The following is a 57,165-nucleotide window of genomic DNA, read 5'->3' as shown; positions in this document are numbered from 1 at the left end:
TGTTCGTAGGTCCAGCCACCATCACCCACCGGGCCAACATAGACAAATCCCACTTTGGTCTTGTCGTCTGCGGCCACGGCGCCGGTTGCCAGGCCAAGCGCCACTGCGGCGCTGGTCAGCAGTTTATTCAGTTTCATCTTTACGGACTCCCCGTTTTGGTTGTTGTGCCCAGGAGAGGACCCTGGACAGAGGTTCCGCCACCCGCCAGATCAGCGGGAGGCGTGGAAATTGCGGCCAAGGGCGGCAGGTGCGCTGCTCTTGTCCGCGGAAAGAATAACAAGCACGATAATGGTGATCACGTAGGGCGACATTGCCAGATACTCGACCGGGATGGCAACGCCTGCGGCCTGCAGATTGAGCTGCACCACTGTGACCCCGCCGAAAAGATAGGCACCCAGCAGCGCGCGCCAGGGTTTCCAGCTGGCAAAGACCACCAGCGCAAGTGCAATCCAGCCGACACCGGCGGTCATGCCTTCGGTCCATTGCGGCACCCGGATGAGGCTGATGTAGGCGCCGCCAACACCGGCACAGGCCCCACCAAACAGGATCGCCATCAGGCGAATGCGGATCACCTTGTACCCCAGCGCATGGGCGGCGTCGTGGTTTTCACCCACCGCCCGCAGGATCAGCCCGGCGCGGGAAAACTTCAGCAGCGCCCAGACAGCGGCGGTGAGCGCGATGCCGAAATAGAGAATGATATCGTGGCCAAAGAGGATTGGCCCCACCACCGGCAGATCGCTCAAGACGGGGATATGGATATCGCCCATTTGCGGCGGTTTCACCCCGACATAGGATTGTCCCATCAACGCTGACAGCCCCAGACCAAACAGCGTTAGCGCCAGACCAGAGGCGACCTGATTGGCCTTGGCAAACTGGGTCAGGAAACCGAACAGCACCGACAGCGCCGCCCCGGCAAAGGCGGCAGCAAAGAAGCCCAGCAGGGGGGAGCCGGTCTCCACTGCGGTGGCGAAACCGGCGATGGCGCCGGTGATCATCATGCCTTCGACGCCAAGGTTCAGAACGCCGGATTTCTCCACCACCAATTCGCCAATAGCAGCGATCAGGATCGGTGTGGCCGCCACCATCAGTGAGGCGATGAGCAGGACCGGGTTAATTGCAGAAAGATCCATATCAGGCGTTCCTCGTTTCACGCAGGGCAAAATAGAGCGGCAAGGCAAGGGAGAGGCCAACCGTGAAGGCCGCAGGCAGGGTCAGCCACCACAGGTCAACTCCTTCGCGTTTGGCGTCAAAGAAAGACCAGATCCAGAACATTGGGATCGACAGCAGGATATCCGTCGAAAACCCCGCAGCAGCCCCATTCTCAAACAGTGCCATTATGAACAACACAGGCGACAGGCCGTGCTGGGCAATGAATGACGCAAAGAACAGCCAGGGTAGAACGGTGCCCAATACCGCGAGGGTCCACCAGAATGCAGGCCTTGGCATCACGCCACCTCCCGCATGCGCAGGGTGATGCGGAAATTAGTCAGGAGGTCAAAGGCCAGCAGGAAGAACAGCAGCATCCCCTGAAACACCTGGATCGCGGCGGAGGGCAGGCCCATGTTGGACTGCGCGATATCGCCGCCAATATAGGTCAGCGCCATCAACCCGCCGGCCAACAGAATACCCACCGGATGCAACCGGCCAAGGAAGGCGACAATAATGGCGGTAAACCCGTAGCCGACATTGAAATCAATGGAGATCTGACCGGAGGGGCCGGAAACTTCAAACAGGCCCGCAAGACCTGCCAGAGCGCCGGAGGTGCCAAGGCAGAACAGCACCAGCCGGGTGGGGTTCACACCTGCAAAACGCGCCGCACGGGGGGCCTCGCCGCTCAGGCGGATGTGATAGCCCAGCATATGGCGATTGAGCAGCACATAGGCAAAGATCACGGCAATCAGCGCCGCCACAACACCCCAGTGCATGCCAGTGCCCGCGATCAGCTCGGCATTATGGGCGCTGTCCCAGGACTGCAGGTTGCGCGAGCCGGGAAAGCCGAAGCCCTCGGGGTTTTTCAACAGGCCAAGCGAGACCGAGGCGAGGAACTGCTCGGCCACATAGACCAGCATCAGCGAGACCAGGATCTCATTGGTGCCAAAGCGGGTCTTGAGCACGGCCGGGATCATCGCCCAGGCCCAGCCGCCAAGCGCGCCAGCCACCACCATCAGCGGAAAGATCAGGACCGAATCCGACGGGTAGAAGGCAAGGCCGGCCCCGGCGCCACAGATGGCGCCCATGATGTATTGACCCTCGGCGCCGATGTTCCAGATCCCCGCACGAAAGCCCAAGGACAGGCCGATGGCGATCAACACAAGGGGCGCACCCTTCACCAGCAGTTGCGGGCGGTAGTAGAAGGCAAATTCGCCAAACAACGGGTCCCAAAAGATGGTGCGGATCGCCGCCACCGGATCTTTGCCGAGGGCGGCAAACAGCAGCCCGCCCGCAATCATCGTCGCCAGCACCGCCACCAGCGGCGTTGCCATCGACCAGACGCGCGATGGCTGTGGTCTCTTTTCTAGCCGGATCATTCCTATCGTTCCCCCCGGTCGCAGATCTGTGCCTGCGTGCCTGTCATCTTTCCAAAAATACTCACACTCCGAACCCGGCAGCCTGCGCTGCGGTTGGACTGCGTGCGCCCGGCCGCGAGGCTAGACATGCGCAACCTCCATGCCGTGGGCGCCGCCCATCATCAGGCCGATTTCATCGACACTGAGACCCGCAGTGGGGCGCGGTGCGCTCAATCGGCCCTCGTTCAGGGCGGCAAAACTGTCGGCGATCTCCATCAGTTCATCCAGATCCTGACTGATACAGATCACGGCGGTGCCCCCGGCGGCCAGATCCAGCAGCGACTGGCGGATCGCGGCGGCGGCGGCGGCATCCACACCCCAGGTCGGCTGATTCACCACCAGAACCTCCGGGCGTTGCAGGACCTCGCGGCCAATGACAAATTTCTGCAGGTTGCCCCCGGACAGAGAGCGCGCGGCATTCTCTGGGCCAGGTGTGCGGACGTCGAAGTCCTTGATGACCTTCTCGGCGAACTCCTGCGCCAGCCCCCATTTGAGGAAACCCCGGCTCGCCAGCCCCTCGCGGGTGGCGGCGGTCAGCATGGCATTTTCCGTCAGGCTCATATCCGGCGCAGCGGCATGACCCAGACGCTCTTCCGGGGCGGCCAGAATACCCAACCGGCGGCGCGCCACGGGGCCGAGGTTGCCAATCGGGGCGCCACCCAGCGTGACCGCATCGGCGGCGGTTGTGGTCTCGCCCGACAGCACGCCCAGTAGTTCGTCCTGACCGTTGCCCGCAACCCCGCCCACGCCGAGGATCTCTCCCTTGCGCACGGTCATATGCACGTTCTTCAGTGCGGTACCAAAGGCAGAGGGCGCAGGCACCGACAGCCCGCTGATATCCAGCGCCACATCGCCAAGCGCGCGGCCAGAGCGTTCCGGCGTTTGCAGCGCTGTGCCCACCATCATCTCCGCCATATCGCGGGCGGAGGTCTCAGCCGGTACACATTCCCCCACATTCTTGCCCAGCCGTAGAATGGTGGCGTGATCACACAGCGTGCGGATCTCTTCCAGCTTGTGGGAGATATAGAGGATCGACGTGCCCTCGGACCGCAGCTTCTGCAGAGTCTGAAACAGGATCTCCACCTCCTGCGGGGTGAGCACGGATGTGGGTTCATCCATGATCAACAGCTTTGGGTCCTGCAGCAGGCAGCGGATGATCTCCACCCGCTGACGTTCGCCTGCAGAGAGGTCGCCCACCGTGCGGTAGGGATCCAGCGGCAGGCCGTAGGTTTCCGAGACCCGGCGGATCTGGCTGGCCAGATCGCGCATCGCAGGCGGGTTTTCCATGCCAAGGGCGATATTTTCCGCCACATTCAGCGCATCGAACAACGAAAAATGCTGAAACACCATGGCAATGCCATCGGCGCGGGCCTGACGCGGTTCGCCGGGGGTATAGGGTTCCCCGCGCAGCAGCATGGTGCCGCTGTCGGGCTTCACCAGCCCATAGATCATCTTGACCAGCGTCGATTTCCCGGCGCCGTTTTCGCCGAGCAGGGCGTGAACCTCTCCCGCGCCGATATCAAAGGAGACCGTATCGTTGGCAACAACACCGGGATAGGCCTTTGTCAAACCTTGCAGGCTCAGGAGAGGTTGGGTCACGCGCGTCTGTCCTTCTTCAACTCGTCTGTGGCGCCCAGGCGCAAAAGCTCTGCCGCAACCCCCACCGCAATCATTTGCGGATGCTTGCCAAGGGCGGGATCGCCAATGGGGCAGGTCAGCCGGGCGATCTGATCCGGCCTGTGGCCCAGTTCCCTGAGCCGCGAGCGGAACCGCGCCCATTTGGTGGCAGATCCGATCACCCCGGCAAAGGCAAAGCCGCGCAGCAACAGGGCGTGGCATAGCGTCAGATCCAGCGCATGGGAATAGGTAAGCACCAAATGCCGTGCATTTTCAGGGGCATGGGGCACCAATGCCGCAGGCTCCGCTGCGGGCACGGTGGTGACAGCCGCAGGACTGTCAGAGGGGAAGCGCTCAGGCCCGGTATCGACCCAGGTGATATCCAGATCCGGCATCGGCGCCAGCACATCGACGAGGGCGCGGCCCACATGGCCCGCCCCCCAGATCCACAGCGGGGTTTCAGGGCGGTGCACAGGTTCCAGCAGCCAGCCATCGCTCAGCTGCGGATCGGGGCGTTGCCCCTGACTGCGGGCCAGCGCCAGTTTGCGCCGCAGGGCAAGCGGCGGTTCGCCCGTATCCGTCTGCAGCGCCCGCAGGATCACCTCGTCGTCCAACTGCTTCAGATCCTCAGCGCGGTACAACTCGCTCCACAGTGTCACCGACCCGCCGCAGCATTGCCCCAGGTCGGGACCAAGTGCGCGGGTGGTCTGCTGCCGCATCCGACCCGTCGCCAGCTGGGCACGAGCCGCCTCAGCCGCCTCATGCTCCAACGCGCCACCGCCGATGGTGCCGGACTGGCCGTCTTTCCAGACCAGCATCGCCGCGCCTACCTCACGCGGGGAGGAGCCGCGGATGGCGGCAATCACCACCCGCACCACCGGTCCATGCGCCGCAATCTGGCGGCTCAGATCCTGCAGATCAAACCCCATCGCTCAGGCCTCCGGCGCGATGCGGCGCACTGCCCGCCAGAGTTCTTCCGCCGTTGCGGGCGCATTCAGCGCCGGATAGCCGCCACCGTAGGCGTCCACCGCATGGCTGAGCGCGAGCCAGGCCGAGATCCCCAGCATGAAGGGCGGCTCCCCCACCGCTTTGGAGCGATAGATGCTGTCCTCGCGGTTCTCGCCATTCCAAAGCGCGACATTGAACACATCCGGGCGGTCGGAACAGGCGGGGATCTTGTAGGTGGAGGGCGCATGGGTGCGCAGATTGCCGGTCTGATCCCAGACCAGCTCCTCTGTCGTGAGCCAGCCTGCCCCCTGCACATAAGCGCCTTCCACCTGCCCGATATCCAATGCGGGGTTCAGCGAGGCGCCCGCATCATGCAGCACATCGGCCCGCAGGATACGGTTTTCGCCAGTGAGCCGATCGACCACAACCTCGGTGATCGCCGCGCCATACGCAAAGTAGAAGAACGGGCGCCCCTTGCCCTGAATGCGGTCCCATTCCAGTTTCGGGGTCTTGTAATACCCGGTAGACGACAGGCTGATGCGGCCTGTGTAGCATTCCATCGCCGCCGCCTCGAAGCTCAGCTCTTCGCTGCCGATGATGACCCGATCGTCCTCAAACCGCACGGCTGCGACTGGCTGCTGATAGCGCTCCGCGAGATAGGCCGCCATGCGGTCGCGGATGGTGTCACAGGCGGCCTTCACCGCCATGCCATTGAGGTCGGTGCCGGAGGAGGCTGCCGTGGCCGAGGTATTTGGCACCTTGGCGGTGTCGGTGGCAGTGATCTTTACCTTGTCCAGCGAGATGCCAAAGCGGCTGGCCGCGACCTGAGCCACCTTCTGAAACAGGCCCTGGCCCATTTCGGTGCCGCCGTGGTTTAGGTGGACTGAGCCGTCCTGATAGACATGCACCAGCGCACCCGCCTGATTGAGATGGGTCAGCGTGAAAGAGATGCCGAATTTCACCGGCGAAAACGCAATCCCGCGCTTGAGGCGGTCATTATCGGCGTTCCACTTCGCGATCTCCGCCTTGCGGGTTGCGTAGTCTGATGTGTCCAGCAGCTCTGCGGTCAGCTCGTGCAGAACGAAGTCCTCTACCGGCATATGGTAGGGGGTGGTCTGCACATCTGCGGCGGGTGTGGTGACATTGGTTGAGTCTGCTGGGGCACCGCGGGTGGCAAGATCGCTTGCTGCATCCGGCGCGGGGACAGAGCTGTCGTGGGGCGCGCCCGCTGGCGCGGTGGCGGATTGCATCGGCGCATAATAGTTGCGCTGGCGCAGCGCGACCGGATCCAGACCCAGGGCATGGGCCGCGTGATCCATCAGCCGTTCGATGCCGACCATGCCCTGTGGACCGCCAAAGCCGCGATAGGCGGTGGCGCTTTGACGGTTGGTTTTCAGCCGGTGGCTTTCGATGCGGATCGCGGGGATCAGATAGGCGTTGTCGCTGTGCAGCATGGCGCGGTCTGCGACCGGCAGCGACAGATCCTGTGCCCAGCCGCAATCAACCAGATGGGTGAATTCAACCCCCAGAATGCGCCCCTCTGCGTCAAAGCCCGCGCGATAGGAAATGCGGAAGGCGTGACGCTTGCCGGTGATGGTCATGTCATCATCGCGGTCATAGCGCATCTTGCAGGTGCGCCCGGTCGCGCGCGCAGCGATGGCGCAGGCCACGGCCAGCGCGTTGCCCTGGCTTTCCTTGCCGCCAAAGCCACCGCCCATGCGGCGGGTCTCAACCCGGACGGCGTGCATCGGCAGGCCGATGGCCTCGGCCACCTTGTGCTGGATTTCGGTGGGGTGCTGGGTTGAGGAGTTGACCAGCATGCCGCCGTCTTCCTGCGGCTGGGCCATGGCGGCCTGACCTTCAAGGTAGAAATGCTCCTGCCCGCCGATGTCAAACGTGTCCTCAACCACATGCGCGGCGGTCTGGATGGCGCTGTCGGCGTCGCCTTTGGTGTAGATGCGGGGGCCGTCCTCAAACCGGCTGTCTGCGGCCAGCGCGTCCTCCAGCGTCAGGAGAGCCGGGCGTTCGGCGTAGCTGATCTGACCCCTGCGCGCCGCAACCCGTGCCGCACGATGTGAGGTGGCGATCACCAGAAACACCGGCTGACCGATATGGTGAACAGCCCCCTTGGCCAAGAGCGGCTCGTCATGGGCCGAGGGCGACACGTCGTTGTCAAAGGGCAGATCGTCAGCGGTGAGCACGGCCACCACGCCATCGCTTTGGCGCACGGCCTCCAGATCCAGTGCGGTGATGTCTGCGTGGGCCACTGTCGACAGGCCAAAGGCCAGATGCAACGTGTCACGCGGCGCCGGAATATCATCCACATAGCGCGCCTGACCGGTCACATGCAGCCGTGCCGCATCATGGGGAAGGGGTTTTGCAACAGCCATCACTTCACCTCCAGCACATGGGTGGGGGTGGTCGGCTGGCCCAGATCGTCAAAATAGCGAGCGAGCATATTTGCCGCCGCCTCCAGCCGATAGTCGGCAGAGGCGCGCATATCGCTCATCGGGGTGAAGTCGCGGGCAAATTCGCCCCGCGCGGTGGCGAGCGTGGCAGCTGACAGGGGCTGGCCAATCAGCGCGGCCTCCACATGGCTGGCGCGCTTGGGCACGCCTGCCATGCCGCCAAAGGCGATGCGGGCCGCGGTGATCTGGCCGTCCTCAACGGTCAGGTTGAAGGCGCCCAGAACGGCAGAGATATCCTGATCGAACCGTTTGGAGAGCTTATAGACACGCAGGGCATCAGTTTGACCCTCCGGGAGTGCAGGCAGGGTGATCGCCTCAACAAATTCGCCGGGCTGGCGGTCCTGCTTGCCGTAGTCGATGAAGAATTCTTCAAGCGGCAGGCTGCGGCGGGTATCCCCACAGCGCAGGTGCAGTGTCGCGCCAAGGGCGATCAGCGCAGGCGGATTGTCCCCGATGGGGGAGCCATTGGCGATATTGCCGCCAATGGTGGCGGCGGCGCGCACCTGCTGGCTGGCAAAGCGGCGCAGCATTTCGCCAAAAGACGGATGGCGCGCGGCAAGCGCGCTGCGCAGGCGGTTCATGTCGACCATCGCACCAATGCGCAGGCTGCCGTCGGGCTGCTTGGTGATCTGCTTCAGATCCTCGCAACCATCAAGGAAGATCACATCCGGCAGATCGCGCAGCTGTTTGGTCACCCAGAGCCCAACATCCGTGGCGCCCGCAATCAGCGTCGCCTCGGGCCGCGCGGCATAGGCGGCGGCCAGCGCGTCGGCGGAGGTGGGGCGCAAGGACGTGACATCACCGCCTGTTTCGGAGAGGTTGATCGCGTCTTCGCTGTGGATCCAGTCGGGGATCGGCGCCTCAGCGGCGGCCTCAGCGGCGCGGATGATCGGGGCATAGCCGGTGCAGCGGCAGAGATTGCCTGCCAGTTGGTCATCGTGATCCTGCGCGCCGTTCTTATGCGCGGTCACCATCGACATGATGAACCCCGGGGTGCAGAAACCGCATTGGCTGCCGTGGTGGGTGATCATCGCCTCTTGGACGGGGTGCAGCTGGCCATCGGGGCCTGCGGCCCCTTCGACGGTGCGGATGGACTTGCCGTGCAGTTGCGGCAGGAACAATATGCAGGCGTTGAGCGGCTTGGCGCCGTGGTCATCGGTGACCATCACAGTGCAGGCGCCGCAGTCGCCCTCGTTACAGCCTTCCTTGGTGCCGGTGAGGCCGCGATCCTCGCGCAGCCAGTCCAGCAGTGTCGCCGTCGGAGAAACCTCCGTCAGCGCGACCTCTTCACCGTTCAGCCGAAAGGTGATTGTCATGTCAGAAACCCGTCGCGTTACTCTGGTTTTCCCTTGGTGCCATCCCTTCGATGCGACGTAGAAGACATGGCGGGCCTTGGTAGATCTGTTGCCGATAGCCTAGAAAGCAGGCTGTTGTTCTGGCAAGGAAAAGTGACTCTGCCATGGAGCGGGGCGACGGCGCAAGATCCTTGCTGTGTGCCGGTGTATGCCGTTATTTTTGAAGGGTTTAATGCCGGATTGTCGCAGGGCTTCGGGCGGATCTTGATAAGACTTTCAAAGAAAGCGGAATAATAAGCGCCCAATTTTACGGCAATTGAAAAAGCCTGCGGTGCGCCGGAAGTTGGTCACCCGCGTGTGGAAGCGCTTTAACCTTGGCGGTGCTGGCGGTAGCTTGGCGGCATGACAAATGCTCCCCGATTCATTCATCTGCGCACCCATACCGAATATTCGCTCTTGGAAGGCGCGCTGCGGCTGAAGAAGCTGCCGGATCTCTGTAAAAAACACGAGATGCCCGCGATTGCGGTGACCGACACCAACAACCTGTTTGCCGCACTGGAATTTTCCGTTGGGGCCAGCGGGGCCGGGGTGCAACCGATCATGGGGTGTCAGGTGGATCTGCGGTTCACTGAGCCGGCCCCCGGGGAGCGGCCAAAACCGCCCGCTCCGCTGGTGCTGCTGGCGCAGAGCGAGACCGGCTATGAGCATCTGATGAAGCTGAATTCCTGTCTTTACATGCGCGAAGGCAGTGAGCTGGCGCATGTGACGCTGGAGGAGCTTGCGGCGCATTCTGAAGATGTGATCTGCCTCAGCGGCGGGCCGGACGGGCCGGTGGGGCGGCTGTTGCAGATGGGGCAGCGTCCGGCGGCTGAAGCATTGATGCAGCGGCTGAAAGAGATGTTCCCGGATCGTCTGTATGTGGAGTTGCAGCGTCATCCCGGAGAGCATGGCCAACCAGAGGCGGAGCAGGCGACCGAGCGCGGCCATGTGGAAATGGCCTATGCCATGGATCTGCCGTTGGTTGCCACCAATGACGTCTATTTCCCGAACACAGAAATGTATGAGGCCCATGACGCGATGATCTGCATCGCTGAGGGCGCCTATGTCGATCAGGCCGAACCACGGCGGCGTCTGACGGCGCAGCATTACTTCAAGAGCCAGGAAGAGATGGTGGCGCTGTTTGCCGATCTGCCCGAAGCGATTGAGAACACGGTGGAGATTGCCAAACGCTGCGCCTTCATGGCGTATCGGCGCGATCCGATCCTGCCGAAGTTTGCCGATGACGAGGTTGCAGAGTTGCGCCGCATCGCCAATGAAGGCCTGCAGCAGCGGCTGGCGGTGATCCCCCATGCGGTGAGCGTCGAGGAATACCAAGAGCGGCTTGATTTCGAGCTGGGCATCATCGAGGGGATGGGGTTCCCGGGCTACTTCCTGATTGTTGCCGACTTCATCCAATGGGCCAAGGATCACGATATACCGGTGGGGCCGGGGCGGGGCTCCGGTGCGGGCTCCTTGGTGGCCTATGCGCTGACGATTACCGACCTTGATCCGCTGCGCTATTCGCTGCTGTTTGAACGCTTTCTGAACCCGGAACGGGTGTCGATGCCGGACTTCGACATCGACTTCTGCATGGATCGCCGGGAGGAGGTGATCAAATACGTGCAGGAGAAATATGGCCGCGATAAAGTTGGGCAGATCATCACCTTTGGTGCGCTGTTGTCGAAGGCGGCGGTGCGCGACATGGGGCGGGTGTTGCAAATGCCCTATGGCCAGGTGGACCGGCTGTCGAAGCTGATCCCGGTCGAGGGCGTGAAGCCGATGTCTATCGTGGACAGTCTACGCGAAGAGCCGCGGCTGCGCGAGGAGGCGGAGAACGAAGAGGTTGTCGACCGGCTGCTGAAATACGGCATGCAGGTTGAGGGACTGTTGCGATCAGCGGGCACCCACGCGGCGGGTGTGGTGATTGGCGATCGACCGCTGGATGCGCTGGTGCCGCTTTACCGCGATCCGCGCTCGGACATGCCCGCGACCCAGTTCAACATGAAATGGGTGGAGCAGGCAGGGCTGGTCAAATTCGACTTCCTTGGCCTAAAGACGCTGACCGTCATTCAGAACGCGATGGATCTGATTTTCCAGTCGGGCCGTGATCTGCATGTGGCCGCCGATGGCACCCAGCTTTATGATCCGCCGGAGGGGGCGGAGAACCAGATCAACGCCATCCCGCTGGATGACACGGTCACCTATGATCTCTACTCGCGGGCCAAGACTGTGGCGGTGTTCCAGGTGGAATCCACCGGCATGATGGACGCGCTGAAGCGCATGAAACCCACCTGTATCGAAGACATTGTGGCGCTGGTGGCGCTGTATCGTCCGGGCCCGATGGAGAACATCCCGGTCTATTGCGAGGTGAAGAACGGCCTGCGCAAGATCCAGTCGGTGCATCCGCTGATCGACCACATCCTTGAGGAAACCCAGGGCATCATCGTTTATCAGGAACAGGTGATGCAGATCGCCCAGGTGATGGCGAATTACACGCTGGGCGGCGCCGACCTGTTGCGTCGCGCCATGGGTAAAAAGATCAAGGAGGCGATGGACGCCGAGCGTCCGAAGTTTGAAAAAGGTGCAGCGGAAAACGGCGTTCCGGCCAAGAAGGCGTCGGAAGTTTTCGACCTGCTGGAGAAATTTGCCAACTACGGCTTCAACAAATCCCACGCGGCGGCCTATGCGGTGGTCAGCTATCAGACCGGCTGGCTGAAGGCGAACCACCCGGTGGAGTTCATGGCCGGCGTCATGAACTGCGATATCCATCTGACGGACAAGCTGGCGATCTACTTCGAAGAGGTCAAGAAAGGCCTGCGCCTGCCCTATGTACCGCCCTGTGTGAACCGCTCAGAGGCGACATTCAATGTGGTCAAGGGGGAGCTGGTCTATGCGCTGGGCGCGCTGAAAAACGTCGGGGTGGAGGCGATGCGTCTGGTGACCGCGGCGCGGCGTGAGAGCGGTGAGGACAAGCCCTTTGCCACGCTGTTTGATTTTGCCCGCCGGGTGGATCTGAAAAAGGTCGGCAAACGCCCGCTGGAGATGCTGGCGCGGGCCGGGGGCTTTGATCAGCTGGACCCCAATCGCCGTCGGGTGTTTGAAAGCCTCGGCGCGCTGGTGGATTATTCCTCCGCCGTCCATGACCAGCGCAATTCCAGTCAGGTGTCGTTGTTCGGTGAGGCGGGGGAGGATCTGCCAGAGCCGCGTCTACCCGGCACCCCGGACTGGCTGCCTGCTGAGCGGCTGTCGGAGGAGTTCAAGGCGATTGGGTTCTACCTCTCGGGTCATCCGCTGGACGACTATATGCCTGCGCTGAAACGCAAGGATGTGATGACGCTGGACGAGGTGACGGCCAAGGCGGAGCGCGGGCCGTTCATGGCCAAGATGGCCGGTGTTGTCGCCGGTCGGCAGGAGCGTAAATCGGCCCGCGGCAACCGCTTTGCCTTTGCCCAGCTGTCGGACACCAGCGGGGGCTATGAGGTCACGCTATTTTCTGAAGTGCTGGAGAAATCACGTGAATTTCTGGAAACCGGCGCCAAGGTGGTGATCACCGCAGAGGCCACGATGGAGAGCGATCAGCTGAAGCTCTTGGTGCGCTCTGTCGGGCCGGTGGATGCGGCGATTGCCGATGCGGGACGCAGTTCGCTGCGGGTCTATATCTCGCAGGCGAGCGCTGTGGCGACGGTGGCACAGGTGCTGGAGGATGCCAAATCCGCCGCCCGCAACGCCGCGCGAGGGGAGGTTTATATGTACCTGCAGGATCCCGGCCTGCCCGGTGATGTTGAGATGGATCTGGGCCAGCCCTTCCCCATCAACCCCCAGATCAAAGGCGCGCTGAAATCGCTGGACGGGGTGATGGATGTGGAGGAGATTTGAGGGCGTAGGCCTTCGCTTATCGGGATGAAAGGCCGCGCACCTCCCTCAATACCACGGCGGGTCGTGGGTGTGATCCTTGCCCATTCCACCTGCGCGCGCGACGGTGTTTGCCAACCAAGGAACCATTCAATTGACCAACCACCCAGATCTTACTCTGCGGGTTGCAGATATGGCGGATGCGTCCAGCCTGGCGGCGCTGTCGCTGGAGGTCTGGATCGGGACCTATCTGCGCGAGGGGGTGAGCGGGTTCTTCGCCGATTATGCGCTGGCGGAGCTGACGACCGCGCGGTTTGCCGAGACGCTTGCTGATCCGCAGGAGCATGTCATTGTCTCGCAGAACCGGGTTGGCATTGATGGCTATGTCCGCATCAGTCGCGGGCGTCCGGGGCCGACACCGGGCTGTTCGGACGTGGAGATCACGACGCTGTATGTGCAGCCACGCCACCATGGGCGGGGCATTGGGGCTGCACTGCTGCGCGCGGGTCTGGCCCATTGTGCGGAGGAGGGCGTGGCGCGTGTCTGGCTGGCCAGCAATGCCGAAAACACCCCGGCCAAGGCGTTCTACCTATCACAGGGGTTTGAGCGGGTTGGGGAGACACAGTTTGTCATCAACGATCAATCGTATCTGAACGACGTCTTTGCGCGCAACTGTCCGGGGTGAGCAGCCCCTTCACAGGGCGGCGTTGAAGACGGAATTGGTGTCCAGAAGATATTGGGAGATGATCGGGCCGCTGGCGGCGCCGATGGCGCGGGCGTTGGGGCCGATGGCGCCGCATTCGATGCGGGGCAGGATCAGACCGCGGGCGTCAAGAGCCGCCAAAGCGGTGCGGGTGCGGTCGACCAGAGCCGCGCGGATGGTGTCGGGCAGGGCGCCGTCGATCAGTACCGCTTCGAAATCCATCACCGCGCAGGTCGCGAGGCTGGCGCGGGCGATGGCGTCTGCGGCCTGATCCAGCCAGGGGGTGACCTCGGCGTCAAATCCGGACCAATGCATCGGCAGCTGCCAGAGCTGGCCGGGATCCTTGCCCGCATCGCGCAGGCGCTGTTCGAGGAGGTGGATGGAGGCAAGGTCCAGGAGCTTTGCCTCCTGCCCGTCGGGGCCAAGCATCGACAGGGAGCCAAGCGCGCCGGCGTTGCCTTGATTGCCCTCCAGCACCCGGTGATTCAGCACCACGCCGCCACCGATGAAGGCGCCGACGAAAAAATAGGCGTAGTCGCGATAGGCCTTGCCCCGGCCATACATATGTTCGGCGCGGCAGGCGGCGGTGGCGTCATTGACCACATGCACGGGCAGGGCACTAAAGCGCGCAATTTCAGATGTGAAATCAACCGTCTGCCAGTCGGCTAGTGCCTCTGCGGGGGCGTTGATCTGGGCATGCCAGGTCCAGAGCTGGAAGGGGGCAGCAACGCCGATGCCGCAGATGCGCGGGTGCAGCTCTGGCGGCAGTGCCGCCTCGATCTGGCGCATGCTGTCACGCAGGAAGTCAAAGACCACCGCGGGCGTGGGGTAGGGGTAGCGCAGCCGCAGCTGCTGGCGCACCGCACCGCAGACATCCATCAACAGCACCTCGACGCTGCGGCGGCCGATCTTCAGCCCGTAGGAGAAGAGGCCGTCAGGATTGAGACCCATGGGCACCGACGGCTTGCCAACCCGGCCGCGCTGGGTCTCGCCACGCCTGAGCAGCCCATCGGTTTCCAGCTTGCGCAGGATGACGGAGACAGTCTGTGGCGACAGGCCTGTCCCCCGCGCCAACGCGCTGCCGGGCATCGCCCCGTTGCGCTGCAGAAGAGACAGGATCAGCCGTTCGTTGAACACGCGGACACCGGTCTGATTGACACCGCCGGTCAGGGATCTGGCTTGCTCTTGTTCCATGCGGCGGACCCTAATCACGCTTTGAGACCTGAGGAAAGTGCGGATATCGACTTAATAAGTCAAGTTGATTTACTTATTGACAGGGAGGTCAGAATCACGGCCCTCTATGGGCGACACGACGGCTGGCCCGTCCTGTGTTTGTTTGTGCGTTATGATGCTGAGGGAGGACATCATGAAGAAATTGCTATTGGGAACCGCGCTTGGATTTGCGGCCATGTCTGGCAGCGCCTTTGCGGCGGAGGGCGTGACGGCCTGCCTGATCACCAAGACCGACACCAATCCGTTTTTCGTCAAGATGAAAGAGGGCGCCGAGGCCAAGGCGGCAGAGCTGGGCATGACGCTCAAAAGCTTTGCCGGGAAGGTGGATGGCGACCATGAAACCCAGGTTGCGGCGATTGAGACCTGTATCGCCGATGGGGCGAAGGGCATCCTGCTGACCGCCTCCGATACCTCGTCAATTGTGCCGGCGGTGCAGCAGGCGCGCGACGCTGGTCTGGTGGTGATTGCGCTGGATACCCCGCTGGAGCCGATTGATTCCGCCGATGCCACATTTGCCACCGACAATTTTCTGGCCGGTGAGCTGATCGGCAAATGGGCAGCAGCAAGCCTGGGCGATGAGGCGGCCAATGCAAAGATTGCCATGCTGGATCTTGCTGTCAGCCAGCCCACGGTGGGCGTGCTGCGCGATCAGGGATTCCTGCAGGGGTTTGGCATTGATCTGGGCGATCCCAACAAATGGGGCGACGAGACTGATCCGCGCATTGTCGGCAATGATATCACCGCAGGTAACGAAGAAGGCGGTCGCCGCGCGATGGAGAACCTGCTGGCCAAGGATCCGATGATCAATGTGGTCTATACGATCAATGAACCTGCCGCTGCGGGGGCCTATGAGGCGCTGAAGGCGATCGGGCGTGAAAATGACGTGCTGATCGTCTCTGTTGATGGCGGCTGCCCTGGTGTGCAGAACATCAAGGATGGTGTCATTGGCGCGACCTCGCAGCAATATCCGCTGCTGATGGCCTCCAAGGGGATCGAGGCGATCAGCGCCTGGGCCAGCACTGGCGAGAAACCAGCACCGACACCGGGCAAGGCGTTTTTTGACACCGGCGTGGCGCTGGTGACGGATCAGCCTGCTGAGGGCGTCGAGAGCATCAACACCGATGAGGGCACCAACCTCTGCTGGGGCTAAGTCCGGGCATCCGGTTCGGCCTGACCTCTTGACGACGGATTGGCAGCGCCACCGGATACGCAGGCATATCTCGCAGGCGATCATACCAACCCATCGAGCAGATCGTGGGTGCTGAAATAGACAGGGGCGGTGGCAACATCGCCCCCTCTGCACCGCTGCGGATCTGACCCGCAGTTCAATCCCCGGATCGGGACCATGCGACCCGCCCGGATGCCGGATGTTACGGAGACAGATATGACCACGCCCCAAAGCTATGAAGCGGCGGCCAGCGGCAGCCCCGAGGCCGTTGCGGATTTTGACCAGGGAGAGGCCTCCTTTATCAGCCGATTGCAGCATCTTCTGCATGTGACGCCATCGCTGGTGCCGCTGATTGTGCTGGTGCTGTCGGTGATCGTGTTTGGGCTGCTGCTGGGGAGTAAGTTTTTCTCCCCCTTTGCGCTCACGCTGATCCTGCAACAGGTCGGTATTGTCGGCATCGTGGCCTGTGCGCAGTCGCTGGTGATCCTGACGGCGGGGATCGACCTGTCGGTGGGCGCCATCATGGTGCTGAGTTCGGTGGTGATGGGTCAATTCACATTTCGCTACGGGTTGCCGGTTGAGGTGGCGGTGGCCTCTGGCCTGATCTGCGGCACGCTTTGCGGATTTATCAACGGCTGGCTGGTGGCGCGGATGAAGCTGCCGCCGTTCATCGTGACGCTGGGCATGTGGCAGATCGTGCTGGCGACGAATTTCCTCTATTCCGCCAATGAGACCATTCGCAGCCAGACCATCGCCGCCGAGGCGCCGCTGTTGCAGCTGTTTGGCGAGAAGATCAAAATCGGCGGCGCGGTGTTCACCTATGGGGTGATCTTCATGGTGGTTCTGGTGCTGTTGCTGGCCTATGTGCTGCGCCACACGGCCTGGGGGCGGCATGTCTATGCGGTGGGCGACGACCCGGAGGCCGCGGAGCTGTCGGGAGTCAAGGTCAACCGCGTGCTGATCTCGGTCTATATGCTGTCGGGGCTGATCTGCGCCTTTGCCGGTTGGGCGATGATCGGGCGGATCGGATCGGTGTCGCCGACTTCGGGCCAGCTGGCGAATATCGAGAGCATCACAGCGGTGGTGATTGGGGGGATCTCGCTGTTTGGCGGGCGCGGGTCGATCCTTGGGACGTTTTTCGGGGCGCTGATTGTCGGGGTCTTTACCCTTGGGCTGCGCCTGTTGGGGGCGGATGCACAGTGGACCTATCTGCTGATTGGCCTTCTCATTATTGCGGCGGTGGCCGTGGATCAATGGATCAGAAAGGTGTCTGTCTGATGGAACCTATTTTGAAAGCCCGCGGTCTGGTGAAGCGTTACGGGCGTGTGACGGCGCTGGACCATTGCGATTTTGATCTGATGCCGGGAGAGATCCTTGCGGTGATCGGTGACAATGGGGCCGGGAAATCCTCGCTGATCAAGGCGATTTCCGGCGCGGTGATCCCGGATGCGGGGGAGGTCTGGTTGGAGGGGCGCAAGGTGGCGTTCCAATCGCCGATTGATGCGCGTGAAGAGGGGATCGAGACGGTTTATCAGACGCTTGCAATGTCGCCTGCGCTGTCGATTGCCGACAATATGTTCATGGGGCGTGAGCTGCGCAAACCCGGTTGGCGGGGCAATCTGCTGCGGCAGCTGGATCGCGCCCGCATGGAGCAGGTCGCCCGTGACAAGCTGAACGAGCTGGGCTTGGCGACGATCCAGAACATCAATCAGGCGGTGGAAACCCTGTCGGGCGGTCAGCGTCAGGGCGTAGCCGTGGCGCGGGCGGCGGCCTTTGGTTCCAAGGTGATCATTCTGGATGAGCCAACGGCGGCGCTGGGTGTCAAGGAGAGCCGCCGGGTGCTGGAGTTGATCCAGGACGTAAAATCACGTGGCATTCCGATCATCCTGATCAGCCACAATATGCCCCATGTGTTTGAGGTTGCGGATCGCATCCATGTGCACCGGCTGGGCAAGCGGCTCTGCGTGATTGATCCCAAACAGCACAGCATGTCGGATGCGGTGGCGTATATGACCGGCGCGCAGGTGCCGTCCGAGGATCTGACGGCGGCATGACGCAGGAGGTGACATCACTGGCGGATCTGGTCACTGCCATTGAGGCGCTGCCATGTCGGCCCGGTCGGGCGCGGCGACTGGTTGCGCTGGCAGGCGCGCCGGGCAGTGGCAAATCCACCCTCGCAGAGCTGCTGGTGCGGGCGCTCTGTGCGCAGGGGACGTCAGCTGCGGTGGTGCCGATGGACGGGTTTCATCTGGACAACCGGTTGTTGTCGGAGATGGATCTGCTGGCACGGAAAGGCGCGCCGGAGAGCTTTGATCGGGCGGGGTTTCAGCGGCTGATAGAGGCCATGGCGGTAGACGAAGAGGTGATTTACCCCGAGTTCGACCGCGCACGGGACATTGCCATCGCAGGCGCCGCACGGGTGGATGCAGGTGTTGAGGTCGCTGTGGTGGAAGGCAATTATCTGATGTTTGACGCGCCGGGCTGGCGTGATCTGGCGGCATTGTGGGATGTATCGGTGCGGGTCGATGTCCCGCGCGAGATGCTGCGCGAGCGGCTTGTGGCACGCTGGCAGGCCCATGGCCTGAGCGATGCTGAGGCAGAAGCGCGGGCGGAGGGCAATGACCTGGCCAATGCAGATCGTGTGGCCGCCGCCGCCCTGCCTGTGGATGTGATCTGGAGAGGTAAGACAGAATGATCCTGTGTTGTGGAGAGGCGCTGATCGACATGATCCCGGCGCCGGTCGCGGGGGGCGTGGCCACCATGGATGGCGCAGAGGCGCAGACCGGGTTTGTACCCCATTGCGGCGGCGCGGTGTTCAATACGGCGATTGCGCTGGGGCGGCTGGGGCAGGAAACCGGCCTGTTCACCGGCCTGTCGCGCGACCTGTTCGGCCAGCAACTGGCGGCGGCCCTGACGGCGTCACATGTGGATCACGGGTTTGCCGAACGGTCGGATCAGCCCTCTACTCTGGCTTTTGTGCATCTGCGTGACGGTCATGCGGAGTATCATTTCTTTGACGAGAATTCCGCCGGGGCCAGCCTGCGTCCTGACAGGTTGCCGGAGCTGTCTGAGGATGTGGAGACGTTGTTCTTTGGCGGGATTTCTCTGTGCAATGGCGCTGCGGCGGAGACCTATGCAACGCTGGCGGCGCGCGAGCGGGGGCGCCGGATCATCATGATCGACCCCAATGTGCGGGCCGGGTTTGCCAAGGATGAGACGGCCTATCGCAGCCGCTTGGCGGCGATGGTGGCGGGGGCCGGGATTGTCAAAGTCTCGGATGAGGATCTGCACTGGATCTATCCCGGCGATGCACCGATTGAGGAGAAAATCCGTCAGGTTCTGACCGGGGAGACCGGGAGGGGGCCAGGGTTGGTGATCCTGACGCTGGGCAGCAAGGGCGCGAAGGGGTTCCTGCGGTCCGGCCCCACGGTCGAGGTTCCTGCGCAGGTGGCGGTGGTTGCGGATACTGTCGGGGCTGGCGATACGTTTAATGCAGGCTTTCTGGCCGCAGCGAGCGAGGCTGGCGTGCTGGCGGATGCGGCCTGCGGTGAGATGGATCCCGAACAGCTGCGCGCCTGTCTGGGATATGGCGCGCGGGCGGCGGCTGTCACGGTATCCCGTCCCGGTGCAAATCCGCCTTGGCGCGATGAACTGAAGGGCTAAGGCGCTCGGTCCAATCCCCATCAATGCCAGATTTGTTGAGGCGCCACCAAGCCGTGACCGCCGGTGTGGTGCGTTGCGTTTGGGATTGTCCGAACTTGAATGTTCATGTATTGTTCTTGTGAGTTGTGCAGCGAAGGATTGATGTGATGATTGACGGGAGCTGTTGCTGTGGAGCGGTTAAATTCCGACTGAAGGCGGAGCCAAGCATGATGGGCACGTGCCATTGTTCGCGCTGTCGAAAGGCGGGGGCGAGCACCATCGTTTTTGTGAAACGGGAAGATCTGACCTGGGTCGCGGGCAGGGATCAGGTGGCCCTCTACCAGCCGGGCGCGCCGTATAAATACGGGAGATGTTTCTGTAGGATCTGCGGCAGCTCGCTTGGTGAAATCCTATCCGAAGAGGACAGTTTCCCGATTGCCGCAAATGCGCTGGACAGCGAGATTTCGACCAGAAACCGGTTTCATGAATTCGTGTCGGAGAAGCCCGGCTGGTATGAGATTTGCGACGATGCGCCAAAATCCAGCGGTCATCCGGCCTGATCCACCCGCTTTGAGCGGGGTATAGCCGTGGCCATCCCGCAGCGCCGTTTGCACAGGGCTGCGGGAGTGTTGCTGTCGGGCCTGCGCGGTCAGCGTGGCAGTTGGCTGGCGGCGCGGGCGAGGTCGCGGATGCCGTCCCAGTCACCTGCCTCAATCAGTTTCGCCGGGGCCACCCAGCTGCCACCGGCGCAGACCACGTTGGACAGCGACAGGTAGCTGTTTGCATTGTCCGGGCTGACGCCGCCGGTGGGGCAGAAGCTGATCTGCGGCAGCGGGGCGCCAATGGCCTTGAGCGCGGGCGCGCCGCCTGAGGCCTCAGCCGGGAAGAGTTTCAGCATGTCATAGCCGCGCGCGAACAGGCGCATCGCTTCGGAGGCGGTGGCAGCACCGGGCAGCATCGGCAGGCCTGCGGCTTCCGCCGCGTCCAGCAGCGTGTCGGTGGCACCGGGGGAGACGCCGAACTGTGCCCCGGCAGCGACGGCGCGGGTGACATCCTCTGGCGTGACCAGCGTGCCTGCACCAACAACGCCGCCTTTCACCGTCGCCATTTCGGCGATCACATCCAGCGCGGCGGGGGTGCGCAGGGTGACCTCCAGCGCGGGCAGGCCACCGGCGACCAGCGCCTCTGCCAGCGGGCGGGCGTGGGCGACGTCATGGACAACCAGAACCGGCACGATGGGGGCCAGTTGGCAGATCTCGCGGGCACGGGTGCTGGCGTCTTGTGGGGTGATGGCCATGGGTCAGTCTCCGGTCAAGGTCGAGAATACGGTGGCGCCGGTGTCGGCAGAGGTGACGGCATTGCGGAATAGCGCGAACATCTCGCGGCCGGTGCCATGCTGATAGGCGGAGAGATCGGCGACCACTGGCTCGCGGGCATCAAACCCCTCGCTCAGAACCTCCAGCGTCCCGGTGAGGGCATCAACCCGCACGATGTCGCCGTCACGCAGTTTGGCGATTGCGCCGCCATCCAGCGCTTCCGGCACCACATGGATGGCGGAGGGGATCTTGCCCGAGGCGCCGGACATGCGGCCATCGGTGACCAGCGCCACCTTCTGACCGCGCCCCTGCATGATGCCGAGGAAGGGCGTCATCGAATGCAGCTCCGGCATGCCGTTGGCCTTCGGCCCCTGGAAGCGGACCACGATGACAACGTCGCCTTTGTCCAGCTCACCCGCTTTGAAGGCGGCCTTGGCCTCCTCCTGGTCGTGGAACACACGGGCCGGGGCTTCGACCACGCGATGTTCGGGCGCGACGGCGGAGATTTTCATCACGCCGGTGCCGAGGTTGCCAGACAGGCGGGAAAGCCCGCCGGTGGGCTGGAAGGGGTCGCTGGCCGGGCGAATGATCTTGTCGTTGAGGGTCTCGGCGGCGCCGGGTTTCCACACCAGACCATCGTCACCAAGGAAGGGTTCGGCGGTGTAGCTCTCCAGTCCGCTGCCTGCGACCGTGCGGGTGTCGGCGTGAAGGTGACCAGAGTTCAGCAACTGGCCGATCACATAGCCCAGTCCACCTGCGGCATGGAAGTGGTTCACATCGGCCAAACCGTTGGGATAGACCCGCGCCAAGAGCGGCACCACGTCAGAGAGGTCAGAGAAATCCTGCCAATCCAGAATGATGCCACCAGCACGAGCCATCGCGATCAGGTGGATCAGCAGATTGGTGGAGCCGCCGGTGGTCATCAGCCCGACGATGCCATTCACATAGGCGCGTTCATCCAGAATATCGCAGACCGGCGTATAATCATTGCCAAGCGCGCTGAGGGCGAGGGCACGGCGGGCGCCTTCCTCCGTGAGGGCAGCACGCATATCGGTGCCTGGATTGACGAAGGAGGAGCCGGGCAGGTGCAGACCCATGAATTCCATCAGCATCTGATTGGTATTGGCGGTGCCATAGAAGGTGCAGGTGCCGGGGCCGTGATAGGCGGCCATCTCGGACTTGAGCAGCTCGTCACGCCCGATTTCACCGGCGGCGAATTTCTGGCGGACCTTGGCCTTGTCGTCGTTGGAAATGCCGGAGGTCATCGGACCGGCGGGCAGGAACACGGCGGGCAGATGGCCAAAGACCTGCGCGCCGATGACCAGACCCGGCACGATCTTGTCGCAGACGCCGAGGTAGACGGTGGCGTCAAAGACATTGTGGCTGAGGGCGATGCCGGTGGCCATGGCGATGGTGTCGCGGGAGAACAGGCTCAGCTCCATTCCCGCCTCGCCCTGGGTGACGCCATCGCACATGGCCGGCACGCCGCCTGCGACCTGCGCCGTGCCGCCAACGCGTCGCACCGCGTCGCGGATCCGTTGCGGGTAGGTTTCAAACGGCTGATGCGCCGAGAGCATATCGTTGTAGGCGGTCACAATGCCGAGGTGCCCGGCGGTGCCTTCGGCGAGGGGCATCTGATCCTCACCGGTGGCGGCATAGGCATGGGCCTGACCGCTGCACGAGAGATGGGCGCGAGCAGGGCCTTTGCCCTTGGCCGCGCGCATCCGGGCCAGATAGGCAGCGCGGGGTTTGGCGCTGCGGGCGATAATTCGGTCTGTGACGTCGCGGACTGTTTGGTTCAAACGCATCAGGTGCCTCTTTCAGTCAGTCAGGTGCCGGTTGGTCGGATCGTGTCGGGAGCGAGAACAAGCAGGTTCAGGAGCCGATGCCGCGCCAGCGTCGGTTGTCGCGGTGCATCAGCAGCAGCGCATCCTCTGGCCCGGAGCTACCGGGATCATAGGGCTGTGGGCTGTCATTGCTGTTGTCGGCCCAGCCCGCGATGATCGGATCGGCCCAGGCCCAGGCGGCCTCGACCTCATCACCGCGCATGAACAGGGTCTGGTTGCCCCGGATCACATCCATGATCAGCCGTTCATAGGCATCCTGCGGGCGTCCGGCCTCTGGCAGGCTGTCGGCGAAGGTCATGTCGAGATTGGCGCCGGTCAGGCGCATGCCACCGGGGCCGGGATCCTTGATCGTAGTGCGCAGGGTGATGCCCTCGTCCGGTTGCAGGCGAATGACCAGCACGTTGCCTTTGATGCCGCCGGTGCCGGTGTCCTCGGCAAAGATGTTGTGCGGTGGATCGCGGAAGAACACCGCGATTTCCGACTCGCGGGCGCGCAGGCATTTGCCAGTGCGCAGGTAAAACGGCGTGCCGGCCCACCGCCAATTGGCGACCTCCACCTTCATCGCGATGAAGCTTTCGGTGGTGCTGGCGGGATTGCCTGCATGATCGCGGTAGGAGTCCCCCTCCGGGCCGCGATATTGACCGCGCGCAATCTGATCCGGGGCGACAGGGTTCAGCGCCTCGATCACCTTGACCTTCTCGTCGCGCACGGCGTTGGGGGTGAAGCGGGCGGGAGGTTCCATCGCCGTGAGGCACAAGAGCTGCATCAGGTGGTTCTGGACCATATCGCGCATGGCGCCGGATTTGTCGTAATATTCGCCGCGCCCTTTGACGCCGATGCTCTCGGCAACGGTGATCTGCACATGGTCGATGTGCGAGGAGTTCCACAGGGGTTCAAAGAGCGAATTGGCAAAGCGCAGGGCCATCAGGTTCTGGACGGTCTCTTTGCCTAGATAATGGTCGATCCGGTAGATCTGGTGCTCTTCAAAATTGGCGCGCAGGGCGGCATTCAGCGCCTGGGCTGAGGCCAGATCATGGCCGAACGGTTTTTCCAACACGATACGGCTGTCGGGGGTGGCGATCCCGGTGGAGCGCAGACGGCCCGCGATATCGGGGAACAGGCTGGGCCCGACGGAGAGGTAGAAGGCGCGGATGGCATCATCGCGCAGCAGATCGCCAAGCGCCTGCCAGCCGTTGTCGCCGCGCGCGTCTACAGCGGTGTAGTGCAGCAGTTCCACGAAGGCTGCGATTTCGTCGTCGCTGGTCTCGCCCGGCTGGCCATAGGTGCGGATGGCGTCGGCGACCATCTCCTGGAATCCCTTGCGGTCCATTTCGCTGCGCGAGGTGCCGATAATGCGGCAATCGTCAGAGAACTGTCCGATCTGGAAACGGTGGAACAGGCTGGGCAGGATCTTGCGGCGGGCGAGGTCCCCGGTCGCACCAAACAGCACGAGGTCAAAGGACTGGACGGGAATGACGCGGGATACCATGGCTTTTTCTCTGTCAGCTGAGGGGGCGGAAGGGCGGCGGGCGGATCAGGTAAGTTTGGACAGCAGGCCCCGGGTGGAGCCGTCTTTGGCCTCGTAAGCCTCGGGCGGGGCGGAGCCATCGACCAGCGGCAGCAGGCTGACGGCCAGTTCTTTGCCCAGCTCCACACCCCATTGGTCAAAGGAATTCAGCCCCCAGATCACCCCTTCGACAAAGACGCGGTGCTCATAAAGCGCGATCAGCTGGCCAAGCACAAAGGGCGTCAGTTTCGGATAGGCGAGGGTCACAGAGGGGCGATTGCCGGCAAAGGACAGGTGCCCGGCCATCTGCTCCAATGCCTCACCGGTGAAGCCGCGTTTGGCGGCGATGGCGCGGGCGTCCGCGTGCGAGCGGCCCAGCATCAGCGCTTCGGACTGGGCGAGGCAGTTGGAGATCAGAAGCTGGTGGTGATGGGTCAGATCCCCCTCATGCGCCTCGGCCGCGATAAGGAATTCAGCAGGCACCACGCGGGTGCCCTGATGCAGCAGTTGATAGAAGGCGTGCTGACCGTTGGTGCCGGGTTCGCCCCAGACAATCGGGCCAGAGTCGCGCGGCAGTCGGTTACCATCCAATGCGACGCTCTTGCCGTTGCTTTCCATATCCAGCTGCTGGAGATAGGCGGGGAAGCGGGCCAGACGCTGGTCATAGGGCAGGATCGCGCGGCTGTCGTAGCCGCAGATATTGTGGTGCCAGATGCCGGTCATCGCGAGCATCACCGGCAGGTTCTCGCGGAACGGTGCAGTGCGAAAATGCGCATCCATCGCAGCGGCACCGGACAGGAACTGGCGGAAATCCTCCGCCCCGATGGCGATCATGATCGGCAGACCCACCGGTCCCCAGAGCGAGTAGCGCCCGCCCACCCAATCGGCAAAACCGAAGACCCGTTCGGGGGCAATGCCAAAGGCGGCGGTTTTGTCCTGCGCGGTGGAGACGGCGGCCAGATGGGCGGAGGTGTCCTCTCCCAGCGTGGCGCGCAGCCAATCCAGCGCGGTGCGTGCATTGGTCATTGTCTCGATGGTGGTGAAGGTCTTGGAGGCGATGATGACCAATGTGGTCTGCGGATCCAGCCCCTTCAGCGTGTCGGCGATATGGGCGCCATCCACATTGGACACAAAATGGCAGCGCGGACCGTCGTGGTAGGGCGCCAGTGCCAGGGTCGCCATGGCGGGACCAAGGTCAGAGCCGCCAATGCCGATGTTGATCACATCGGTGAATTTTGCCCCGGTGCTGGAGCGTAGGGTGCCATCGCGCAGCGCCTCGGCGAAGCTCTCCATCTGTTGCAGAGTCTGGCGGATGGCAGGCAGGACATCGTCACCATCGACCTTGATCGCGGTATCGGTCTGCGCCCGCAGGGCAGTGTGCAGCACGGCGCGGTCTTCAGTGGGGTTGATTTTCTCACCGCGGAACATCTGGCTGATGCGATCCGCGAGGCCCGCCTCAGCGGTGAGACGCTCGAGCAGCGAGAGCGCGGTGGTGTCCAGCGCGGTTTTGGAATAATCCAGAAGCAGACCGTCGGTTTCGACAGAGAAAGCCTGAAACCGGTCGGGCGCGTCAAACAGCGACAGCAGCGCGGTATCGGCAGTCTGTGCGTGGTGCTCTGCCAGAAGTTGCCAGGTCTGCGTCATCGTCGGTCTCCCTCGGTTGGTCTTGCCCAGTTGTGATCCATCCAGTTGCGAATCACTCCGGGGCACCGCTGCCGTCTAGTTAGCGCTAACATGTGTATTTGTAACGCCCTAATATAGCAGGCCGCCGGAATAGGCCCAATAGATCGGTCCGGTGAGCTGTGCCTGAAACAAGAGCGCGCGCAGCAGCGCGCGATCAGATACGTTGTCCCGCAGCGTCGAAGGTAAGGCAGTTGGCAGGGTCGAAATCGAATTGCAGCGTCTCGCCTACATCGGTGTCATGCTGGCCAAAAAGCCGCGCCGTGAAGGTGAGGTTCTCGCCCATGTCGACGAGGATATTGGTATCTCCGCCCAGCTTCTCCACGTGAATCACCTCCCCCGCGAGGGGGCCATCAGGGCTGATGCGGGCGTATTCCGGGCGGATGCCGATGAACTGACCGGCAGTGCCGCCAAGGCGAAGGGCCGGCACAAAATTCATCGCAGGCGCGCCGATGAATTCGGCCACAAAGCGATTGGCGGGGTTGTTGTAAAGCTCCATCGGCGTGCCGACCTGTTCAATACGGCCATCGCGCAGCACCACGATCTTGTCGGCAAGTGTCATCGCCTCGATTTGGTCATGGGTGACGTAGATCATGCTGGCCGACAGCTGCCGGTGCAGCCGGGCGATTTCCAGCCGTGTGTTCATGCGCAGGGCCGCATCAAGGTTGGAGAGCGGTTCATCAAAGAGAAACAGTTTCGGTTCGCGCACCACGGCGCGGCCAATGGCGACCCGCTGGCGTTGGCCGCCGGAGAGTTCGGAGGGGCGGCGGTCCAGATAGTCTTCCAGCGACAACATGCGGCTGGCCTCGGCGACGCGGGCGGTGATTTCCTCTTTGGGCTGGCGTTCCTGTTTCAGCGCCAACGCCATGTTTTCGCGCACGGAAAGATGCGGGTAAAGCGCGTAGGACTGAAACACCATGGCAATGCCGCGTTTGGCGGGTGGCGTGGTGGTGACAGTCTGGCCGCCGATGGAAATTTCGCCTGCGGTGGCATCCTCCAGCCCGGAGATAACCCGCAGGAGGGTGGATTTGCCACATCCTGAGGGGCCGACAAAGACCACGAATTCGCCGTCTTCGACGGTGAGGTTGATGTCTTTCAGCACCTCGACCGGGCCAAAGGACTTGCAGACATTGGTGAGCTGTAGGGCAGTCATGGCGGTAATCCTTCAGGTCTTCGGGGGCAGAGATGGAGAGGCGGGCGCTGTGGCCTCGGCCTCTGTCAGGTCAGATGTCAGATCGACAGGCGCGCCGCTGCGGATGCTCTGGTCGGCGGCCAGACAGATCGCCAGCGAGGCAACGGCGTCCTGCATATGCCGCTCCATGTCGAGGTCGTCGGCAATGACGCGCAGCATATGGGCCTGTTCAGCCGCGCAGAGGGCGTCATGGTCGGGTTCGTCGGGGAGGTCTATCTGGCGGTCGGGGATGCCTTGCGCGCTGCGATGTACGATCAGGCTGCCGACGGCGGTATGGCCATCCACATCGTCCGAGCCGCCCCTGTCTGTTTCGGTGATCGAGACGGAGCCATTCGGCGAAATCACGTCTTTCACGAAATAGGCGGTCTCCGACATCATCGGACCCCAACCGGCCTCGTACCAGCCGACGGAGCCGTCGGAGAAACTCACCTGAAACTGGCCGTAGTTATACATATCCTCGGCGATTTCGTCGGACAGGCGCAGGCCGATGCCGTGAACGCGCTGGGGCGTGGCATCGGTGATCTGGCACATGACATCGACGTAATGCACACCGCAATCCACGATCGGAGAGGTGGTCTGCATCAGCGCTTTATGGGTGTCCCATGTCGGCCCATCGGACTGCTGGTTGAGGTTCATGCGGAACACATAAGGCGGGCCGAGATCGCGGGCCTCAGCAATCAGACGCAGCCAGCTGGGGTGATGGCGCAGGATATAGCCCACCATCAGTTTGCGCCCCAGACGGCGGGCGGCGTTGGTCACAGCGCGGGCGTCAGCAACCGTGGTGGCCAGCGGTTTTTCGACAAACACATGCGCGCCGGCCTCCATCGCGGCGATGGCATAAGCGGCGTGACTGTCTGAATAGGTGGCAATGACCACCAGATCGGGTCTGCTTCGCGCCAGCGCCTGATGGAAATCGCTAAAAACCGGATAGTCCTGCAAGGGAGCCTGCGCGGCGCCACCAGAGCGGTTGACGAGGCCGACGATCTGCGCGGTGTCATCGTGGTGGTGAGCCAGAGCATGGGAAAACCCCATGTTGCCGAGGCCAGCAATCAGAACACGGGTCATTGGCTGTCTCCTGAATGGCGGTTCAGCTGCACAGCGGTTGAGTGCGCCGGACCAGGAGATGACAGAGGTCTGCCATCTTGGGGGGCTGGTCCGGCGCGGCCCGGCATCAGGACCGGGCAGGGGGATGGTTTGCGCGGCAGCGTCATTTGACCGCCCCGGAAGTGATGCCGCGAATGAGCTGGCGTGAGAAAATCACGTAGAGCACCATCACCGGCAGAATGGCCATTGACAGGGCGGATAGCACGGCGTTCCAGTCGGTGACGAACTGCCCGATGAAGACCTGGCTGCCCAATGTCAGCGTCTTGGTCTCCTCGGCCGGGGCCAGAATCAGCGGGAACCAGAGATCGTTCCAGATCGGGATCATGTTGAAAACCGCGACGGTGGCCATGGCTGGGCGCACCAGCGGCAGGACCAGTCGGAAGAAGATGGTGTATTCCGACAGCCCGTCGATGCGACCTGCGTTTTTCAGATCGTCGCTCACCTGTTTCATGAATTCCGACAGGATGAACACCGCCAGCGGCAGCCCTTGCGCGGTATAGACAAGGATCAGCGCAGTCAGCGTGTTCACGAGGCCAGTGTCCACCATCAGCTCCAGAATGGCGACGGTGCCGATGCGGATCGGGATCATGATGCCAAGGGCGAGGTACAGGCCAAGCAGCATATTGCCCTTGAACCGATATTCCGCGAGGGCAAAGGCGGCCATGGCGCCAAACAGCAGCACCAGTGCGAGGGAGACCACGGTAACAATCATCGAGTTCTGAAAATAGAGGAAGAAGTCCCCCTGCTTCAGGACGGTCTGATAGCCGACCATCGAAAACGTGTCTGATGTGGGCAGACCCAGCGGGTCGCGAAAGATCGCTTTGCGGGTTTTGAAGCTGTTCACCAGAATGACGAAGACCGGAAACAGGGCGATCAGCGTGTAGGTGATCAGCGCGCCATGCGCGAGGATGCTGTTGAACGGGTTTGAGCGGGCTTTGTTCATCGTCCGATCCTCAGAACTGGTAGCGGCGCAGACGGGTCTGGATGCCGAAGAGATAGATACAGACACCGATCAGGATGATCGCGAACATGGCGGTGGCAATCGCGGATCCCATATGCGGATCGCCCAATTGCAGCTGAAAACCGAAGAAGGTGCGATACATGAAGGTGCCGAGGATATCGGTGGAGAAGTCCGGCCCAGCGAGCGCGCCTTGGGTGGTGTAGATCAGGTCGAAGGCGTTGAAATTGCCGACAAATGTCAGGATTGAGATGATCCCGATGGAGGGCAGGATCAGCGGCAGTTTGATCTTCCAGAAGGCGGCCATTCCGGTGATGCCGTCAACCTCGCCCGCCTCGATCACCTCTTCCGGGATCGACAGAAGGGCTGCGTAAATCAGCATCATCGGGATGCCGACAAACTGCCAGACGGAGATCAGCGCCAGCGTGGTCAGGGCGTAGTCTTCCTTGCCAAGCCAGGGTGCGAACAGCCATTTCAGGCCGATGGCGTCCAGGAGATCCGGTGTGATGCCCCAGATCGGCGAGAGGATCAGTTTCCAGGCAAAGCCGACGATGACAAAGCTGAGGATTGTGGGCACAAAGATCGCCGTACGATAGAGCGCTGCAAAGCGCAGCCGGGGATGGCTGAGGATCGCCGCCAATGCCACCCCGATCGGGTTCTGCACCAGCATGTGAACAAAGAAAAACCAGAAGTTATTGCCAAGCGCGTTCCAGAACTGTTCAGACCAGTTGGGATTGGAAAACAGGGTCTCGAAGTTGGCAAGGCCGACGAACTGGCGGATCTGGTCGCTTTCGCTGTAGAGCGCGAGCCGCAGAGTATTGAACAGTGGGAAAATCATGATGGCGGTGTAGACCAGCACAGCGGGCGCAAGGAAAACGGCAATATGCCAGCGTCTGCGCGGTTTATGAGAGGTATTTTGCATGATGTGTCCCATCTGTCGGCGGGTCCGGGCCGCATGGGGCCGCCCGGACGCCTGAGTGTCAGGTCAGTCAGGTGGTGGCGCGCTTACTTCTGCGGTTCGTACCAGCTGGCCAGACCCTCTTGCAGTTCTGCGCCCAGATCAGCAGGCGCTTTGGTGCCCTTGATCGCAGCAACGGAGGCGCCCCATGTCTCGTTTTCGAGGTTGGGCGTGCCGCGCGACAGGATCTGATAGGTGGAGCGGATGGTGCTCTCACACTCGCCACGCCAGGAGACGAACTCCTGCGCCAGCGGATCCTCCATTGCGACCTCATGGTTCGACAGCGAGAAGAAGCCTGGCAGCGCATTTGCGTAGATGCTGGCGAATTCAGCCGAGCCGACCCAGTTCAGGAAGGTCTTGGCCGCCTCGGCATTGGGGGAGGCGGCGTTCAGGCCCACGGCAATGTCCGTGTGATCCGAGATGTAGCAGGTGTCGCCTGCGGCTTTGACCGGCGGTTTGAACGCGCCCATTTCAAAATCAGCCTGAGTGTTGAAGCCGGAGATTTCCCAGCTGCCTGCCGGATAGATTGCGGCCCGGCCTAGGGTGAAGATGTTCTGACTGTCAGGATAGGTCTGCGCCTCATAGCCGTCGCCCATGTACGCGCCCCATTTCGACAGGGTCTCATAGGGGGCAACCCACTGATCATCGGTCAGTTTCTGCTCGCCTGCGATCAGGGCAAGACGGCCTTCCTCACCTTTCCAGTAGTTCGGGCCAATGTTGTTGTAGCCCATGGTGGCGGCTTCCCACTGGTCGTTGGTGCCCATCGCCAGAGGCACGTAGTTGCCGTCCTGTTTGATCTTTTCCAGCGCCGCAAAGAACTCATCTTCGGTTTCGGGCACATTCACACCCAGCTCGGCAAAGGCGTCTTTGTTGTAGATGAAGCCGTGGATCACCGAAGCAATCGGCACGCAGAAGGTGGCGGAGCCGTCATCGGTCTGCCAGGCGGATTTGGCGACATCGGAGAAGCTGCCCATGGCGTTCAGATCAGAGAGGTCCGCCAACTGGCCCTTGTCATAAAGACCAAGCGAGGCGTCAAAGGGGCGGCAGGTGATCAGGTCACCGGCGCTGCCCGCATCCAGTTTGGAATTCAGCACCGCATTGTATTCTGCCGGGGCAGAGGGGGTGAACTTCAGCTTGATGCCGGGGTTGGCCGCTTCAAAGGCGGGGATGATCTTGTCCTGCCAAAGGGCGAGGTCGTCATTGCGCCAGCTCTCAATGGTCAGCGTCACGTCTTCAGCAGCTGCGGCGCCGCCGATCACGGTCGAGCCGAGCAGCGCGAGGGTAAAGAGTTTCCGTGTCATTCAGTATCTCCCAGTTTGCATGTTGGTATTTGTAATCAGGGTCTTGGTGACCTCTTGGGTGGCGCGTGGCCGACCGTTACACCTGTGCGAGCGCGGCTCGCAGGTTGTTCTTGTGATGGCGCAGCAGAGTTTCTGCCGCGGTGGGTGAGGCGGCCCCCTGCAGCAGCAGAATGGCGGGCTTTACCGCGCCGCCGGTCTGATCCAGCGCCCGGGCTGCGGCCTCGGCGTCCTGCCGGGTGAGGGTGCTGACAATGCGGATGGCGCGCTGGCGTAGCTTGGCATTGTCGGCGATGAGGTTGACCATCATGCCGTCCATCACATGCCCCAGCCGGATACCGGCCAGCGTGGACATCATATTGAGCGCGGCCTTCTGTGCGGTGCCGGCCCCCATACGGGTCGATCCTGCGATGACCTCCGGCGGGGTGGGCAGGCAGATCGCCACATCGGCCAGGTTCAGAAGCGGCGTGTCGGCGTTGTTGGCGATTGCGATCACCTTGGCCCCGGCGGCCTGCGCCGTCCGGGCAAAGCTCATCGGGAATGGGGTGCTGCCGCTAGCCGAAAGGGCGATAACCACATCATCTGTGGTCACAGTGGTGGCGGCTTTGGCGCCGGCCTCAGCGTCATCTTCGGTGTGGCCGGGCATGCGCCCGTCCGCAGGGATGCCCCCCGCCATGTGAATGGAAATCTGGTCGGCGCTGATGCCGAATGTCCCGGGCAGTTCTGCTCCATCGGCGAGCGCCATCAGGGCAGAGGATCCTGCGGCTGCGTAATGCAGATGGCCGCCATTGTGCAGACGGCTGGTCAGCAGGGCTGCACCGGCTGCGATCGCAGTGTGGGCGCTGGCCACAGCTTCCAATGCGCGCAGCTGACCGTCCAGCAGGGTGTCGAGGATCTCCGCGTCAGCGCGCAGATCCAGCCCCTGGGCATCAGGGTGCAGCGTCTCTGTTTGCGCCTCGGCCTGTGCCGGTTTGCTGGCTGCGGAGTGTTGGTCGCTCCTCGATGCCATGTGATTCCTCCCCCTCAGGTGAATGAGAAGTATTTAATACCTATACAATACCACTTGTCTACCATTTAATTTGTGTAAAGGCTTTTTGCGGTATATTCAGCTAATTACCCGGTCGAATGGTAATCTTGCTGTTAGAGAGGTCTTTATTTTGCGTGAAAGGTATCTTATAGGTATTGTATGACCGACTCGCGCTTTCCATATCTGATCGCCGTGGATGGAGGGGGAACCTCCTGCCGCTTTGCCCTGCTGAAATCAGGAGCGACACCGCCGCAGCAGCTGGTGGTGACCGGCGGCAGCGCCAATGTTTATACGGCGCCCGATCAGGCCGTTGAGACCCTGCGTGGCGGATTGACGGATCTGCGGCGGCAGTCGGGACTGACTGATGAGGATTTTTACCAGATTCCGGTCTATGCCGGACTGGCTGGTGTCATAGATCGTGAGTCTGCCGCGCGTGTCGCGGAGGCCCTGCCACAGGCGCATGTCCGGGTGGAAGATGACCGCATGCCCGCTGTGGTGGGCGCATTGGGGGAAGAGACCGCCAGCCTCATCGGGGTTGGCACCGGGTCGTTCCTCGGGCGTCAGGTGGCCGGACAGGTTACGCTTATTGGCGGCCATGGTACGGTTCTGGGGGATGAGGCCTCGGGCGGTTGGCTGGGGCGGCGTGTGTTGCAGCTGACCCTGCAGGCTGCCGAAGGGGTTGAGCCGATGACCCCGCTGCTGCGCAACTGTCTGCGCGACTTTTCCAATGAGACAGCAAGGATTGTCCGTTTTGCCCAGACCGCGCGGCCGGTGGCCTTTGGCGCTTATGCGCCGCGCGTGGCCAAGGCTGCGGCGGAGAGTGATGCGGCGGGGCGGCGGCTGATGGCGGAGGGCGCAGAGTATCTGTGCAACGGTCTGCAGGCGCTGGGGCGTCGTCCTGAGGAACCTGTGTACCATATCGGGGGGGTCGCCGCGCAATACGCCGCCTATCTGCCCGCGGACGTGGCGGATTATCTTCGGAGGGCACAAGGCTCGCCGCTGGATGGCGCGCTGGAGCTGGCACGCCGATTTGCCCGCGAGATTGCGCAGGAGGCAGTATGACGGTTGAGGAATTCCTGACGCCGGCCGCCTGGCTGGACGATGCGGCCGGTCCTCGCTATGTGCGGCTGCGCCAGCGCATTGAGGATGGCATTGAAACCGGGCTCCTCCCCAAAAGCGCGCCGCTGCCTGCGGAGCGGGAAATTGCCACACTCACCGGCCTCTCGCGGGTCACCGTACGCCGTGCGATGCAGGATCTAGTGGATCGCGGCATTATCGTGCAGCGGCAGGGCTCTGGCAGTTTTGTGGCGGATGGCACGCCCAAGGTGGAGCAATCGCTGTCGCAGCTGACCTCCTTTACCGAGGATATGGAGCGGCGCGGATATGACACCAGCGTTGAATGGCTGGAACGCGGCATTCACACCCCGTCACCGGAAGAGGTGATGGCGCTGGCGCTGACCTCCGGCGAGGCGGTTGCCCGGATCGCGCGTCTGCGCCGGGCCAATGGGCGCCCGATGGCGATTGAGCGCGCGTCGCTGCCGGTGGATATCCTGCCCAATCCGCAGGCGGTTCAAGGCTCGCTTTATGAGGTTCTGGAGCAATCCGGCAGCCGTCCGGTGCGGGCTTTGCAGCGGATCTCGGCGATCAACCTGCCCGAACAAGAGGCGCAGATGCTGGGGGTGGAGCCTGGGATGGCGGGGCTGAGCATCGTGCGGACATCGTATTTGCGCAACCGGCGCGTGGTCGAATTCACCCGCTCGATCTATCGCGGCGATGCCTATGATTTTGTCGCCGAGCTGCGGCTCGGGACGACCTAACCTGGCGACCCTGAGGAGGGGACCATGACAGATATCACCAAAATGCGTCGCGAGATCGACGAGATCCCGACAGCTGTGGACCGGCTGCTGAGCCATGGCCGGGCTGAGATTGAGGCCGTCGCAGACGCTGCGCGCGCTCTTGATCCGAATGTCATGGTGACCGTGGCGCGCGGCTCCTCCGACCATGTCTGCACCTATCTGAAATACGCCAGCGAGATCATGCTGGGGGTGCCTGTTGCGTCGGTCGGGCCGTCGGTGGCCTCAATCTACAAGGCGCCGCTGCGCCTGAAGGGCGCGCTGAGCCTCGCGGTGTCGCAGTCCGGCAAAAGCCCGGACATCGTGTCGATGGCGGACAGTGCGCGCAGGGATGGCGCATTGTCGATTGCGCTGACCAATGATGCGGCCTCGCCGCTGGCGGCGGCGGCGGATCACACGCTGGATATCCATGCGGGGCCTGAGCTGAGCGTGGCGGCGACCAAGACCTTTGTGACCTCGGCTGTGGCCGGGCTGTGGCTGCTGGCGCAATGGGATCGCAATCAGGCGGTCCTAGCGGCGTTGCACGCGTTGCCGGAACAGTTGGACCGCGCCTGCCGGATCGACTGGCCCGAGGTGCGCGACGCCATTGGCGCGCGGTCCTCCCTGTTCACATTGGGCCGGGGACAGGCGTTGGCAGTCTCCAATGAGGCGGCGCTGAAGTTCAAGGAAACCTGCCAGCTGCATGCGGAGAGCTATTCCTCAGCAGAGGTCTTGCACGGGCCAGTCTCCATTGTGGAAGAGGGGTTCCCGGTGCTGGGCTTTGCGGCGGCGGATGCGGCGGAGGGCGCGCTGGCGGGCATTGCCGATCAGATCGCGGCCAAGGGCGCGCAGGTCTTTGCCACCACGGATAAGGTCACGGCAGCGCAGCGGGTGGACCATGTCCGCACCGATCATGCACTGACAGACCCGATTAGTCTGATCGTGTCCTTCTATGCGATGGTCGAAGCCTTCGCCGCCTCGCGCGGGATCGACCCGGATGCACCGCGCCACCTGAAGAAAGTGACGGAAACGGTATGACTGGGGATCGGCATTTGCTGCGTGCCCTGACGGGCGCGCGGATCCTGACCCCGGTGGGCTGGGAAGATGACAGCGCGCTGGTGCTGCGCGGCGATCAGATCGCGGCGGTTCTGCCGATGGGCAAACTGCCCGAGGGGGCCGAGGTTACAGCACTTGATAGCGGGATCCTGACAGCAGGGTTTGTCGACCTGCAGGTCAACGGCGGCGGTGGGGTCATGTTCAATGACGTCCCGGAACTGGAGCAATTGCAGGCCATAGCTGCCGCACACGCGCGGATTGGTGCGACCTCGATCCTGCCGACGCTGATCACTGATACGCCGAATTGCGTGGCCCGCGCGATTGAGGCCACCGTGGAGGCGATTGCCGCCGGTGTTCCAGGCATCGTCGGATTGCATCTGGAGGGGCCACATCTGGCGGTCTCGCGCAAGGGTGCGCATGATGCGTCGCTGATCCGCCCGATGAGCGAGGAGGATCTGGAGGGCCTATGTGCCGCCGCAGCCCGGTTGCCGCTGCTGAAGGTGACGCTGGCCTGCGAGGCGGTCACCCCGGCGCAGATCCGGCGGTTGAGCGAGGCCGGGGTGCTGGTGTCGCTGGGCCACACCGATGCCAGCCATGCCGATTGCGTGGCGGCGGTTGCGGCGGGCGCGCGCTGCGTCACCCATCTGTTCAACGCCCAGAGCCAGCTTGGCAATCGCGAACCCGGTGTTGTCGGCGCGGCACTTGATCTTGGCGGGCTGTCCGCCGGGCTGATTGCTGATGGCGTGCATGTGCACCGGGCGTCGATCCGGGCGGCGCTGGCAGCCAAGACCGGACCGGGGCAGGTGTTTCTGGTCAGCGATTCCATGGCCACCGGAGGTTCCGACATTGACCGGTTTACCCTGAATGGCCGCGAAATCCGCCGCGATAACAACCGTCTGACCCTGGCCGATGGCACCCTTGCGGGTGCGCATCTTGAGCTGGCAACAGCGGTGCAGATCCTGGTTGAGGGGTGTGATGTCCCGCTGGAGACGGCACTGGAGATGGCCTCTACCCGGCCTGCGGACCTGATTGGGCGATCCGATCTGGGACGGCTGCAACCCGGCGCGCGCGCTGACGTGCTGCATCTGAACAACACTCTGGAGCTGCGGCAGGTCTGGCAAGGCGGGCTGGCTCTGTAGCTGCTGTCGCGTCAGGTCGAGGCGCTTCAGTGTGCGATGACATATGTGGTGAATGTCGCCGCCAAGTTTTTTGCTGGGGCCGCAAGTCGTGTTGGTCCGTTTTAGCCCACGTCGATCGATGCTGCGGTTTAAGCCAACGGCTGCGATGCGCAGGAGGCGGACTTTGCAAGCTCTGAGCAGCTTCTCCAAAGCTGCCTTTCGGTGTTTCTACCAAGTTGGTTCCACGAGCCTATTTCAACCAATGCTGCGCAGCGTCAGAACCGCGATACGCAAGAATCTCCCGCTCCAATCACAAGCGTCAGAACAAGAAGGTTAAGAGAGAAAAGGAACCCGTGGGAAACAGTAAAGCGATTTCAACACAAGTGACGGCAAGGAACGCAACGCAGAATGGGTCTTTCTTCGAAGGAAACTTGTTGAAGCAGAGTAGGGTGATTGCTTTCAAAGAAAACGATGGGCAAGCCATGTTAAAGCCAGAAATGCTCAAGGGAAGTACAAGCGCGGCCGGTATGGATATCATAAGGTTTGCTAAGTGAAAGCAAAGTAGTCGCTTAGCTTCGGAGTAAAATGCATTTTGTGCTCTGGTGGCCCACGGGTATACCGGTAGCCGGATATATCTACGTTGGAATGGTGGAAAGGGAAAGTGCCGACCTTGCAGCCGCTGACTCGAACGTCAGCAAAGTCCCGCAAGCCTGTCGTGGGTGAAATTCCTGCGAAGGTCCGCTTTCGTCAGAGCCGGATGCGCCCTCATGCCCGCGTTGGGCTGGATGCCGCCATTTGAAGGTGCTAAGAGCATCATTCAGGCGAGAATTGACCGAGCCATGATGCGTGCCATCCCTATAATCAGGAGATTTTGGTGATTGATTTTATCATCATCACAGGCGCGGCCTTCTTTGCCGGTGTCCTGAATGCTATTGCTGGAGGGGGTAGTTTCCTGACGTTTCCAGCACTCGTCTTTGTTGGTGTGCCGCCCATCGCCGCGAATGCAACCAGCGCCGTTGCGGTGTTTCCAGGCTACCTGAGTGGTGCAGCTGGGTTCATGGAAGAACTCCGCATCTTTGATCGGGGCGCGCTTTTGGCGCTGCTCGGTTTGTCCGTCGTGGGCGGCGTATTGGGCGCGATATTGTTGCTGATCACACCATCCGCGGTCTTTAGTTTTATCGTTCCCTGGCTTTTACTGTTTGCAACGCTGCTGTTTGCCTTTGACGAGAACATTCGTAGCTGGACCCAAAGCAAAAAGGGCGTGAACCCCATTGGCAAAACCACAACCATCCTGACCGTGACCACATATGGCGGCTATTTCAATGGCGGCTTGGGCATCGTATTGCTGGCGCTGTTCTCTGGCTTGGGCTATCGCGACATAAACCTGATGAACGGGCTGAAGAACGCGCTCTCCTTCATTCTGTCGGGAGCATCTGTCGCCACCTTCTTGCTGGCTGGAATCGTCTATTTACGCGAAGCTACAATCATGATGGTGGCCGCGACAATCGGCGGTTATATCGGCGCAAAGCTCGCAAAAAGGCTTCCGAGAACGGCCATTCGTACCATAGTAATCGTGGTCGGGCTTGGAATGACCATGGTTTTTTGGACGCGAAGTTGAAATTGATTTCTGCGCATCTGCTCTCTTCGATCAATTGAGCGGTATGCCTAGCGATTGCGTGTCGGGAGTTCTGAATCTTTCCCGTTGCCGGTAACTCTCAAAAGCCCATTTTTGCACATCACTGCCGTCAACAACCTGACCGTCCGGTGAGAGTGCTCTGGCGCCCCGCGGGTGATCCCTGCTTTGCGCCATTCAGGCAACCTCGCGGATTGCACCGGACCGGTACAGCTCTTTGAGGCCGGTGTAGCTATCCGCATGCATCCGGCCTTTGTCGCTGGCCAGATGCGCTGAAGGATGCTCGCCTCTGCAGTTTGATGTGAAACGGTAGTGAGGCATTGGCCGCCATCGGTCCGAGGCCGATGCCGAGCGCGGCAGGCGGATCAGCTCCGCCGCAGGGCCGTTCGTCATGGATAAGGGTCCAGACCCGCGCGGTGGCACATTTGCCTTTTGCCTGCAAGTTGATCGGGGTATCATCCGCGGAGATGGTCGGACTTGCGCGCGCATGACGGCCCATCGCTTCAGCCAGTGGTTCCAGCAGTGCCGCAGACCGGCCAATCCAAATTGCCAGGGGGGAACGGTCCAGATCGATCCTCTCCCGTCCGTATAACTGCGATCGGCGGTACTGGGGGGCAGTGGTCGGCATTTGCTGACCAGGACCGGGGCGTCCGCGCACGATTGGGTGCGAACGCAGTGCCGATTGAACGATCCCCTCACAATCACGGCAGACCATGTATTGTCCGGCAGGCGCTTTGCATAGCAAATCTGCCGAGAGGGCGCGGGCGGACAATCCGGTTCACAACAAATCGGCCCGGCACATATTCCAGCTCCTCCGCCACACCTTCGGCAATGGCCCGCAGCTTCGGGCCGCATGTGCAGGTCTCACCCAGTGTCAGAACCTGATTAATCCGGGACATTTCGGGCGGCAGCGGTTTGCGCTTGGGTTTGGACTTCTGCCCCCTCAGTATCACCGGCGGGAACATCTTCGCTGGCAACCTGCCTTGCCGCGGTCTCTTCCTCCTCAAGACGGAGCTGAATCTAATCCAGGCTTTCCGGTTTTGATCCGAACCGGTGCCGGTTATGCCCTGCAAGCTGGTGTTCCAGTTCGGTGACCCTCAGAGCCTGGGCCCTCACAAGATCAATCAACCCCTCCGCCGGCTCACGGAGTTTGCCAGGATCGGGAGGTGTTGTTTTGGGCGCATACAGCATGGGCCGGAATATCTACCGCCACAGCGGAATGGGGATTCTGCGGGTCTGCAATCGCGGAATAATTCCCAGCAGTCAGCGGCTTCCAAGTCTTCGTGCTTGTAGGAGCCAGGATCACGAAGCCAGCTCCCGGATCAAAGCGGCGAGCGAGATCGGGATCGAAGCCGCCTTGAACCTTCAGGCGGTGGCCATTGGAAAGCGCCACCTCTATCTGTGCCCCGGCTTCCGACGGAGCTGACGCGGGCTCAGCATCCAGAACTTCGGCTCGCGGGTAACGGGCAACTTCTGATTTTCATCAGCCGCTGCGGCAGACGGCGGCTCCTTCCGCCAATTGAAGGCCTGGTTGGGATTCACAGTGGAGCGCCGCGCAACCTGAGCAACCGAAACATCCGGCACCTGCATCTGTGTGCAGATGACCTGGTTCTCATATTTCGACCAATTCCGTCGGCGTATTAGAATGCCAAACCTCGATAATGTCCAATTGCTCGCTAAGGGACGCTACCCATCACCAATGACCACCGGTGGTGCGGGCAGACCGGACAGTTACCTATCAACCGCTGCAGCATTGGGTATAAAAGGCTCACAGTCAGATTTCGCCACCTGCCACACGAACATCTGCTGCCAATGAGGGAACGTCATGGTGTCGTCCCGGGCGGCACGATTTGAAGAACTTGGCCAAAGCTCTGGCGAGATGCTTCTTTTGCCTCAGAACCATCGGTCTTGCTGAGCTGGCATTCGGCAGCACTGAGCCCTTTTGGAAATTTCTGTCGTAGCCTGGCGAAGGACCGCTTCACCAAGTCAGGCTTCAGATTCTGATCCATATTCTCGACGAAGCTGCCGAACGAACAGAGCTTCTGGTCTATCCAGCGCGATCTCCCAAGCGTCGGTACTCGAAGTGATAACCTCCTTGAACCCTTGCATATTCTCAGGTTCGTCCGAGATCAAAACCCAACCACCGCCTGACACGCTGCCAATCAATCGCTTCAGCACGATCAATCGATCTTTCTCAGAAAGCATGTGCAACGTACGGTCCAGAAGAAGCACATCAAACTCCCCATCGGGAACAAAGGTCCTGATGTCAGAAACGATTCCCTTAATGCTGAGGTTTTCGCGGCGTGCTGCTTCGTTCAAATCACGAATGCCATTAGGCGAGAGATCGACCCCGACAACTCGGTGCCCAAGGCGCCCGACAAATATTGCGTCGCGACCTTGGCCGCAGCCAATGTCCAATACACGTAGATGATTGCCTGCGTGTCGCTTGAAAAAATCGACAAAGAGTTGTGTTGGCTCGCCAAGGGCCTGAGGTGTCGATCCATAGAGTTTGTCGAAGTTGTAGGGGATATACAGACCAAACATTGCTGTTGTCGCGTCTGACAAGTCTTCCACCAACTCAAATCCGTTCTTTTGCAGAACCCTGGAGGACGCGGTATTGCCGTTTTCCACACCGCCAAATAATTGCACGGATTGGCCTTCGTCCTTGCACCAGGTGACGAGCCCCGCGATCAGTTCGGTCGCATATCCCTTTCCCCAAGCCTCTTCTGAAAACAGATACCCCAAATGAACCGTTGTAAGGAATTCGGATTCCGAACACTCAGCCAGGATCAAGAGGCCAAGCAATCTATCGCTGGCGCGATCACGAACCAGCATTACGTTGCTCTCAGCGGAGCGTGATGTGATCCATTCGTCAATCGCTGGATGTGTCTTTGACATTTGCAAAGATTCAGGCAGGTGTCGTAAAACAACAGGGGTTAAAACGTCCCTGAGTTCCTCGACTAAGGCGCTTCGCTGAGTGTGGCTGCTTATGGTTTCAGACCAACTCTTTACCTGCATCCTTACGGTTTCAAATCGTTTGGCTTGTGTCATGACATCTGCCCTGGTGTCTAGGATCGCAAAGTCTTGGAAAGCGTCCAGACATTGCGCTCAGCTAGGTTAGTTAGTTTAACTTACTATATGGGGTGATTCTATACCACTGGCAAGACTGATCGAACTCGCCCACAGACTAGGCCACGGACAGTGGCCAAAAGCGGGTGGGCCATCGATGCCAACGGGAGACGTTCTCGACATTCTCGTCAGCCCCGCCGCTATGACTTTGCCGCTCTGACCTATCGCCACGCCCGAGCTGACGCCTTTGCCCTGTGGGACGGATATGCAGTCGAATATCCGCCTAAATGCTCGGTCTCACCCCTATCACAATCCACGTCAGATAACTTGGCAATGCCGATTGCCCAGTTTTGCCGGACCACTTCAGCATTGGCTGGCCGAACGGAGCTTTGCGGTCAGGTTAAGCCGAGGATCTTCCGCGCTTGGGCCGGAGTGGCGACCGGGCGGCCGTGTCGGTGACAGATCGCCGCCACCCTTGCCACCAGTTCGGCGTTGGACGACGCGAGCCGGTCCTTGCTGAGACGTATGTTGTCCTCCAGACCAGTCCGTGCATGGCCGCCTTCAGCGACGCACCATTCGTTCAGGGTCAGCTGGTGCTGACCGATCCCCGCCGCGCACCATTCTGCGCCGGGCAACAGGCGGTTCACTGTCTTCACGTAGTAGTCAAAGACATCGCGGTCGGCAGGCATCGCGTTTTTCACCCCCATGACAAACTGAATGTATAATGGCCCCTTCAGACGCCCGTCCGCCTGCATCCGCGCGGCCTGGTGAATGTGGCTGAGGTCGAAGGCTTCGATTTCCGGTTTCACATCATGGACGAGCATCTCTGCTGCAAGCCAGTCCACCAGATCGGGTGGGTTCTCGTAGACGCGGGACGGGAAGTTGTTTGACCCCACCGAAAGCGACGCCATGTCCGGCCGCAAGGGCAGCATGCCGCCCCGTTCCTTGCCAGCACCTGAACGTCCCCCGGTGGAGAATTGGATCACCATGCCGGGGCAGTGTTTTTCCAGCCCTTCTTTGAGGCGTGCAAAGGTCTCGGGATCTGAGGACGGCGCCTCGTCCTCGTTACGCACATGCGCGTGACAGATACTGGCCCCGGCCTCAAACGCGGCATGGGTGCTTTCGATCTGTTCTTCGACAGTAACCGGCACTGCCGGGTTATGCGCCTTGCGCGGCAGGGATCCGGTGATCGCGACACAGATGATGCAGGGTTTCGTCATGCGGTCAGCCCTTTGCCAGAACGAAGTCATGTTCCACCAGATAGAAGGCCTCATCAAATCCGGCTTCTTGCTGCGCTGCCCGGTCTTCGATCAGGTCGAATTTGGCCATCAGGCTCTCTTTCACGCCAAAGACGGCGTCGGAGTTGATATAGGGGTCATCCGGGTCGAAGATGTGGGTGGTCAGACTCTCAAACCCATCAGCCTCGAGGATGTAATGGAAATGCGCGGGCCGGTAGGGGTGTCGGCCAAGGGAGCGCAGCAACTTGCCCACCGGGCCATCATCCGGGATCGGGTAGAATTTCGGCTTTACCGCCCGGAAGCTGTAGGTGCCATCAGGGCCGGTGCGAAAGACGCCGCGCAGGTTGAAATCGGGTTGGATGCCCTTTTGCTGCACATCGTAAAACCCCTCGTCATTGGCCTGCCAGACGTCGATCTTGGCATCCGCGACCGGGGTACCGTCCGTGTCGAGGATCCGGCCCCTGACCAGCATCGGCTCACCCTTGCCATCAAGGCAAATATTCGACCCCATCGGCAACTCTGGTGCCTCAGCCACGTGGAAGGGGCCAAGCACCGTGCTTTCGGACGCGCCGGAAGGTTTGCGGTTGTTGATCGCATCCACCAGCATGGAGACGCCCATGATGTCCGACAGCAGGATGAACTCCTGCCGCCAGTCATCGCAGGTGTGCCCCGTTTCCGTCAGGAACATGATGGTCTTGAACCATTCCTCCTGGTTGGGCTCCATTTCCTTGATGGCGGCGTGGATGTGTTTCACCAGGATGTTGACGCAATCGCGCAGCCGCTCATCTTCGGCCTTGGCGTTGCGGGCGGCAACAACCTCGGCGCTGGTTTCCTCGGTGAAGTAGCCGTTTTCGTGTTCATCAAACATGGTGTTACTCCGCTGCCATGGAAGCCGCAGCACTGCGGCCGAAAATTCGGGAAAGCACCCGGCGCAATTCGCCTTTGGGATCCGAGGCCATTTCCTCGGCACGCCAGCAGACGTGATGGTCGGGACGGACCAGGATACAGCCGGAATCGGCAACTTCCGATGCCCGCGCCCAATCACCGGTATGGTCTGCGTATTTACGCCGCGGTCCGATCAAGCGCACCGTCAGCTGCAGGCCGAACTCGGCGGCCACGTCTTCTGCGGCTTCCTCCCAGGCCTCGCCACCGATGCCGGTCAGCAGGGTAAAGGCGCCCTTGCCGCACAGGTCGAGGGTTGAAAGCTTTTCGCCGGTGCCGTGGTCAAACACCCAGACATGCGGCAACCGAGCGCCCGGCCAGGTGGTCGGCTGATAGTGCAGTTCCGCGTCCAGCTCGAATGCCGGTTCCATCTGCCCGTCGGTGACCACGGCATCGGATTTATAGCGCTGGTTCATTTCCACCCCATGGGCGTCGAACTCGTACTTCTTGAAAGCAATCGCCTCGCGGATGGCTGCGCGCTGTTTTTCCGCCTCGGGCGTGGAATCGCAGCGAGCAGCCACGCTGGACCGGATCTCCTCCAGGCCGACGCTACCGGTCATGCCAAGGGTTTCAAAGATTGGGCCGAATTCGCTAATCGACTGATTTGCGCGGGTTACAATCTGCTTGGCAACCGGCGCGCGCTCGGCGGTGTAGCTGTCCAGCAGCACAGGCGCGGCCTGGCCATTCAGCACCGCGGCCAGTTTCCAGGCGAGGTTGAAACTATCCTGGATCGAAGTATTGGAGCCAAGCCCGTTCGACGGCGGGTGCCTGTGTGCCGCATCACCCATGATAAAGACGCGGCCATTGTGCATTCGAGGCGCATAGGCGTTGTTCACGGTCCATGTGTTGGCCGATATGAGGTCGATTTCTAGCTCCGGGTCGCCGACCAGCTGCCGCGCGACCTGTGTTGCCATCGCCTCATCCACAACGGGTGCGGGTTCGTTGATGTCATACCCCCAGACGATCAACCATTCGTTCCAAGGCCGCACCATGCGCACCAGCCCCATGCCGATACCCCCCACATCGGCGCCGGGCTGCATCACCCAGTAGAGCACGCTTGGCCGGTGAGCGACATATTTGGACAGATCCGCGCGGAACAGGATGTTCATCGACCCGCCGACGCCCATCTTGCCTTCGATCGCAAGGTTTTCGTTCTGCGCCACCAGCGAGTTGCCGCCATCGGCACCGACAAGGTATTTTGACCGGACCGTGAATTCGCGGCCCGACAGGCGGTCGCGGCAGGTGGTGGTCACGCCCTCTGCGTCCTGTACATGGTTCAGATACTCGGTGCTCATCCGGGCTTGGGTGCCGCGCTTGCAGGCGGTGGAAAACAGGATCGGCTCCATGAAGGTTTGCGGCAGGTCATTCATCATCGTCGGGCTGGACAGCAGGTGCTCGGCCTTTGACAGAGGGTGGTTGCCCCAGCTTTTCACCCGGCCGATCTCCTCCCCTGCAAGGCTTTCGCAAAAGACATTCTCGCCCATCAGGTCCTGGTGGGCCGCATGCATATAAGCCTCGGCTTCGACATCCTGCCCCAGATCGCGCAGCACCTCCATCGTGCGTTGGTTGGTGATATGGGCGCGGGGGGTGCTGGCCAGCCAGCCGTAGCGGTTGATCGCCATATTTGCGATGCCGTAGCTTGACAGAAGCGCCGCTGTTGCGGAGCCCGCAGGCCCGGTGCCGATGATAAGCACGTCGGTTTCGATCTCAGCCATGATTAATCCTCCTTGAGTGTGCCGCCGTTCAGACGCCGCTGAACGGGAAAAAGTTGAATGCCGGTCCGGTCGGAGAAAAGCCCCCATAGGCCACGAGGGGCCAGGAGCATGACGGCGATTCCGATAAGACCAAGCGTGAACAGATACCAGCTGCCAAAGTCCGCCAGCAGCGATTGCAATGCGAAGAAGATGAGTACGCCCAGGATCGGGCCCTCGATGGTGCCGATGCCGCCGATCACCACGATGAATATCACGTAAGCCGTCCAATCGGTCACGCTAAAGGCGGCATCAGGGCTGATGCGGGCTTTCTGAACATAGATAAGCGCCCCTGCAAGCCCGGTGCCAAAGCTGGCGGCCAGGAACACCATCCATTTGATCCGGCCAGCATCAACGCCAACGGATTTCGCAGCCTCCGGATTGTCGCGCACGGCTGAGAGCGCCAGGCCGCGGCGCGAGCGCAGAAGCGCATAGATTGCTGCGATAACCACCACCGCCAGCAGCAGCGCCAACCAGTAGGTGAGGACATCGCGCGCGGCGGCGCTCTTCACATCTAACGCGGATTTGATCCAGCCGGTGGCCCACATCTCGCGGGTCGCGCTGCGGGGCAGAGAGGTGCCGGTGCCACCGCCGAGTGATTTAACCTGCGCAAGCAGCAGCCGCGCCACCTCGGCCAAGACCCAGGTGCCGATGGCGAAATAGGCGCCTGCGAGTCGAAAGGCGAAAAAACCCATTGGCACCGCAAGGGCGGCCGCCGCCAGCCCGCCCAGCAGAATTGCAGCGATCGGATCGATGCCTGCAATGATAACGCCGCCGAACATCGCATAGGCGCCAATGCCGACAAAGGCCTGCTGACCAATGCTGACTAGGCCGCCGTAGCCTGCGAGCAGGTTCCAAAGCTGTGCCAGCACCAGCATGGTCATTATGAAGAAGAGATCCTGGATCAGCCCGCGCCCGGCAAAGAATGGCAAAACTGCCAGCAGAAGGACCGCGCCGCAGGCCAGCAGGCCGAACAGGTCGGACGCCCTTGTCCGAGTCGTTACGCGGAGCGGTGCCGTCGCAGGAAGTGCCGCAGATTGGGCCAGAGAGTGTGTCAGATCAGCCATCAGTCCACCGTCCTTGGAAACAGCCCGCGCGGCTTCATTAGCAGCACGAGGAGGAAGGCCAGATGTCCGGCCAGAATTTGCCACTCGGGGTTGACCGCGGCACCCATCGTCTGTGCAACACCGATGATGATGCCGCCGGCCAGAGTGCCCCAAAGGCTGCCAAGGCCGCCAATGATCACGGCCTCAAAGGCATAGATCAGACGGGCAGGTCCGATCGCAGGGTCGAAATTCGCCCGCATGCCCAGGTAGAGCGCCGCCAGCGTCACCACCAGCATGGCTATTGCTGTGGCCGTGGCAAAGATACGCCCGGGACGGATGCCCATCAGGCTTGCCGTGACCGCATCATCCGAAGTTGCGCGGAAGGCACGACCCAGCCCGGTGCGGTAAAACAGCTGGTTCAGCCCCACGATCACCAGGACGGCCGAGGCAAAGGTCAGGAGCGGCAATACCCCAATGCTGAGATCGCCCAGCTTCACCGAGGCGGTGGAGATCGCCCCCGCCGGCAGGCGCTGGCTATCGGCGCTGAACCCTTCCAATAGGGCATTCTGCAGAGCGATGGACAGTCCGAATGTCACCAACAGTGGCGGCAGGATATCTGTTCCCAGCGTTCGGTTCAGCAGGTGCATCTGCAGCAGCCAACCAGATGCGAACATCACCGGTGCGGCCACCAGCGCCGCCACAATTGGCGGCAGTCCCAAAAGCGTTACCAAGACAAGGATCAGGTAGGCTGCGCATACAATCAGGTCGCCATGTGCCAGGTTCACCAGCCGCATGATCCCGAAAACGAGGCTGAGACCAGCCGCAAAAAGCGCATAAAGCCCGCCCAGCAGGATGCCCTGCAGTATCGTGTCGACCCAGATCATGCGGCGGCTCCAAAATAGGCTGCGTGGATATCTTCGCGGCGCAGGTCGCCTGGCTTCCCTTCAAGGGTGATGCGTCCTTCCATCATGCAGCAGACCCGGTCAGCGGCTGCCATTGCCTGGCCGATATCCTGCTCCACCACGATCAGGCTGGCGCCGCTCTGCTGGATTTTCGGCACGGCGGCATAGATGTCGCGGATCACCACCGGCGCCAGGCCGAGGCTGATCTCATCACATAAAAGAACCTTGGGGTTCGACATCAACGCGCGGCCAATGGCGACCATCTGCTGTTGCCCGCCTGAAAGGGCAGTGCCGGGGCTGTGCCGCCGCTCCGCAAGGATCGGGAACAAGTCGTAGATCGCCTCAAGGCTCCAGTATCCTTGAATCTTGCGCCCATAGCTACCGATCAGCAGGTTCTCTTCGACAGAGAGAGATGGAAACAGTTTGCGCCCCTCCGGCACCATCGCAAGACCCAGAGGCATGATTTGATCAGCGCTGAGCGCCCCCACAGGCCGACCCGCCAGATGCACCATTTTGGGGGGCGATGGCAGTATACCTGCCAGCGCCCGCATCAGGGTTGTTTTCCCCGCTCCGTTGGCGCCGATTATGGCAAGGGTTTCCCCTTCGTCCAGCCGCAGGTCGATGCCGAAAAGGGCCTGAAAGTCACGGTAATGGGCGGTAAGGCCGCGTGTTTCCAGAATGGGCATCAGACACCGGCCCCCAGATAGATCTCCCGGACCTCGGCCCGGTTCATGATGTCGTCAGGCGCGCCGAGGCCGATCACCTTGCCGAAATTTAGCACCAAAAGCCGCTCTACCACCGAGGTGAGCGCATGCAGAACATGCTCGATCCAGATAATGGTGACGCCGCGCGCATGGACGCTGCGGATGGTGTCAACGAGGGACAGGCATTCGGCCTCGGTCAAACCGCCGGCGATCTCGTCCAGCAGGAGCAGCTTGGGATTGGTCGCGAGGGCGCGCGCCATTTCCAGTCGCTTGCGTTGCAGCAGAGCAAGCCCGCCCGCCGGTTGATTGGCGGCCTGCAGCAGCCCGCATTGGCCAAGTATGCGAGCGCAGTCGGCCTGCACGTCCCGTTCGGGGGCCTTGCGGCCATGGGTGGCGGCGACCAACAGGTTCTCGAATACAGTCATGTTGTCGAAGGGCTGCGGCACTTGGAAGGACCGGCCAACACCCGCGAAACAGCGCTGCATGGCGGGCGCTTTGGTCAGGTCATGCCGATCAAACCGGATGGTTCCTGCGTCGCTGCGCAGATTGCCGGTAATGAGATTGAAAAGCGTCGACTTTCCGGCGCCATTGGGCCCGATAATGCCGAGCGCCTGGCCGGCCGGAACTTCGAAGGTGACGTCATCAGCCACTTTCAGCTGACCGAAGCTTTTCGATACGTTCTGCAACGAGAGAAGGGTCATGTCAGCAGCTCCACCCGCTCTATCGCGCCGATGCGGCAAAGCGCGGTTCCTTTCAGCATCATGAGATGGGCTCCATCACGCCGCCCACCGGCACCTCGGGCGCGGTGGAGTTGTCAACGATCACAAGGTCATAGGTGCCGCTTTCCGACAGTCGCCATTGGCCGCCCACAAGTGGTGTCTTGGCCACATTCGCCTGCGCAAACGACGGCAAACCAGTGCCGTCAAAGGCGATACGCCCGACGATAGAGGCAAGGTCGGTGGCGGCGATGGCGCCGGATACCGTATCGGCATCAGCGGCATCGTCTACGCGGGACATCACATCAGCGGCCATCTCAAACAGCGCATGGACAAAGCCGATCGGCTGGGTCCACTGCCGTCCGGTTGCGGCGGTGAAACCGTGGGCAAGACCAGCTGCAGATTGGCCGGTCAGCGAGGAGCTGAACGGATGGTTCGGGGACCACCAGACTTCAGAGCTGAGATTGTGGCCGGCATCCCCCAGGGTTTCGACCGCCTGCGGGAACAGGACCGCCTTGCCGATAGAGGCAGCCTTGGGGGCAAAACCCTGCTGTTTGGCCTGGGTCCAGAAGGTGGTGAAATCTGGTGGGATCGGCACCCCGGTCACAATTTCTACTTTGGCCTGTTTGAAGGCGTTGATCTGGGCAGAAAAATCATCGGTCAGGTTCTGATAGCGCCCCGGGTCGGTCAGGCGGTAGCCACCCTGCTCCAGCACCGGCGGGAAGCCCAGGACCGGGTCGCCCCAGGCATTGCCGTCGCCATCGTTAGGGTACAGCGCGCCGACGGATTTATTGGTGTCAAGCTGGCTCCACATGGCGTTGAAGACCGCGACGATGTCCTCCAGCCCCCAGAAGAAGTGATAGGCATAATGAAACCGTTCCCACGAACCGGGATCGCCGGGGTTGCCCTGCTGGCCAGCAAACCACGGCTGCCATGGGGCGACGCTGGAGATGCAGGGGATTTCCTCAGCCTCGCAGGTGGTGGCAACCGGGTTGGTGGTTTCCGGTGTGGAGGCGACCAGCATCAGGTTGATCCCGTCATCCACGATTAGCTCGCGCGCCACATCCGCCGCACGGTTCGGGTTCGACTGGCTGTCTTTGACGATGACTTCAAAATTCTGACCTGCTTCGGTTGCGGCGAAACCGTCGAGGATGAACCGGTCAGCTTCGGAGAAGGCGGCGAGCGGGCCGGATTGCGGACTGACATAGCCCAGTTTGATTTTTGCGCCCCGGGCCAAGGCGGGCGCGGCGAGGCCGCTTGTGCTCAGCAGCCCGGCGGCGGCGCCTGTTTTCAGCAATGTTCGGCGGGTGATCATGGGGTCTCCTCCCTGGTGACAGCTCTTGGTTCAGATAATCGGCGCGTCTCCTCCCCAGGCGCGCGCCAGCAGATCCCGGATGCCGGATCGGGTGATTTCATTCGGGTTCCAATAGGGGTTCTGCACTGCAAGATCGGCAGCGCGGTCCAGATCGGCCTCCGCCAGTCCGAAGTCGCGCAGGGCCATCGGTGCGCCGTGATCCTTGGCAAATTGCCACAGGGCGGTTGCTGGATCAGCACCGCCAAAAATTCCGGTGACGGGGGCCAGCAAGTCCGGCACGGCAGCGGCGTTATAGGCGGTGGCATGCGGCAGAACGATGGCATGGGTTTCGGCATGCGGCAGGCCAAAACTGCCGCCGAGCGTATGGCAAAGCTTATGATGCAGCGCCATGCCGACTTGGCCTAGAACCGTGCCGCAGGCCCAAGCGGCCTGTTGCGTGGTCAGCCGCGCTTCCAGACCGGCCGGGTCCTCCAGAACCCGCGGCAGGGCACTGGCAAAGCTTCGCAGCCCCGTCAGCGCCAGTTCAGTCGACAGGGGATTGCGGTCCTGCGCATAGAGCGCCTCGACGGCATGGGCCATTGCATTGAGCGCACTGGTCACAGTCAAAGGCACCGGAAGGGTTGCCACCAGTTCCGGATCATAAAGCACCGTGGCAGGGCGCAGGTTTTCGTCGGTTATCGTGGTTTTCACCCCGGTCTCGGTCTGGCCGAGGATCGGTGTGCATTCGCTGCCGGCATAAGTCGTGGGCAGGGCAATCTGGGTGACGCCGCTGCGCAGAGCCAGCGCCTTGCCAAGCCCGATGGTCGAACCGCCTCCGGCCGCCAGCACAGTGTCCGCACCGACATCTTGTAGATGGGCCAAGGCTTCCTCGGTCACCTCGACCGGCGTGTGCATTGCGGCGCGGCAGAACACACCTGCCGCCTTGGCGCCCAGCTGCGCCGCCAGCTCCAGCCCGAGATCCGATTGATGCGGTGTGGTCAGCACCAGCACGCGATTGGCATCCAACACAGACACATGACGGGCCAAGGCGCGGTGTAGTCCCGCCTCAAAGATGACGGCCTGATCTGATCCGTATTTTGCAGTGTCGAACATGCCGGGTGCCTCCAAACCAGGTGTGACACCAATATGATGGATAATTTTTCGAACTTGATCGAACTTAAGGGCGTTAATATAACCTTTCGGTATGAAGATTGATCCTCGTCACCTTGAATTGCTGTTTGCTATCGTTGATCGCGGCGGGTTGACTGAAGGGGCAGAGCTGCTTGGCAAGTCGCAACCCAGCCTGTCGCGATCCCTTGCGATGCTAGAGGAGCGCGTCGGCGCCCCCTTGTTTGAGCCTGGAAAGCGCCCGCTGCAGCCGACCGAGTTGGGCCTTGCCCTGGCCGAGGAAGGCAGGAAGGTCTTTCATGCAGTGCGCCGCAGCGGTGTGGTTCTGGAACAATTCCAGCGCGGCAAAAGCGGCGCAGTGCGGGTTGCCGGCACGCCGGTGTTCCTCGACGGGGTGATCTCGCCCATGATCGCGGAGTTTCAGATGGGCTACCCGGGTGTGCGTATCGACCAGAGCTACGGCTACCCAGGCGACCTGATACCGAAGCTCAGGGAAGGGATCCTTGACCTGGCCATTCTGCCGATGCGGCAGGCGTCAATTCCTGAGGGGTTTTTCTTTGACCAGATCCTGCCCGGGCGCAACGTCATCGCCTGCCGGGCTGGGCATCCGCTGGTCCGGCGCGGGGCAGTTAGGTTGCCAGAGATTGCGCAGTACTCCTGGATCGCGCCGCCGGCAGACAGCCCGCTGTATCACGATCTGCGCGCTGTGCTTGAAGGGATCGGGGTCAAGGACTTCAAGGTCAGCTTCTCCGGCGGCTCCCTCAGCGCTGTGGTGAGTATCCTCACTGGATCCGATGCGCTTACGGTGCTGCCATTTTCCGTCGTGTTCATGATGCGGCGGCTGAAGTCAGTGAGCGCGCTGCCGATCCGCATTGGCGATCCGGACCGGCATCTGGGTATACTTTGCAATGAAGCACAGCCGATGCGCCCCTCGGTCAAGCGGTTCGCGAGCTACATCAGGGGCGAGTTCAAGACCCTATCAAGCAGCATCACTCGCGTGGGCCAGGATGCAGTCTGGCGACCTTGAAGTGCCAGGTGTTCAGGTGGCGGCCCTTTTCGAATTGCCAAGCGTCGGCCCAGTGGCGGCAATGGCCGATGACTTCACCGGGCCGACGCCTAGGATCGTGCACGGCTGCTGGATGCGGGCTGCAAACCGACGACCGCACTCGCAGCACCTCATCGTCGCGGCACGTCACCTGTGAGCTAGAATGCCAACCAGCCCTAGGCATTGAAGAACGGTTCAGACCCACCCTTGGTCGATGACAGGAATGCGCATAAACCGGGTTTCCGCGGCACGCGGCCGTATTTCGACAGTCAATCCCGAGCTGTGAATTGATCCGCGAGCCATGCTTTTACGGATTCGATTGCCAGGGTTGGGGGAATGCCCTTCGGTTGAACGAACCAATAGGCGTGACTTGCTTCCAGAGAAATATCGAATGGTGCGATCAGCCGCCCGGCGGCGATGTCATCCGCCACGAGCAGCGACCGTCCTAGGGCGACGCCCTGGCGCTCTACGGCGGCCTGCAGGATTGCACCATCGTCGCCGAGGCGTGGGCCGGGTGGCGGCGGGCTCTCGCAGCCGGCCGCCCTGAACCAGGCAGGCCAGTCTTCGGGGATATCGCCGCAGAGCAATGTGGCGCGGTAGAGATCGTCTGGTGCGTTCAAATCTAGCGTTCGCTGATAGTCCGGTGAACAGACCGGACGCACGGTTTCGGTCCCGAGCTTCAGCGCCTCCAGATCATGCGCGGGCGACGGGCTATAGCGGATCGCGGCATCGACTCCCTCGGCCGCGAAATCCACCAGATGCCGTGAGGCCGTGATGCGCAGGTCGATTCCGGGGTTCTCCGCCAGAAAGGTGCCAAGCCGCGGCGCAAACCAGCGTGCCGCCACTGAAGGCAGCATCGACAATGTGACGACCTGATCGGAACGCCGCGCATCGGCCACGGCGGACCAGGTTCTGGACAGGGCGTCGGACAACTGACCGGCAAGACGCTCTCCCGTCGGTGTGACGGTCAATCTCGCACCTTTTCGAACGAACAGGGCGACACCGAGGGTTGCCTCCAGGTCCGAGACCTGTCGCGACACGCCGCTTTGCGTAATGCCAAGCTCTTCGCCAGCCGCGGTAAAGCTGCCATGGCGTGCGGCGGTCTCGAACACCTGCAGGGATCTCAAAGGCGGTCTGGCATGAGCAGAAGGCATGCTGGTCCTTATGTTTTCTCATTTTGGTGAACTGTCGCGCGAAGGTAGCATGATTTTAACTCAAGCAACACAAAGCACTTAACATGACCGACCTTCCTTCCACCAAAACCGCTACCCTCGACCTAAAACGACATTTGCCGGACTTGCCTCTGGTCATATGGATGGTCCTTCTGACGTTGGCTCTGGGCTTCGCGGGCGGCATGGGGGCAGATGATGTGATCGCGAAAATCAACACCGGCTTCGGCCGCGCCCTTGGAGAATTCGCGCTGATCCTGCTGCCCTCCTTCACGCTGGCCGCGGCTCTGTCGCAACGCAATGTCGGGTCCGCGGGGGCGGGCCGGACGGCGGCGCTGGCCTCACCGCTGGCGGGGGGTGGGATGATCTGCCCCGATACCGCCTATGCCGCGCTGTCTCCGGCGGCCGGTCGGTTGAAGCTCGACGTGGCCTTCGGATCCTATGCCGGGTTCAAGCTGCTCTATCCCGCCGGTCCGCTGATCGTGGCCACGGGGCTTGGCATGACCGGCGCGGCCGGAGCCGAGCCCGTGACGCTGCTGATCTGCGGTGTGCTGTTGACCCTTCCGGTGTGGGCCGCCGGCGTGATCTGGGGCCGCTTCGCGCGCGTGGATTCGCGCGCAGGTTCCAAAAGGCCTGCGGATGCCGCGGCCGGAACCCTTTTGATCACCTTTGCACCTTTCCTTTTGATGACGGGACTTCTGATCGCGGGCGGCATCATCGGCAGCACGCGGTGGGGACTTGTTGATTTTCTCCTCCTGCCTAAGGGGGCATTGACCGCCGCTGCAGTCTTGGCCCTGCTGCAAACGCCATCGGGCGCGCGGCGCGGCTGCCTCGACAGCGCCGTGCGAAGGACAGGCTCACTGCTGCTGGTCATCGGCGCGGCCAGTGCCTTGGGTGCGGCCTTCACCGGGCTGGTGACGCTGGACGGGCTGGTCCCCCGCGGAAGCGGGATGCTGACCCTTGTGGCCCTTTTTGCGCTCACGGTCCTGTTCAAACTGGCACAGGGATCGTCCATGGCCACATTCGCCGCAATCGCGCCGGTCGCCGCCCCCATCGTGATGACAAGCGGTGTGAACGGGATCGCCGCCGTCTTTGCGATCTGCCTCGGATCCTTCATCGCGATCCTGCCCAATGACAGTTTCTACTGGCTGGTCCGCCGGGATGCGCTGGAAACCGAGCAGAGCGAAGCACGCGTGATCCGTATCCTGACAGGCGGGGCGGTCGTGCAGGCTCTGGTGGGCATGGCCGTACTGCTCACAGCCTTGGCCATATGGCCATGACACCGATGACTTTTTGCGCACCAGCCCCGGCCGACGGGCTGGCGGCGGGGCACGCGTCGTTTCGCCACCCCCCGCACGACCGGGGCAGTTTGCAGGCCGGTTCCGTCAATGAACGGGGGGCGGCTCTTCTGGCCGAAGATAGCGTTGGCATCGCCGATTGGGCCGGGGTTCGCCCGACCTTCGCGCGCGAGGTCTGTCGCGGCGTCGGGGAGGTTTCGATCTATGTCACGGCGAACCGTCATGACCAAGGAATCGGCTGCCGGCAACTAGACAATTAACTGCACCGGCCCTTGCGTAGGAGCCGACGGACCACTGGACGCTGGTTGCGCAGGTGCCCCCCCGAGATCACCGCCAGCCTTGCCCTTCACCAGGCCGCGGGCTTGCGTATCGTGGGCAAGCGGAAGAGAGCTGGACTGATGCGCTATTGGCCAATTGCGGGCCGCTGGCGCAGACTGATGCCGGTTTCTCGGCGCTGCGCCGCCGCATGGCAGCAGTGAGCACAATGTATGCACCGGGTGCTGTGTGCAGCTGAGATTTTGGCGTGGCTTGCGGAAGTCGCTGATTTGTATACGACCTGTTTGTCGACCCGCGAGCCATGGCCATTGTGGGGTATGCAGGCTCCTTGATCTCATTGTTAACTAGATCGGTAACAATCATTTGGGCTCTCAGTTTCTGGGGACTTTAGATCGCGCCCAAAGCCACATCTCTGTTGACCGCGTACCTAGTGCCGTAGCGCAGAGCGCTTCAGGCTGTGCGGCCAATTTGTTGGCAATACGACCGCAGCCTCGTTTTGCGGCAAGCCTGCGACAACGCCTCGAAGCCATGGCCCTAATCTAAGCGCACCCCTATGGTGTGGGTGCATCAGAATGACATTGACGGCCTGCACCAACAGCATCCACAGATAACCGTTGCCACGTTTGCTGATCCGGCCAAGATTTGTCGGTCCATCGGTGCTGAACGGGTGCGGCGCAAGGCCAAACCAGGTGGCGAATTCCCGACCACGATTACATACCTCGCCCTTATCAATGGCGGCGATAATGGCTGTTGAGATAAGCGGACCAATCCCCGAAATGGTCACAGTGTTAGCACTGTTTTTTCAGACCGGCTGATCTCTTCGATCTGCGACGAGATCGCTTTGGGCCACTCGGAGAGCCAGGGGAAATCGCTGTAGAGCCCCTCAAAATTGAGTGCATGTGTGATGAGATTTCGTCGCGTCGGTGTTCAATGACCGCCTCAAACGAGCACTGATTTTATGTCGTCCCGAGTGCCCAGTGATTCCTTGCTTAAAAGAACGCGCGGATTTGACTGATCGTGGCGGTGCGGCGTGCCATCAGCTTGGAGCGAACCCGGTGCAGCGCCTGTAGATTCAAACTGCTTTTCCTGTGTGCAGAAGTCCGCAAGGCCTAGCTTGCCGGGTGAAGCAGCCGACACATCCCGTTGATGATCGATGCTGCATGACGCACGAATGATCGCGATTTAACCTTGCCTTAATTCCGTGTCGCCGCGACGGCAGAGCAAAGCAGTAGCTGGTCCTCCACAGGGAATTTGCCGTACAGCGACGTCTCTCTTTGCCGAAAGGTTCGTGATGATTTCATCGCTCTGGAGGAAGCTGCCGGCTCCAAGACGCTCAACTGAACGCCGCAAAATTCGCCCCATAGGCGAACAGAAACTCTTGTCGGCACAGAAAGCGAAACACGCCCATCCCCCTGGCTTCAAAACTCTGAGAATTTCGCGAATGGCAGCAGGCCGATCCTCAATCGTCTCCAGTGCCCACAGGCAAGTTACAAGGTCGAGGCTGCCGTCTGAAATGGGGATCCGATCCATCGGCGCTTTCACATGCGTGACCGGCAGATCGTTGGAGTAACTGAGCATCCGGCCGGAAACGTCGAGTAGCGTAACGCGATGTGGCACAAGTCCATCATCGATCAGACGCCGAATGAACCGCCCCGTGCCGCAGCCGACATCCAGCATTTCGGTGTTTGGTCCGATGAGCGCACGGACTGCGCCCTCAACGGCCGCTTGAGCCTCTCCTCCTGCGTACCTGAGCCATCGGGCATGGCGGCGATCGTAGTCTGGCGCGAGAGCGTCGTAGAGATGTCCAACGGAGGCGCCCGAAGGCCTATGGCTTTTGGCAACCTCATGTCCGATTTTTGGGGGCTTCACAAAGTTAGGCCTGTCCAAGAGTAGCGACGCAACAAACTCAGGAACCATCGCCAAGAACTTTCGCCAGGTAACCCACTGACCACCAGGTCTGCTGCGCGCAGATTGGTCCGGCACACCCCTTCAGGTGAAGCTGGGCGCGGCCGACTGGCACCACCTTTCCTTTGAACACCCATCCGTTCTGTGGACTTCTTAGTCGTCCGACCCACTTCTGACCATCAAACTCAAGGTCAGGCATAATGATTTCGCCAACCTCGGCATGCGGCATCTCATCGGCATCCCACAGCCAGACAAGCGTACCGCACCGCCTGTCCGGAGACGCCTTACAAGGATTGAACTCAATGATGGCCGCAAGCCCCGGGGCTGCATACCGGCCTTTCAGATCTGCAGCGAGCGCGCCGCCGGCTCCCAAACCGAGAAACAGGACGAAGAGCACGGCGCCCAACCGGACGGAGCCGACTGAAACTGCCTTTCCAACCGCCTTGAAGGCGTCGAGATAGGCCGGATGCTCTGTGCCCATCCAGCGGTCCCACCATGTGAAATAGAAGCCTAGGTTCTTGCCCGCACAGGCGTGATGCATGTCATGATGCGTGACCGTGGTCATCCAGCCGAACAGGGGGCGTCCGTCCCCTCGTGCGGGGAACACCTCGTAGCCGCAGTGAG

Annotated in this window: 51 protein-coding genes and 2 pseudogenes (2 of these 53 running past the window's edge); 16 read left to right on the top strand and 37 right to left on the bottom strand. The window is 61.8% G+C overall.

The window, feature by feature from the left end; genetic code table 11:
* The 8 genes from phaeop14_RS12800 to xdhA all read right to left on the bottom strand — a co-directional run.
* Positions 1-137 carry the 5' end (the start) of a BMP family ABC transporter substrate-binding protein gene (locus phaeop14_RS12800; RefSeq protein WP_040175572.1) on the bottom strand. Its footprint begins 940 nt before the window's first position, so 137 of the gene's 1,077 nt are visible here — the first part of the coding sequence; its start codon is at positions 135-137; the stop codon falls past the left edge of the window.
* Between the two features lie 72 nt (positions 138-209).
* Positions 210-1,130, bottom strand: a complete 921-nt coding sequence (locus phaeop14_RS12795; protein WP_040179471.1) for an ABC transporter permease — start codon at positions 1,128-1,130, stop codon at positions 210-212.
* Position 1,131: 1 nt separating this feature from the next.
* Complete coding sequence (locus tag phaeop14_RS12790; protein WP_096789758.1) at positions 1,132-1,446, bottom strand: DUF2834 domain-containing protein; 315 nt, start codon at positions 1,444-1,446, stop codon at positions 1,132-1,134.
* A complete protein-coding gene (locus phaeop14_RS12785; RefSeq protein WP_040179476.1) occupies positions 1,446-2,528 on the bottom strand; it encodes an ABC transporter permease in 1,083 nt (360 codons plus the stop codon). Before phaeop14_RS12785 ends, phaeop14_RS12790 begins: the two co-directional genes overlap by 1 nt.
* Positions 2,529-2,648: 120 nt before the next feature.
* Positions 2,649-4,166, bottom strand: a complete 1,518-nt coding sequence (locus phaeop14_RS12780) for an ABC transporter ATP-binding protein (protein WP_096789757.1) — start codon at positions 4,164-4,166, stop codon at positions 2,649-2,651.
* Positions 4,163-5,113 carry a xanthine dehydrogenase accessory protein XdhC gene (gene xdhC, locus phaeop14_RS12775; protein WP_096789756.1) on the bottom strand — a complete coding sequence of 317 codons (951 nt, stop codon included), beginning with the start codon at positions 5,111-5,113 and terminating at the stop codon, positions 4,163-4,165. The genes phaeop14_RS12780 and xdhC overlap by 4 nt, the downstream gene beginning before the upstream one ends.
* Positions 5,114-5,116: 3 nt before the next feature.
* The gene (gene xdhB, locus phaeop14_RS12770) at positions 5,117-7,522 is read right to left on the bottom strand and encodes a xanthine dehydrogenase molybdopterin binding subunit (RefSeq protein ID WP_096789755.1); all 2,406 of its coding nucleotides are present in this window, start codon (positions 7,520-7,522) and stop codon (positions 5,117-5,119) included.
* Positions 7,522-8,916 (bottom strand): xanthine dehydrogenase small subunit, encoded by a 1,395-nt coding sequence (gene xdhA / locus phaeop14_RS12765; RefSeq protein ID WP_096789754.1) that lies wholly within the window; start codon positions 8,914-8,916, stop codon positions 7,522-7,524. Before xdhA ends, xdhB begins: the two co-directional genes overlap by 1 nt.
* A 381-nt stretch (positions 8,917-9,297) precedes the next feature.
* Between xdhA and dnaE the strand changes: the two genes are divergently transcribed.
* A complete protein-coding gene (gene dnaE / locus phaeop14_RS12760) occupies positions 9,298-12,810 on the top strand; it encodes a DNA polymerase III subunit alpha (RefSeq protein WP_096789753.1) in 3,513 nt (1,170 codons plus the stop codon).
* A gap of 130 nt (positions 12,811-12,940) precedes the next feature.
* Positions 12,941-13,471 (top strand): GNAT family N-acetyltransferase, encoded by a 531-nt coding sequence (locus phaeop14_RS12755; RefSeq protein WP_096789752.1) that lies wholly within the window; start codon positions 12,941-12,943, stop codon positions 13,469-13,471.
* A gap of 9 nt (positions 13,472-13,480) precedes the next feature.
* Here the strand turns inward: phaeop14_RS12755 and phaeop14_RS12750 are convergent, their stop codons facing one another.
* Positions 13,481-14,683 carry an ROK family transcriptional regulator gene (locus tag phaeop14_RS12750; RefSeq protein WP_096789751.1) on the bottom strand — a complete coding sequence of 401 codons (1,203 nt, stop codon included), beginning with the start codon at positions 14,681-14,683 and terminating at the stop codon, positions 13,481-13,483.
* 172 nt (positions 14,684-14,855) lie between these two features.
* Here phaeop14_RS12750 and phaeop14_RS12745 point away from each other — a divergent pair, with 172 nt between their 5' ends.
* The 6 genes from phaeop14_RS12745 (at position 14,856) to phaeop14_RS12720 (ending at position 20,092) form a co-directional block, all read left to right on the top strand.
* The gene (locus phaeop14_RS12745) at positions 14,856-15,872 is read left to right on the top strand and encodes a sugar ABC transporter substrate-binding protein (RefSeq protein WP_040179492.1); all 1,017 of its coding nucleotides are present in this window, start codon (positions 14,856-14,858) and stop codon (positions 15,870-15,872) included.
* Positions 15,873-16,106: 234 nt separating this feature from the next.
* The gene (locus phaeop14_RS12740) at positions 16,107-17,168 is read left to right on the top strand and encodes an ABC transporter permease (RefSeq protein WP_040175556.1); all 1,062 of its coding nucleotides are present in this window, start codon (positions 16,107-16,109) and stop codon (positions 17,166-17,168) included.
* Positions 17,168-17,944, top strand: a complete 777-nt coding sequence (locus phaeop14_RS12735; protein WP_040175555.1) for an ATP-binding cassette domain-containing protein — start codon at positions 17,168-17,170, stop codon at positions 17,942-17,944. Before phaeop14_RS12740 ends, phaeop14_RS12735 begins: the two co-directional genes overlap by 1 nt.
* Positions 17,941-18,585: an AAA family ATPase gene (locus phaeop14_RS12730; RefSeq protein WP_096789750.1), complete on the top strand. Its 645-nt coding sequence runs from the start codon at positions 17,941-17,943 to the stop codon at positions 18,583-18,585. Before phaeop14_RS12735 ends, phaeop14_RS12730 begins: the two co-directional genes overlap by 4 nt.
* The gene (locus tag phaeop14_RS12725) at positions 18,582-19,553 is read left to right on the top strand and encodes a carbohydrate kinase family protein (protein ID WP_096789749.1); all 972 of its coding nucleotides are present in this window, start codon (positions 18,582-18,584) and stop codon (positions 19,551-19,553) included. The genes phaeop14_RS12730 and phaeop14_RS12725 overlap by 4 nt, the downstream gene beginning before the upstream one ends.
* A gap of 206 nt (positions 19,554-19,759) precedes the next feature.
* Complete coding sequence (locus phaeop14_RS12720; protein WP_241770629.1) at positions 19,760-20,092, top strand: GFA family protein; 333 nt, start codon at positions 19,760-19,762, stop codon at positions 20,090-20,092.
* Between the two features lie 89 nt (positions 20,093-20,181).
* On the opposite strand, the gene eda is transcribed toward phaeop14_RS12720, so the two are convergent.
* The 10 genes from eda to phaeop14_RS12670 all read right to left on the bottom strand — a co-directional run bounded on the left by eda (position 20,182) and on the right by phaeop14_RS12670 (position 32,401).
* Positions 20,182-20,829 carry a bifunctional 4-hydroxy-2-oxoglutarate aldolase/2-dehydro-3-deoxy-phosphogluconate aldolase gene (eda, locus tag phaeop14_RS12715; RefSeq protein WP_096789748.1) on the bottom strand — a complete coding sequence of 216 codons (648 nt, stop codon included), beginning with the start codon at positions 20,827-20,829 and terminating at the stop codon, positions 20,182-20,184.
* 3 nt (positions 20,830-20,832) lie between these two features.
* Positions 20,833-22,656, bottom strand: coding sequence for a phosphogluconate dehydratase (gene edd, locus phaeop14_RS12710; protein ID WP_096789747.1), 1,824 nt, complete (start codon positions 22,654-22,656; stop codon positions 20,833-20,835).
* Positions 22,657-22,723: 67 nt separating this feature from the next.
* Positions 22,724-24,184 carry a glucose-6-phosphate dehydrogenase gene (zwf, locus tag phaeop14_RS12705; protein ID WP_040175546.1) on the bottom strand — a complete coding sequence of 487 codons (1,461 nt, stop codon included), beginning with the start codon at positions 24,182-24,184 and terminating at the stop codon, positions 22,724-22,726.
* A 45-nt stretch (positions 24,185-24,229) separates the two neighbouring features.
* Complete coding sequence (pgi, locus tag phaeop14_RS12700; protein WP_096789746.1) at positions 24,230-25,846, bottom strand: glucose-6-phosphate isomerase; 1,617 nt, start codon at positions 25,844-25,846, stop codon at positions 24,230-24,232.
* 193 nt (positions 25,847-26,039) lie between these two features.
* Complete coding sequence (locus phaeop14_RS12695) at positions 26,040-27,035, bottom strand: ABC transporter ATP-binding protein (RefSeq protein ID WP_096789745.1); 996 nt, start codon at positions 27,033-27,035, stop codon at positions 26,040-26,042.
* 12 nt (positions 27,036-27,047) lie between these two features.
* Positions 27,048-28,139, bottom strand: a complete 1,092-nt coding sequence (locus tag phaeop14_RS12690) for a Gfo/Idh/MocA family protein (protein ID WP_096789744.1) — start codon at positions 28,137-28,139, stop codon at positions 27,048-27,050.
* A gap of 142 nt (positions 28,140-28,281) precedes the next feature.
* Positions 28,282-29,121, bottom strand: a complete 840-nt coding sequence (locus phaeop14_RS12685) for a carbohydrate ABC transporter permease (RefSeq protein WP_040179514.1) — start codon at positions 29,119-29,121, stop codon at positions 28,282-28,284.
* Between the two features lie 10 nt (positions 29,122-29,131).
* Complete coding sequence (locus tag phaeop14_RS12680; RefSeq protein WP_040175537.1) at positions 29,132-30,058, bottom strand: carbohydrate ABC transporter permease; 927 nt, start codon at positions 30,056-30,058, stop codon at positions 29,132-29,134.
* An 83-nt stretch (positions 30,059-30,141) separates the two neighbouring features.
* Positions 30,142-31,395 carry an ABC transporter substrate-binding protein gene (locus phaeop14_RS12675; RefSeq protein WP_096789743.1) on the bottom strand — a complete coding sequence of 418 codons (1,254 nt, stop codon included), beginning with the start codon at positions 31,393-31,395 and terminating at the stop codon, positions 30,142-30,144.
* Positions 31,396-31,471: 76 nt separating this feature from the next.
* The gene (locus phaeop14_RS12670; RefSeq protein WP_096789742.1) at positions 31,472-32,401 is read right to left on the bottom strand and encodes an N-acetylmuramic acid 6-phosphate etherase; all 930 of its coding nucleotides are present in this window, start codon (positions 32,399-32,401) and stop codon (positions 31,472-31,474) included.
* A 177-nt stretch (positions 32,402-32,578) separates the two neighbouring features.
* Here phaeop14_RS12670 and phaeop14_RS12665 point away from each other — a divergent pair, with 177 nt between their 5' ends.
* From phaeop14_RS12665 to phaeop14_RS12645, 5 genes are all read left to right on the top strand, one after another.
* On the top strand, positions 32,579-33,481 hold the full coding sequence (locus phaeop14_RS12665) for a glucosamine kinase nucleotide-binding domain-containing protein (RefSeq protein WP_096789741.1): 903 nt from the start codon (positions 32,579-32,581) through the stop codon (positions 33,479-33,481).
* Positions 33,478-34,236, top strand: coding sequence for a GntR family transcriptional regulator (locus tag phaeop14_RS12660; RefSeq protein ID WP_040179525.1), 759 nt, complete (start codon positions 33,478-33,480; stop codon positions 34,234-34,236). Before phaeop14_RS12665 ends, phaeop14_RS12660 begins: the two co-directional genes overlap by 4 nt.
* A gap of 24 nt (positions 34,237-34,260) precedes the next feature.
* Entirely contained in the window at positions 34,261-35,289 is a 1,029-nt protein-coding gene (locus phaeop14_RS12655) for an SIS domain-containing protein (RefSeq protein ID WP_040175529.1), read from the top strand.
* Positions 35,286-36,446 (top strand): N-acetylglucosamine-6-phosphate deacetylase, encoded by a 1,161-nt coding sequence (nagA, locus tag phaeop14_RS12650; protein WP_096789740.1) that lies wholly within the window; start codon positions 35,286-35,288, stop codon positions 36,444-36,446. Before phaeop14_RS12655 ends, nagA begins: the two co-directional genes overlap by 4 nt.
* An 853-nt stretch (positions 36,447-37,299) precedes the next feature.
* On the top strand, positions 37,300-38,043 hold the full coding sequence (locus phaeop14_RS12645; RefSeq protein WP_096790311.1) for a sulfite exporter TauE/SafE family protein: 744 nt from the start codon (positions 37,300-37,302) through the stop codon (positions 38,041-38,043).
* Positions 38,044-38,235: 192 nt separating this feature from the next.
* On the opposite strand, the gene phaeop14_RS19900 is transcribed toward phaeop14_RS12645, so the two are convergent.
* From phaeop14_RS19900 to phaeop14_RS12585, 14 genes and pseudogenes are all read right to left on the bottom strand, one after another.
* Positions 38,236-38,451: an IS66 family transposase gene (locus phaeop14_RS19900; protein WP_244905841.1), complete on the bottom strand. Its 216-nt coding sequence runs from the start codon at positions 38,449-38,451 to the stop codon at positions 38,236-38,238.
* A gap of 28 nt (positions 38,452-38,479) precedes the next feature.
* A pseudogene (locus tag phaeop14_RS19895) lies at positions 38,480-38,686 on the bottom strand (IS66 family transposase); the annotation flags it as partial.
* Positions 38,687-38,759: 73 nt separating this feature from the next.
* Positions 38,760-38,957 carry an IS66 family transposase zinc-finger binding domain-containing protein gene (locus tag phaeop14_RS19890; RefSeq protein WP_242407006.1) on the bottom strand — a complete coding sequence of 66 codons (198 nt, stop codon included), beginning with the start codon at positions 38,955-38,957 and terminating at the stop codon, positions 38,760-38,762.
* Positions 38,958-39,453: 496 nt separating this feature from the next.
* Positions 39,454-39,648, bottom strand: a complete 195-nt coding sequence (locus tag phaeop14_RS20080) for a hypothetical protein (protein ID WP_420874962.1) — start codon at positions 39,646-39,648, stop codon at positions 39,454-39,456.
* Between the two features lie 396 nt (positions 39,649-40,044).
* Positions 40,045-41,109 carry a bifunctional GNAT family N-acetyltransferase/class I SAM-dependent methyltransferase gene (locus phaeop14_RS12630; RefSeq protein WP_096789738.1) on the bottom strand — a complete coding sequence of 355 codons (1,065 nt, stop codon included), beginning with the start codon at positions 41,107-41,109 and terminating at the stop codon, positions 40,045-40,047.
* A gap of 413 nt (positions 41,110-41,522) precedes the next feature.
* Positions 41,523-42,347: a 3-oxoadipate:acetyl-CoA acetyltransferase gene (locus phaeop14_RS12625; RefSeq protein WP_096789737.1), complete on the bottom strand. Its 825-nt coding sequence runs from the start codon at positions 42,345-42,347 to the stop codon at positions 41,523-41,525.
* 4 nt (positions 42,348-42,351) lie between these two features.
* Positions 42,352-43,233, bottom strand: a complete 882-nt coding sequence (locus phaeop14_RS12620; RefSeq protein ID WP_096789736.1) for an intradiol ring-cleavage dioxygenase — start codon at positions 43,231-43,233, stop codon at positions 42,352-42,354.
* A gap of 4 nt (positions 43,234-43,237) precedes the next feature.
* The gene (locus tag phaeop14_RS12615; protein WP_096789735.1) at positions 43,238-45,022 is read right to left on the bottom strand and encodes an FAD-dependent oxidoreductase; all 1,785 of its coding nucleotides are present in this window, start codon (positions 45,020-45,022) and stop codon (positions 43,238-43,240) included.
* Positions 45,023-45,024: 2 nt separating this feature from the next.
* Positions 45,025-46,125, bottom strand: a complete 1,101-nt coding sequence (locus phaeop14_RS12610; RefSeq protein ID WP_052465620.1) for a branched-chain amino acid ABC transporter permease — start codon at positions 46,123-46,125, stop codon at positions 45,025-45,027.
* On the bottom strand, positions 46,125-46,988 hold the full coding sequence (locus phaeop14_RS12605) for a branched-chain amino acid ABC transporter permease (RefSeq protein WP_096789734.1): 864 nt from the start codon (positions 46,986-46,988) through the stop codon (positions 46,125-46,127). Before phaeop14_RS12605 ends, phaeop14_RS12610 begins: the two co-directional genes overlap by 1 nt.
* On the bottom strand, positions 46,985-47,692 hold the full coding sequence (locus phaeop14_RS12600) for an ABC transporter ATP-binding protein (protein WP_096789733.1): 708 nt from the start codon (positions 47,690-47,692) through the stop codon (positions 46,985-46,987). The genes phaeop14_RS12605 and phaeop14_RS12600 overlap by 4 nt, the downstream gene beginning before the upstream one ends.
* Positions 47,692-48,450: an ABC transporter ATP-binding protein gene (locus phaeop14_RS12595; protein ID WP_338090127.1), complete on the bottom strand. Its 759-nt coding sequence runs from the start codon at positions 48,448-48,450 to the stop codon at positions 47,692-47,694. The genes phaeop14_RS12600 and phaeop14_RS12595 overlap by 1 nt, the downstream gene beginning before the upstream one ends.
* Positions 48,451-48,469: 19 nt before the next feature.
* Entirely contained in the window at positions 48,470-49,741 is a 1,272-nt protein-coding gene (locus phaeop14_RS12590) for an ABC transporter substrate-binding protein (protein WP_040175514.1), read from the bottom strand.
* 30 nt (positions 49,742-49,771) lie between these two features.
* Entirely contained in the window at positions 49,772-50,833 is a 1,062-nt protein-coding gene (locus phaeop14_RS12585) for a maleylacetate reductase (protein WP_096789732.1), read from the bottom strand.
* Between the two features lie 91 nt (positions 50,834-50,924).
* Between phaeop14_RS12585 and phaeop14_RS12580 the strand changes: the two genes are divergently transcribed.
* A complete protein-coding gene (locus phaeop14_RS12580) occupies positions 50,925-51,875 on the top strand; it encodes a LysR family transcriptional regulator (protein ID WP_096789731.1) in 951 nt (316 codons plus the stop codon).
* 287 nt (positions 51,876-52,162) lie between these two features.
* Here phaeop14_RS12580 and phaeop14_RS12575 read toward each other — a convergent pair whose 3' ends face one another.
* Positions 52,163-53,005 (bottom strand): LysR substrate-binding domain-containing protein, encoded by an 843-nt coding sequence (locus phaeop14_RS12575; RefSeq protein WP_158524472.1) that lies wholly within the window; start codon positions 53,003-53,005, stop codon positions 52,163-52,165.
* Positions 53,006-53,208: 203 nt separating this feature from the next.
* Here phaeop14_RS12575 and phaeop14_RS12570 point away from each other — a divergent pair, with 203 nt between their 5' ends.
* Entirely contained in the window at positions 53,209-54,342 is a 1,134-nt protein-coding gene (locus phaeop14_RS12570) for a GntT/GntP/DsdX family permease (RefSeq protein WP_096789729.1), read from the top strand.
* Positions 54,339-54,620, top strand: coding sequence for a GNAT family N-acetyltransferase (locus phaeop14_RS12565; protein ID WP_123580074.1), 282 nt, complete (start codon positions 54,339-54,341; stop codon positions 54,618-54,620). Before phaeop14_RS12570 ends, phaeop14_RS12565 begins: the two co-directional genes overlap by 4 nt.
* A 403-nt stretch (positions 54,621-55,023) precedes the next feature.
* Here the strand turns inward: phaeop14_RS12565 and phaeop14_RS19885 are convergent.
* From phaeop14_RS19885 to phaeop14_RS12550, 3 genes and pseudogenes are all read right to left on the bottom strand, one after another.
* Positions 55,024-55,721: pseudogene (locus tag phaeop14_RS19885) on the bottom strand (transposase); the annotation flags it as partial.
* A 97-nt stretch (positions 55,722-55,818) separates the two neighbouring features.
* Positions 55,819-56,313 (bottom strand): class I SAM-dependent methyltransferase, encoded by a 495-nt coding sequence (locus tag phaeop14_RS12555; protein ID WP_158524513.1) that lies wholly within the window; start codon positions 56,311-56,313, stop codon positions 55,819-55,821.
* A 229-nt stretch (positions 56,314-56,542) separates the two neighbouring features.
* Positions 56,543-57,165, bottom strand: the 3' portion of a protein-coding gene (locus tag phaeop14_RS12550; RefSeq protein WP_096789726.1) for a sterol desaturase family protein. The gene runs 577 nt beyond the window's last position; 623 of the gene's 1,200 nt are visible here — the last part of the coding sequence; its start codon lies off the right edge, out of view — the gene reads right to left on this strand; the stop codon is at positions 56,543-56,545.

It is taken from the genome of Phaeobacter piscinae (assembly GCF_002407245.1).
Classification (GTDB): Bacteria; Pseudomonadota; Alphaproteobacteria; order Rhodobacterales; family Rhodobacteraceae; genus Phaeobacter; species Phaeobacter piscinae.
This window is presented reverse-complemented; position numbering and strand designations above follow the sequence as displayed.

Excerpts from the sequence above, each read along its gene's own strand:
- phaeop14_RS12795 (WP_040179471.1), bottom strand. The coding sequence starts at position 1,130 with ATGGATCTTTCTGCAATTAACCCGGTCCTGCTCATCGCCTCACTGATG.
- phaeop14_RS12790 (WP_096789758.1), bottom strand. The coding sequence starts at position 1,446 with ATGCCAAGGCCTGCATTCTGGTGGACCCTCGCGGTATTGGGCACCGTT.
- phaeop14_RS12785 (WP_040179476.1), bottom strand. The coding sequence starts at position 2,528 with ATGATCCGGCTAGAAAAGAGACCACAGCCATCGCGCGTCTGGTCGATG.
- xdhC (WP_096789756.1), bottom strand. The coding sequence starts at position 5,113 with ATGGGGTTTGATCTGCAGGATCTGAGCCGCCAGATTGCGGCGCATGGA.
- xdhB (WP_096789755.1), bottom strand. The coding sequence starts at position 7,522 with ATGGCTGTTGCAAAACCCCTTCCCCATGATGCGGCACGGCTGCATGTG.
- xdhA (WP_096789754.1), bottom strand. The coding sequence starts at position 8,916 with ATGACAATCACCTTTCGGCTGAACGGTGAAGAGGTCGCGCTGACGGAG.
- dnaE (WP_096789753.1), top strand. The coding sequence starts at position 9,298 with ATGACAAATGCTCCCCGATTCATTCATCTGCGCACCCATACCGAATAT.
- phaeop14_RS12750 (WP_096789751.1), bottom strand. The coding sequence starts at position 14,683 with ATGGAACAAGAGCAAGCCAGATCCCTGACCGGCGGTGTCAATCAGACC.
- phaeop14_RS12745 (WP_040179492.1), top strand. The coding sequence starts at position 14,856 with ATGAAGAAATTGCTATTGGGAACCGCGCTTGGATTTGCGGCCATGTCT.
- phaeop14_RS12740 (WP_040175556.1), top strand. The coding sequence starts at position 16,107 with ATGACCACGCCCCAAAGCTATGAAGCGGCGGCCAGCGGCAGCCCCGAG.
- phaeop14_RS12735 (WP_040175555.1), top strand. The coding sequence starts at position 17,168 with ATGGAACCTATTTTGAAAGCCCGCGGTCTGGTGAAGCGTTACGGGCGT.
- phaeop14_RS12730 (WP_096789750.1), top strand. The coding sequence starts at position 17,941 with ATGACGCAGGAGGTGACATCACTGGCGGATCTGGTCACTGCCATTGAG.
- phaeop14_RS12725 (WP_096789749.1), top strand. The coding sequence starts at position 18,582 with ATGATCCTGTGTTGTGGAGAGGCGCTGATCGACATGATCCCGGCGCCG.
- phaeop14_RS12720 (WP_241770629.1), top strand. The coding sequence starts at position 19,760 with ATGATGGGCACGTGCCATTGTTCGCGCTGTCGAAAGGCGGGGGCGAGC.
- eda (WP_096789748.1), bottom strand. The coding sequence starts at position 20,829 with ATGGCCATCACCCCACAAGACGCCAGCACCCGTGCCCGCGAGATCTGC.
- edd (WP_096789747.1), bottom strand. The coding sequence starts at position 22,656 with ATGCGTTTGAACCAAACAGTCCGCGACGTCACAGACCGAATTATCGCC.
- zwf (WP_040175546.1), bottom strand. The coding sequence starts at position 24,184 with ATGGTATCCCGCGTCATTCCCGTCCAGTCCTTTGACCTCGTGCTGTTT.
- pgi (WP_096789746.1), bottom strand. The coding sequence starts at position 25,846 with ATGACGCAGACCTGGCAACTTCTGGCAGAGCACCACGCACAGACTGCC.
- phaeop14_RS12695 (WP_096789745.1), bottom strand. The coding sequence starts at position 27,035 with ATGACTGCCCTACAGCTCACCAATGTCTGCAAGTCCTTTGGCCCGGTC.
- phaeop14_RS12690 (WP_096789744.1), bottom strand. The coding sequence starts at position 28,139 with ATGACCCGTGTTCTGATTGCTGGCCTCGGCAACATGGGGTTTTCCCAT.
- phaeop14_RS12685 (WP_040179514.1), bottom strand. The coding sequence starts at position 29,121 with ATGAACAAAGCCCGCTCAAACCCGTTCAACAGCATCCTCGCGCATGGC.
- phaeop14_RS12680 (WP_040175537.1), bottom strand. The coding sequence starts at position 30,058 with ATGCAAAATACCTCTCATAAACCGCGCAGACGCTGGCATATTGCCGTT.
- phaeop14_RS12675 (WP_096789743.1), bottom strand. The coding sequence starts at position 31,395 with ATGACACGGAAACTCTTTACCCTCGCGCTGCTCGGCTCGACCGTGATC.
- phaeop14_RS12670 (WP_096789742.1), bottom strand. The coding sequence starts at position 32,401 with ATGGCATCGAGGAGCGACCAACACTCCGCAGCCAGCAAACCGGCACAG.
- phaeop14_RS12665 (WP_096789741.1), top strand. The coding sequence starts at position 32,579 with ATGACCGACTCGCGCTTTCCATATCTGATCGCCGTGGATGGAGGGGGA.
- phaeop14_RS12660 (WP_040179525.1), top strand. The coding sequence starts at position 33,478 with ATGACGGTTGAGGAATTCCTGACGCCGGCCGCCTGGCTGGACGATGCG.
- phaeop14_RS12655 (WP_040175529.1), top strand. The coding sequence starts at position 34,261 with ATGACAGATATCACCAAAATGCGTCGCGAGATCGACGAGATCCCGACA.
- nagA (WP_096789740.1), top strand. The coding sequence starts at position 35,286 with ATGACTGGGGATCGGCATTTGCTGCGTGCCCTGACGGGCGCGCGGATC.
- phaeop14_RS19900 (WP_244905841.1), bottom strand. The coding sequence starts at position 38,451 with ATGACGAACGGCCCTGCGGCGGAGCTGATCCGCCTGCCGCGCTCGGCA.
- phaeop14_RS19890 (WP_242407006.1), bottom strand. The coding sequence starts at position 38,957 with ATGTCCCGGATTAATCAGGTTCTGACACTGGGTGAGACCTGCACATGC.
- phaeop14_RS20080 (WP_420874962.1), bottom strand. The coding sequence starts at position 39,648 with ATGCAGGTGCCGGATGTTTCGGTTGCTCAGGTTGCGCGGCGCTCCACT.
- phaeop14_RS12630 (WP_096789738.1), bottom strand. The coding sequence starts at position 41,109 with ATGACACAAGCCAAACGATTTGAAACCGTAAGGATGCAGGTAAAGAGT.
- phaeop14_RS12625 (WP_096789737.1), bottom strand. The coding sequence starts at position 42,347 with ATGACGAAACCCTGCATCATCTGTGTCGCGATCACCGGATCCCTGCCG.
- phaeop14_RS12620 (WP_096789736.1), bottom strand. The coding sequence starts at position 43,233 with ATGTTTGATGAACACGAAAACGGCTACTTCACCGAGGAAACCAGCGCC.
- phaeop14_RS12615 (WP_096789735.1), bottom strand. The coding sequence starts at position 45,022 with ATGGCTGAGATCGAAACCGACGTGCTTATCATCGGCACCGGGCCTGCG.
- phaeop14_RS12610 (WP_052465620.1), bottom strand. The coding sequence starts at position 46,125 with ATGGCTGATCTGACACACTCTCTGGCCCAATCTGCGGCACTTCCTGCG.
- phaeop14_RS12605 (WP_096789734.1), bottom strand. The coding sequence starts at position 46,988 with ATGATCTGGGTCGACACGATACTGCAGGGCATCCTGCTGGGCGGGCTT.
- phaeop14_RS12600 (WP_096789733.1), bottom strand. The coding sequence starts at position 47,692 with ATGCCCATTCTGGAAACACGCGGCCTTACCGCCCATTACCGTGACTTT.
- phaeop14_RS12590 (WP_040175514.1), bottom strand. The coding sequence starts at position 49,741 with ATGATCACCCGCCGAACATTGCTGAAAACAGGCGCCGCCGCCGGGCTG.
- phaeop14_RS12585 (WP_096789732.1), bottom strand. The coding sequence starts at position 50,833 with ATGTTCGACACTGCAAAATACGGATCAGATCAGGCCGTCATCTTTGAG.
- phaeop14_RS12580 (WP_096789731.1), top strand. The coding sequence starts at position 50,925 with ATGAAGATTGATCCTCGTCACCTTGAATTGCTGTTTGCTATCGTTGAT.
- phaeop14_RS12570 (WP_096789729.1), top strand. The coding sequence starts at position 53,209 with ATGGTCCTTCTGACGTTGGCTCTGGGCTTCGCGGGCGGCATGGGGGCA.
- phaeop14_RS12565 (WP_123580074.1), top strand. The coding sequence starts at position 54,339 with ATGACACCGATGACTTTTTGCGCACCAGCCCCGGCCGACGGGCTGGCG.
- phaeop14_RS12555 (WP_158524513.1), bottom strand. The coding sequence starts at position 56,313 with ATGCTGGATGTCGGCTGCGGCACGGGGCGGTTCATTCGGCGTCTGATC.